The sequence below is a fragment of the Pseudomonas sp. FG13 genome, assembly GCF_057809755.1.
In genome coordinates this window covers 1-57671 of sequence record NZ_JBMDKO010000035.1, presented here as the reverse complement: position 1 = coordinate 57671, position 57671 = coordinate 1, and the positions used below count along the sequence as shown (strand labels likewise).

General features: G+C 61.5%; 47 protein-coding genes (1 of these 47 running past the window's edge). 24 read left to right on the top strand and 23 right to left on the bottom strand.

The annotated features are described in order from the left end of the window. From ACODTO_RS22415 to ACODTO_RS22400, 4 genes are all read right to left on the bottom strand, one after another. On the bottom strand, positions 1-697 hold the 5' portion of the coding sequence (locus tag ACODTO_RS22415) for a sigma-54-dependent transcriptional regulator (protein WP_489107061.1). The gene continues 638 nt to the left of window position 1, outside the view; the window shows 697 of its 1335 coding nt (coding positions 1-697); its start codon is at positions 695-697; the stop codon falls past the left edge of the window. Next, complete coding sequence (locus ACODTO_RS22410) at positions 690-2456, bottom strand: sensor histidine kinase (RefSeq protein ID WP_489107060.1); 1767 nt, start codon at positions 2454-2456, stop codon at positions 690-692. Before ACODTO_RS22410 ends, ACODTO_RS22415 begins: the two co-directional genes overlap by 8 nt. Positions 2457-2578: 122 nt before the next feature. Further along, positions 2579-7030, bottom strand: a complete 4452-nt coding sequence (locus ACODTO_RS22405; RefSeq protein ID WP_489107059.1) for a SpvB/TcaC N-terminal domain-containing protein — start codon at positions 7028-7030, stop codon at positions 2579-2581. Positions 7031-7225: 195 nt separating this feature from the next. Next, positions 7226-8749, bottom strand: coding sequence for a fumarate hydratase (locus ACODTO_RS22400; protein WP_041020308.1), 1524 nt, complete (start codon positions 8747-8749; stop codon positions 7226-7228). A gap of 543 nt (positions 8750-9292) precedes the next feature. Between ACODTO_RS22400 and ACODTO_RS22395 the strand changes: the two genes are divergently transcribed. Then, positions 9293-10399 carry a GGDEF domain-containing protein gene (locus ACODTO_RS22395; RefSeq protein ID WP_139645168.1) on the top strand — a complete coding sequence of 369 codons (1107 nt, stop codon included), beginning with the start codon at positions 9293-9295 and terminating at the stop codon, positions 10397-10399. Continuing rightward, positions 10392-11339, top strand: a complete 948-nt coding sequence (locus ACODTO_RS22390; protein WP_489107058.1) for an iron-sulfur-binding ferredoxin reductase — start codon at positions 10392-10394, stop codon at positions 11337-11339. The genes ACODTO_RS22395 and ACODTO_RS22390 overlap by 8 nt, the downstream gene beginning before the upstream one ends. 305 nt (positions 11340-11644) lie before the next feature. Here the strand turns inward: ACODTO_RS22390 and pyk are convergent, their stop codons facing one another. Continuing rightward, complete coding sequence (pyk, locus tag ACODTO_RS22385) at positions 11645-13096, bottom strand: pyruvate kinase (RefSeq protein ID WP_175363021.1); 1452 nt, start codon at positions 13094-13096, stop codon at positions 11645-11647. A 373-nt stretch (positions 13097-13469) separates the two neighbouring features. Between pyk and ACODTO_RS22380 the strand changes: the two genes are divergently transcribed. Together ACODTO_RS22380 and ACODTO_RS22375 are read left to right on the top strand one after the other, a co-directional pair. Then, on the top strand, positions 13470-13844 hold the full coding sequence (locus ACODTO_RS22380) for a tetratricopeptide repeat protein (protein ID WP_024781023.1): 375 nt from the start codon (positions 13470-13472) through the stop codon (positions 13842-13844). A gap of 269 nt (positions 13845-14113) precedes the next feature. Beyond that, positions 14114-14473, top strand: a complete 360-nt coding sequence (locus ACODTO_RS22375; RefSeq protein WP_175384667.1) for a PilZ domain-containing protein — start codon at positions 14114-14116, stop codon at positions 14471-14473. A 210-nt stretch (positions 14474-14683) separates the two neighbouring features. On the opposite strand, the gene ACODTO_RS22370 is transcribed toward ACODTO_RS22375, so the two are convergent. Next, on the bottom strand, positions 14684-15052 hold the full coding sequence (locus tag ACODTO_RS22370) for a DUF6124 family protein (RefSeq protein WP_489107057.1): 369 nt from the start codon (positions 15050-15052) through the stop codon (positions 14684-14686). A 458-nt stretch (positions 15053-15510) separates the two neighbouring features. Here ACODTO_RS22370 and ACODTO_RS22365 point away from each other — a divergent pair, with 458 nt between their 5' ends. The 3 genes from ACODTO_RS22365 (at position 15511) to ACODTO_RS22355 (ending at position 20165) form a co-directional block, all read left to right on the top strand. After that, positions 15511-18642 carry an Ig-like domain-containing protein gene (locus tag ACODTO_RS22365; RefSeq protein ID WP_489107056.1) on the top strand — a complete coding sequence of 1044 codons (3132 nt, stop codon included), beginning with the start codon at positions 15511-15513 and terminating at the stop codon, positions 18640-18642. Positions 18643-18678: 36 nt separating this feature from the next. Further along, complete coding sequence (locus ACODTO_RS22360; RefSeq protein ID WP_489107055.1) at positions 18679-18894, top strand: hypothetical protein; 216 nt, start codon at positions 18679-18681, stop codon at positions 18892-18894. 77 nt (positions 18895-18971) lie between these two features. Next, positions 18972-20165, top strand: a complete 1194-nt coding sequence (locus tag ACODTO_RS22355; RefSeq protein ID WP_489107054.1) for a transthyretin-like family protein — start codon at positions 18972-18974, stop codon at positions 20163-20165. Position 20166: 1 nt separating this feature from the next. Here the strand turns inward: ACODTO_RS22355 and ACODTO_RS22350 are convergent, their stop codons facing one another. From ACODTO_RS22350 to ACODTO_RS22325, 6 genes are all read right to left on the bottom strand, one after another. Next, entirely contained in the window at positions 20167-21498 is a 1332-nt protein-coding gene (locus ACODTO_RS22350) for a DUF58 domain-containing protein (protein ID WP_139645185.1), read from the bottom strand. Between the two features lie 163 nt (positions 21499-21661). After that, entirely contained in the window at positions 21662-22666 is a 1005-nt protein-coding gene (locus ACODTO_RS22345; RefSeq protein WP_041022935.1) for an AAA family ATPase, read from the bottom strand. Beyond that, the gene (locus ACODTO_RS22340; RefSeq protein WP_139645187.1) at positions 22663-23829 is read right to left on the bottom strand and encodes a DUF4350 domain-containing protein; all 1167 of its coding nucleotides are present in this window, start codon (positions 23827-23829) and stop codon (positions 22663-22665) included. Before ACODTO_RS22340 ends, ACODTO_RS22345 begins: the two co-directional genes overlap by 4 nt. Next, complete coding sequence (locus ACODTO_RS22335) at positions 23826-25364, bottom strand: DUF4129 domain-containing protein (protein WP_175363031.1); 1539 nt, start codon at positions 25362-25364, stop codon at positions 23826-23828. Before ACODTO_RS22335 ends, ACODTO_RS22340 begins: the two co-directional genes overlap by 4 nt. Then, positions 25351-26325: a stage II sporulation protein M gene (locus tag ACODTO_RS22330; RefSeq protein WP_175384675.1), complete on the bottom strand. Its 975-nt coding sequence runs from the start codon at positions 26323-26325 to the stop codon at positions 25351-25353. The genes ACODTO_RS22335 and ACODTO_RS22330 overlap by 14 nt, the downstream gene beginning before the upstream one ends. Next, a complete protein-coding gene (locus ACODTO_RS22325) occupies positions 26322-27047 on the bottom strand; it encodes an RDD family protein (protein ID WP_175384676.1) in 726 nt (241 codons plus the stop codon). The genes ACODTO_RS22330 and ACODTO_RS22325 overlap by 4 nt, the downstream gene beginning before the upstream one ends. 185 nt (positions 27048-27232) lie before the next feature. Here ACODTO_RS22325 and sbcB point away from each other — a divergent pair, with 185 nt between their 5' ends. Then, a complete protein-coding gene (sbcB, locus tag ACODTO_RS22320) occupies positions 27233-28660 on the top strand; it encodes an exodeoxyribonuclease I (RefSeq protein ID WP_139645195.1) in 1428 nt (475 codons plus the stop codon). A 91-nt stretch (positions 28661-28751) separates the two neighbouring features. On the opposite strand, the gene mvaT is transcribed toward sbcB, so the two are convergent. Continuing rightward, complete coding sequence (mvaT, locus tag ACODTO_RS22315) at positions 28752-29132, bottom strand: histone-like nucleoid-structuring protein MvaT (protein WP_139645197.1); 381 nt, start codon at positions 29130-29132, stop codon at positions 28752-28754. A gap of 294 nt (positions 29133-29426) precedes the next feature. Between mvaT and purU the strand changes: the two genes are divergently transcribed. Both purU and ACODTO_RS22305 read left to right on the top strand, forming a co-directional pair. Continuing rightward, positions 29427-30275: a formyltetrahydrofolate deformylase gene (gene purU, locus ACODTO_RS22310; RefSeq protein WP_041022929.1), complete on the top strand. Its 849-nt coding sequence runs from the start codon at positions 29427-29429 to the stop codon at positions 30273-30275. Between the two features lie 244 nt (positions 30276-30519). Then, the gene (locus ACODTO_RS22305; protein WP_176563004.1) at positions 30520-30684 is read left to right on the top strand and encodes a hypothetical protein; all 165 of its coding nucleotides are present in this window, start codon (positions 30520-30522) and stop codon (positions 30682-30684) included. A gap of 12 nt (positions 30685-30696) precedes the next feature. On the opposite strand, the gene gpgF is transcribed toward ACODTO_RS22305, so the two are convergent. From gpgF to ACODTO_RS22285, 4 genes are all read right to left on the bottom strand, one after another. After that, positions 30697-31692 (bottom strand): glucosaminyl phosphatidylglycerol flippase, encoded by a 996-nt coding sequence (gene gpgF, locus ACODTO_RS22300; protein ID WP_139645199.1) that lies wholly within the window; start codon positions 31690-31692, stop codon positions 30697-30699. Then, entirely contained in the window at positions 31689-32456 is a 768-nt protein-coding gene (gene gpgD, locus ACODTO_RS22295; RefSeq protein WP_139645201.1) for an N-acetylglucosaminyl phosphatidylglycerol deacetylase, read from the bottom strand. Before gpgD ends, gpgF begins: the two co-directional genes overlap by 4 nt. 16 nt (positions 32457-32472) lie before the next feature. After that, positions 32473-33594, bottom strand: coding sequence for an N-acetylglucosaminyl phosphatidylglycerol synthase (gene gpgS / locus ACODTO_RS22290; RefSeq protein WP_139645203.1), 1122 nt, complete (start codon positions 33592-33594; stop codon positions 32473-32475). Positions 33595-33787: 193 nt separating this feature from the next. Next, positions 33788-35677 carry a methyl-accepting chemotaxis protein gene (locus ACODTO_RS22285; RefSeq protein WP_139645206.1) on the bottom strand — a complete coding sequence of 630 codons (1890 nt, stop codon included), beginning with the start codon at positions 35675-35677 and terminating at the stop codon, positions 33788-33790. Between the two features lie 188 nt (positions 35678-35865). Here ACODTO_RS22285 and ACODTO_RS22280 point away from each other — a divergent pair, with 188 nt between their 5' ends. After that, positions 35866-37347 carry a helicase HerA-like domain-containing protein gene (locus tag ACODTO_RS22280; RefSeq protein WP_489107053.1) on the top strand — a complete coding sequence of 494 codons (1482 nt, stop codon included), beginning with the start codon at positions 35866-35868 and terminating at the stop codon, positions 37345-37347. Between the two features lie 113 nt (positions 37348-37460). On the opposite strand, the gene ACODTO_RS22275 is transcribed toward ACODTO_RS22280, so the two are convergent. Then, positions 37461-37916: a DUF721 domain-containing protein gene (locus ACODTO_RS22275; RefSeq protein WP_024776505.1), complete on the bottom strand. Its 456-nt coding sequence runs from the start codon at positions 37914-37916 to the stop codon at positions 37461-37463. Positions 37917-38223: 307 nt separating this feature from the next. Between ACODTO_RS22275 and secA the strand changes: the two genes are divergently transcribed. The 4 genes from secA to ACODTO_RS22255 all read left to right on the top strand — a co-directional run bounded on the left by secA (position 38224) and on the right by ACODTO_RS22255 (position 44031). Continuing rightward, the gene (secA, locus tag ACODTO_RS22270) at positions 38224-40965 is read left to right on the top strand and encodes a preprotein translocase subunit SecA (RefSeq protein WP_139645211.1); all 2742 of its coding nucleotides are present in this window, start codon (positions 38224-38226) and stop codon (positions 40963-40965) included. A 100-nt stretch (positions 40966-41065) separates the two neighbouring features. Next, entirely contained in the window at positions 41066-42283 is a 1218-nt protein-coding gene (argJ, locus tag ACODTO_RS22265; protein WP_489107052.1) for a bifunctional glutamate N-acetyltransferase/amino-acid acetyltransferase ArgJ, read from the top strand. A 174-nt stretch (positions 42284-42457) separates the two neighbouring features. After that, the gene (locus ACODTO_RS22260; RefSeq protein WP_175384679.1) at positions 42458-43090 is read left to right on the top strand and encodes a glutathione S-transferase family protein; all 633 of its coding nucleotides are present in this window, start codon (positions 42458-42460) and stop codon (positions 43088-43090) included. Then, positions 43087-44031: a Nudix family hydrolase gene (locus ACODTO_RS22255; protein WP_489107051.1), complete on the top strand. Its 945-nt coding sequence runs from the start codon at positions 43087-43089 to the stop codon at positions 44029-44031. Before ACODTO_RS22260 ends, ACODTO_RS22255 begins: the two co-directional genes overlap by 4 nt. A 105-nt stretch (positions 44032-44136) precedes the next feature. Here ACODTO_RS22255 and ACODTO_RS22250 read toward each other — a convergent pair whose 3' ends face one another. From ACODTO_RS22250 to ACODTO_RS22240, 3 genes are read right to left on the bottom strand one after another with little or no spacing between them, the layout of a single operon-like run. Then, complete coding sequence (locus ACODTO_RS22250; RefSeq protein WP_464709573.1) at positions 44137-44718, bottom strand: cob(I)yrinic acid a,c-diamide adenosyltransferase; 582 nt, start codon at positions 44716-44718, stop codon at positions 44137-44139. A gap of 2 nt (positions 44719-44720) precedes the next feature. Next, positions 44721-46757 carry a sensor histidine kinase gene (locus ACODTO_RS22245; protein WP_139645223.1) on the bottom strand — a complete coding sequence of 679 codons (2037 nt, stop codon included), beginning with the start codon at positions 46755-46757 and terminating at the stop codon, positions 44721-44723. A gap of 45 nt (positions 46758-46802) precedes the next feature. Beyond that, positions 46803-47720 (bottom strand): putative 2-dehydropantoate 2-reductase, encoded by a 918-nt coding sequence (locus tag ACODTO_RS22240; protein WP_139645224.1) that lies wholly within the window; start codon positions 47718-47720, stop codon positions 46803-46805. A gap of 126 nt (positions 47721-47846) precedes the next feature. On the opposite strand from ACODTO_RS22240, the gene ACODTO_RS22235 reads away from it, so the two are divergent. Both ACODTO_RS22235 and ACODTO_RS22230 read left to right on the top strand, forming a co-directional pair. Continuing rightward, positions 47847-48332, top strand: a complete 486-nt coding sequence (locus ACODTO_RS22235) for a YajQ family cyclic di-GMP-binding protein (RefSeq protein WP_055126711.1) — start codon at positions 47847-47849, stop codon at positions 48330-48332. A gap of 86 nt (positions 48333-48418) precedes the next feature. After that, positions 48419-49261 (top strand): mechanosensitive ion channel family protein, encoded by an 843-nt coding sequence (locus ACODTO_RS22230; RefSeq protein WP_139645226.1) that lies wholly within the window; start codon positions 48419-48421, stop codon positions 49259-49261. Positions 49262-49422: 161 nt separating this feature from the next. Here ACODTO_RS22230 and ACODTO_RS22225 read toward each other — a convergent pair whose 3' ends face one another. Beyond that, the gene (locus tag ACODTO_RS22225) at positions 49423-50748 is read right to left on the bottom strand and encodes an OprD family porin (RefSeq protein WP_139645228.1); all 1326 of its coding nucleotides are present in this window, start codon (positions 50746-50748) and stop codon (positions 49423-49425) included. A gap of 866 nt (positions 50749-51614) precedes the next feature. Here ACODTO_RS22225 and ACODTO_RS22220 point away from each other — a divergent pair. Together ACODTO_RS22220 and ACODTO_RS22215 are read left to right on the top strand one after the other, a co-directional pair. After that, the gene (locus ACODTO_RS22220) at positions 51615-52040 is read left to right on the top strand and encodes an HIT domain-containing protein (protein ID WP_464709571.1); all 426 of its coding nucleotides are present in this window, start codon (positions 51615-51617) and stop codon (positions 52038-52040) included. A 3-nt stretch (positions 52041-52043) separates the two neighbouring features. Continuing rightward, positions 52044-52250, top strand: coding sequence for a SlyX family protein (locus tag ACODTO_RS22215; protein ID WP_041021693.1), 207 nt, complete (start codon positions 52044-52046; stop codon positions 52248-52250). Positions 52251-52320: 70 nt separating this feature from the next. Here ACODTO_RS22215 and ACODTO_RS22210 read toward each other — a convergent pair whose 3' ends face one another. Further along, a complete protein-coding gene (locus ACODTO_RS22210) occupies positions 52321-52926 on the bottom strand; it encodes a cold-shock protein (protein WP_139645232.1) in 606 nt (201 codons plus the stop codon). Positions 52927-53380: 454 nt separating this feature from the next. Between ACODTO_RS22210 and ACODTO_RS22205 the strand changes: the two genes are divergently transcribed. The 5 genes from ACODTO_RS22205 to ACODTO_RS22185 all read left to right on the top strand — a co-directional run bounded on the left by ACODTO_RS22205 (position 53381) and on the right by ACODTO_RS22185 (position 57598). Then, positions 53381-53854 (top strand): Dps family protein, encoded by a 474-nt coding sequence (locus tag ACODTO_RS22205; RefSeq protein WP_047701202.1) that lies wholly within the window; start codon positions 53381-53383, stop codon positions 53852-53854. 275 nt (positions 53855-54129) lie between these two features. Then, positions 54130-54480, top strand: a complete 351-nt coding sequence (locus ACODTO_RS22200; protein WP_139645234.1) for a ribbon-helix-helix domain-containing protein — start codon at positions 54130-54132, stop codon at positions 54478-54480. A gap of 180 nt (positions 54481-54660) precedes the next feature. Further along, entirely contained in the window at positions 54661-54882 is a 222-nt protein-coding gene (locus ACODTO_RS22195) for an FmdB family zinc ribbon protein (protein ID WP_024776474.1), read from the top strand. Positions 54883-54957: 75 nt separating this feature from the next. Next, positions 54958-56733: an aspartate--tRNA ligase gene (aspS, locus tag ACODTO_RS22190; RefSeq protein ID WP_024776475.1), complete on the top strand. Its 1776-nt coding sequence runs from the start codon at positions 54958-54960 to the stop codon at positions 56731-56733. Positions 56734-56851: 118 nt separating this feature from the next. Then, positions 56852-57598 carry a YebC/PmpR family DNA-binding transcriptional regulator gene (locus ACODTO_RS22185; protein WP_039591693.1) on the top strand — a complete coding sequence of 249 codons (747 nt, stop codon included), beginning with the start codon at positions 56852-56854 and terminating at the stop codon, positions 57596-57598. Positions 57599-57671 lie beyond the last annotated feature (73 nt).

The following is a 57671-nucleotide window of genomic DNA, read 5'->3' as shown; positions in this document are numbered from 1 at the left end:
CAAGCTTGCCGATGCGCTTGCCCTGGGCGCCGGTGAAGGCCCCGCTTTCATGGCCGAACAGTTCCGCCTCGAACAGCGATTCGGGGATGGCCGCGCAATTCAATGCCACGAACGGTTTGTCCGCCCGGGGGCCGAAGTCGTGCAAGCAGCGGGCAACCAGCTCCTTGCCGCTGCCGGTCTCGCCACGGATCAACACATTGACCGGCAGGGTCGCCAGGTCCAGCACCTGGCGTCGCAGGTTTTGCAGCGCCCGGGAAACCCCCAATAAGGTTCCGTCGAGTCGGGCCCTGGCGTCAGCCTGCTCATGCAGGCGGCGGTTTTCCAGCACCAGGGAGCGCTTGTCCAGGGCACGGCGCAAGCTGCCCAGCAAGGCGTCGGGGCTGAAGGGTTTCTCCAGGAAGTCGTAGGCCCCATCGCGCATGGCCTCCACGGCCATCGGCACGTCGCCGTGGCCGGTCAGCAGGATCACCGGCAGATCCGCGTCGCGCCGGCGCACTTCGGCCAGCAGATCCAGGCCGCTGAGCCCAGGCATGCGCACGTCGCTGAGGATCACCCCCGGAAAATGCGCCGGCAGCGTTGCGAGGCATTCCTCGGCGCGGCTGAACAACTGCACCTGGAAACCCGACAGGCTCAGCCATTGTTCGACAGCGCTGCGGATACTGCCTTCGTCATCGACGACCATGACAGAGTCAAGCATGTAACCGGGCCTCCTGATCGATGGGTAACGTCACGCAGAATACGGCGCCGCCTTCATGGTTGTCCGCCGTCAGCCGCCCGCCGGACTCATGGATGATGGCAAACGATACCGCCAGCCCCAGGCCCAGGCCATCACCCACCGCCTTGGTGGTAAAGAACGGATCGAAGACCTGGCCCAGGTGTTCCTCGGCAATCCCGGTGCCGCTGTCACTGACCGTCAGGCGCCACAGTTGCTCATCGGCTTCCAGGCGCACTTCCAGGCGTTTCAAGGGTTGGTCGGCCATGGCGTCGAGGGCGTTGCGCAACAGATTGATCAGCACCTGTTCGAGGCGGATCGCATCGCCACGCACCCACGCCGGACGGGTCAGATGCAACACGGTGCTGACCTGTTCGTCCCGCAGGCGGGTATCGAGCAGTTGCAGGGCCTGATCCACCACTGCCGCCAGGTCCAGGCGTTCGCGCAGGCCGCTGGGGCTCTTGCGGGCAAACGTTTTCAGGTGACCGGTGAGGGCGGCCATGCGGGTCAGCATGTCATCCACCGGTTTGAGTGCCTTGTAGGCATCGTCGACCCGGCCGTGATCCAGCAGCAGGCGCAGGGTCGCCAATTGCATGCGCTGGGCCGTCAGCGGTTGGTTGATTTCATGGGCCAGGGCCGCTGACATCTGCCCCAGCGCTGCCAGTTTGGCCGACTGCACCAGCCCTTCCTGGGCGGTACGCAACTCCTGGGTCCGCTCTTCCACCAGGCGTTCGAGCTCGGCGCGGCTGCGTTGACGCAGCTTCGCCAGGCGCCAGCGTTGGTTGAGAAACAGCAGCAGAAAGACCAACGCCAACCACGATCCGGCGGCAGCGAGCCCGGCGTTGCGGCGGTCTTCGAAAGCGATCTGCGGGCGACGCAGCAAATGCAGCGTCCAACCCTCGGCCGTCAGCGGCAGGGATTCCCACAGGTAGTCCGCCGTGCCGTCGGGAGCATCGACCCGGGTCAGCCGACTGTTGTCGTCAAAACGCCGCAACCCTTCGTAGTTCAACGGTTGCAGGGGTTGCTTGTCGTATTGGCGGGTGGCCTTGAGCTCGGCACGGTCGCTGTCGGTCAGAGGCTGCAGATGGCGATAACGCCAGCCCGGCCGGTTGGCGATGAACACGATGCCCCGGGCGTCGCTGACCAACAGGGTGTCGCTGCCCTGGCGCCATTCACGTTCAAGCTCCGGAAATTCGAGCTTCACCACCATCGCTCCGAGGAACTCGCCGTTGTCGCCGGTTACTGCGCTGGACAGGAAGTAACCCGGAATGCCGCTGGTCACGCCCACCGCGTAGAAGCGTCCGGTGCCCTGGGTACGGGTCTGGAGGAAATAGGGGCGGAAGCCATAGTTGTGGCCGACGTAACTGCTGGGCAGGCGCCAGTTGCTGGCCGCCACGGCCAGACCGGTGCGGTCGAGCAACTCCAGGGTCGAGGACTGCGCGGTGTCGTTGATTTTCTCCAGCTTGCGATTCAACGCGTCCTGTTGTGCCGCACTGACCGGTCCCATCAGGGCCGAGCGCAACTCCGGGTCCAGCGCCAGCACGGCGGGCAGGGCGCGGTAGCGGTCGATCAGGGTATGCAAGGAGTTGGCGTACAGCGCCAGTTGCTGGTTCGCACGGCTGGCGTCTTCCTCCAGCGCCTGGCGTTCGGCGTGGCGTATGGCCAGGGCAGCGGCGCCAACGGCGCCGGCGAGGATCAGCACAATGGCAAGGGACAGGCGCAAGGGGCGGGGCATTGCGAGCATGTGAGCGCTTCAAGGGGCGACGGGACTGGCACCATAGCATGCCGCCCGCATGTCGTAATGCGCCTCGTCCCGGGCTATCGGAGCGCTGTTTGTGTCTGTCTTAGTCGGCCGATGACCCTGTTTCAGTCCCCAGGATCCGTATCGTTGTAATCGAAGTCGCACTGGTACCAGGGATGATAGACATGCCAGGCTTCGTGCCCCTTGGCGTTGATGACCTTGACCAGGCGTCCTGGCGGATCGTAGAACTGCTGGTCGTGATAACCGTGCACGCGCAGCGAAGCGTCGTTGATGTAGCGCCAGGCATCCGCGAAATAGGGCCGGTAGACCCGGGTGACCAGCCCTTTGTTGTCGTACTCGACCCGTTCGCTCACGCGCCAGCGCTGTTCGGCCAGATGCTGGAGCGGCTGCCCGTCCTGCAACACCAGCGAACCGTCTTCGGCCACCGCATAGGCTTGCCCGGGTTCCACCCGCTGTTTGCTTTGCAGGGCACGGCCGAATCCATCGACGGCATTGATAGTGATGCGGATCTGTTGCAACGGATCGTCCGGGTAACGATCGGCGTTCAGCACGACGCTGTGGACCGGCTCCCGGGGCGCGGCGTGTATCAGCACCCGCAAGAGTTCCTGGGCGGCGCTGCGTTCGCTCAGTTGTGCCAAGCGCGTGCGCGCCGAGGCGCGGATGTGGCCGTCGGGCAGCAGGTAGCGCTCGCTGATCCACGCGTCGCGCTGTGCGGGGAGTACCAGGGTGAGATCGAGCGATCCCATCCAACTGAGCGCGTCGGTGCGCACGGCACTGGCGATCCGGCCCAGGGTGGCTTCCGGGTGGTCGATCGCATGGCCGGGTGTCAGGTCTTCGGGCGGTTGGTAGGTGGCGATATCGTCGAAGCCTGCCGGAGCGCCGTTCTCGGTGCCATGAAAGGTCACGCCCAGCGGAGCGCCCCCCGGGCCATAGAGTGCCTGCTGGATATTGTCATTGGCATCGATGATCTTGCGCGGCAGCAACGCGTGGTAATCGTACTCGACCCGGGTCGTGCAGCCGTCCGGCAGGGTCACGGCGGTGGTCATCAAGCGGTAGGCATCGTGCTCGACGGTAGTCACTCCGTGGCTTTGGGTCTCCTGCAGGGTCGTCAACTGGAAAAAGCCCTCGAGGGGCGCATAGGTCGCAAACCCGACTTTCCTGGACCAGAGGTTTTCGCGGTCGTCCTCATCCGGGTCGTCTGGTAGGAACAGCTTCATGGGCTCGAAGCCGATGCTTTCCAATTGCTCACGGATGTCGAAGGGCGGCGGCAACTCGTCGTAGGCTTGCAGCGCATGCTTGTCGAATTCGGCCATCTCCAGCGGGCCATGCAGGGCCTGGAAGGCAATGTCATCGTGCTCGTCCAGCAGGTAGTTCTGTTCCTGAAGCGCGATCAAATGCCGGGCGGCATCCCATTGCGGGGAGTCCTGATGGTCGATGAAGGTTTCATAGCTGACTTGCCGAGGGTTGAGCCCCAGCGGCAGTTCACCTTTCGGACGTTGCAACCCGTTGGCCCTGGAGCGCCACGGCAGGCTCAACCGCTGGCGCAGTCCGTCGTCATCGATCAGGTGCAGGTGCTCGGCGCGTTTCTCGACGATGTGGAACACCTGTTGCTGGTCGTCATGGGCGTCACGCCACCAGCCATTCTCGACCTCGTCTTCGAAGGGCGGCGGGTCGAGGGCGGTGAGGCGCCGGGCGTAGTGGACGAGGAAGCCGTGGATAAGCTGGCCGAACTGGTTCCACTTCAGGTTGAGCCCATGCTGGATCTGCGGGTCGTCGATGAATCCGTCGTATTGATAGGTGATCGCCTCCAGGTCCAGCACCAGCAGGCTCTTGTGGTGGACATGAGGATGGCGCAACAGATAGCGCTGTTGAGTCACGGTGTAAGGCCCGGCCGTGCCGGCCGGTTCGGCGGGATGGGTTTCGGTGCGCAGCACACGACCGCCCAGGGCGTAGGCCATCTCCCGCGCGGTGTCCGGGTCGGGACTGATGATTTCGTTGGCCTCGTCGCTTTCATGAAAGCGGGTCAGCAGTGTCGGGCCCAACGGCACTGCATCGGTGTCGCCAGCGAAGCAGTCCTTGAGGGGTTGGTCGACGGCGCGGCCGGTGTGGAACCAGGTCTTGACCAGTGCCGGCGCGGTGAAACCGGTTGGCGTCTCGCCTTCGGACACTTCGCTGTCGACCTGGTACAGCCGGCCGAAGCCTCGGAACTCGCGATGGTGGCTGTCATAGTCGCCTTCGAAGTAAGTGAAGCGTTGGGTCAGGCAATTACCGGTGATCTCGTCCCGTTGTTGTTGACGCGCCACCAGCGGCAGGGCCAGGGGCAGGTAACAGGTCAGTGGTTCACGGCTGGCCGTGCGTTGCTGTTTTTCATCCAGCCAATACTGCGCACTGCTGCGATAGGTCAGGGTGCTGCTGCAACCCATGTTGTTGTTCATGGCGTTGAGCAGATAAGGGCGGGTCGCGACAAAGTCATAGCGCCAGTGTCCGGGCTTCATATCGGGCGTCGCGTGCGGTTTGCTCAGGATCAGGCTGGCACATCCCAGGCCTTGCAGGTCGGCCAGGGTGACCTGGCACAGATTGTCGTACCGCACGCCTTCGGGCCATGGCACCTGCACAGGCGTTTGTTCAAGACCATTGCCGCCGCGGTTGAGGTAGATCTCGAAGCACTCGCTCTTGAGGTAGATCAGTGCCGGTGCCCCGGACCCGTCCAGGTCGGCGATGCGGACCCGATCGGCATCGAACTGGCTGTAGCTGAAGGGCAGGGCACTCATGACAAAGCCTTCGCCGAAACGCCCACGGCCCAGGTTCGGCCAGCATTTGATCTCGTTGCAGCGGATGCGGCACAGCTCGGTACTGTCGCTGCCCAGCAAGTTGCCGAACATCACCAGTTCATTGCGCAGGTCACTGAACAAGGGCAGGGCGCTGTCCGGTTCATGGGGCACATTCACGCCGGGGGCAAACCCTTCCTCGCGGCGGTTGGCGTACAACCGCACGCTCTTGGGGCCGATCATGGCCAGGGAGCGCAAACCGTCACCGTTGAGGTCGCCCAGTTGTGCGGACGGGTGCAGTAACTCTGTCGGGAAGCGCTTGAAGTCCGTGAAGGTGGACCAACTGCGGTCCGGGTTGAGGGTGTAGAACCCGCTCATGCCGGGCTGGACGATGAGCCAGTTGAGGCGACCCCTGCCCGTCAGGTCGGTCAGCACCTGCAACACCGTCGGGTTGTCGGTGGCCACCGGCATGCTCGAAAGGCGCGACCACGGACCATAGGCGATGGTGTCGTCGTTCTCGCCGCGTTCCGGTTCACGGTAATACCAGCCATGGGTATAGCGGCACAGAAACCCCGGAACGCCCTCGCCGTACAGGTCGACGCAGTGGTAGCGCTTGCCATCTTCAAGGGCAGGCATCGTCTGCAGCTCAACGAACGGTTCGGGTGCCAGGTTGAGCTCGAAATCGTTGTAGTGCAGTTCGACGGGGGGACGGTAATCGACGCGGCCCTCGGCGTCCCAGTCCTGATAATGGGCGGCGGTCAGCAGGTTGTAGCCCAGTGCGGTGGCGCTGTATTCCAGCACCATCCGCGCGACCAGCGCAGGTTCGCTGCCCGCTTCGGCGGGGAAGTGGTGGAACATCAGTACCTGTTGGCAGAGGTGGCGCGTGCCGACTTCGAAACCGTACCGGTAGGCATGGATCGGGTCGCTGCGCAATTGCCATGGTACCCCTTTGGGGACGTACCAAGCCGGTTTGCGCGCAAGATCGAGGGCGCGCTGGCCATAGTCGAACAGCAGATGGAAATGCCAGTGCCTGCTGGCTGGGTCGGTCTCTTCGAAGCAATAGAAACTATCGCTGGCCGTGGCGTTGCCATAACACACACGTCGCAGGTAGCGCTGGGCGCGATAGTCATGGGGACCGTCGAACGGGCCGGGATCGGCTTCGTATTCATAAAAGATGTGCTCGCCCGACGGGCCGAGTTCTTCGAGCAACAACCATTCGGCGATGCGGACCGGGCTCTGGGGATCGGTGTCGGCAACGGGGGCGGCGATGCGCGACGCTTCGCTGTTGCCGTAGCAATACAAATGGCCGTTGCTGCCCTGGACTCTCCAGAACGGCGCCTGGCCATCGTCGGGACTCCAGAGTTCATAAACGTCGAATGCACTTTCGATCCTGGGGTAATAGCGCACCACCGAACAGGCCCGGCTACCGGGCCCGGCCAATGTGCGAATGACTGGCATGCCTTCGTTGAACTCGGGCCAGCGCTCAACCCCGTCGGCATCGATCATCACGTCGTCATCACCGTAGTGCGGGACGCCTTCGCTGGTGCGGCGGGCGATGCTGGCGAGGGACAACTGCATGCCGATGCCGAAGGTGCCGTTGCCACTCTGGCTGTTGTAGTGCAGTGCCAGCGCCGGTGTCAGGTGGCGAGCGCTGGAAAGAGGCAGGGGCAATTCGAAAGAGGCCGCCCCTCGCGTGCCGACTGGGCCGATCCGGCTGCCCATCGTGGCAATGGATGCGCTGTTGGCGATGGTGGGGGTCACAATTTGCAGGGGCGTTTGTTCTGCCATCGAGGGAATCTTCTTGTTAGGCCATGTCAGGGGATACCCGGCTGAACATGAGGATGCCAAGAGATGAACGATGGGTAACCTGTCAGATCCGACAGGTGCGCGAGCAGGCCGATAAGTGGTAGGCATTCCTGCACGCAACAAAAAAGGCCGGTGAGCTTGTCGCCCACCGGCCTTTCTTCGGTGCGAAGGTGCGGGTTACTGCACTTCTACCGCCAGGCTGTCACTGATTTTTTTCTGCCAGATGGCCGGGCCGGTGATGTGCACCGACTCGCCCTGGCTGTCGACCGCAACGGTCACCGGCATGTCCTTGACCTCGAACTCGTAGATCGCTTCCATGCCCAGTTCGGCGAATGCCAGGACCTTGGATTTGCGGATCGCTTGAGCCACCAGGTACGCGGCGCCGCCAACGGCCATCAGGTAGACGGCTTTGTTGTCCTTGATCGCTTCGATCGCGGTCGGGCCACGCTCGGATTTGCCGATCATGCCCAGCAGGCCAGTCTGTTCGAGGATCTGACGGGTGAACTTGTCCATCCGCGTGGCGGTGGTCGGACCGGCCGGGCCAACCACTTCGTCGCCTACCGGGTCGACCGGGCCCACGTAATAGATGAAGCGACCCTTGAGGTCCACCGGCAGGGTTTCACCCTTGTTCAGCATCTCGACCATGCGCTTGTGCGCCGCGTCGCGACCGGTGAGCATTTTGCCGTTGAGCAGCACGGTTTCGCCCGGCTTCCAGCTCTGCACTTCTTCCGGGGTCAGGGTGTCGAGGTTTACGCGACGAGCCGACGGGCCTGCTTCCCAGACGATTTCCGGGTAGGCATCCAGCGGTGGCGCTTCCAGCTCTGCCGGGCCTGTGCCGTCCAGCACGAAGTGGGCGTGACGGGTGGCGGCGCAGTTGGGGATCATGCACACCGGCAGGGAGGCGGCGTGGGTCGGGTAATCCATGATCTTCACGTCGAGCACGGTGGTCAGGCCACCCAGGCCCTGGGCACCGATGCCCAGTTGGTTGACCTTCTCGAACAGCTCCAGGCGCATCTCTTCGATACGGTTCTGCGGACCGCGGGCCTTCAGCTCGTGGATGTCGATGGATTCCATCAACACTTCCTTGGCCATGACCGCGGCCTTCTCGGCGGTGCCGCCGATGCCGATGCCGAGCATGCCCGGTGGGCACCAGCCGGCACCCATGGTCGGAACGGTCTTGAGTACCCAGTCGACGATGGAGTCGGACGGGTTGAGCATGGCCATTTTCGACTTGTTCTCGGAGCCGCCGCCCTTGGCCGCCACGTCCACTTCCACGGTGTTGCCCGGGACGATGGAGTAGTGGATGACCGCGGGGGTGTTGTCCTTGGTGTTTTTGCGCGCACCCGCCGGGTCGGCGAGGATGGAGGCGCGCAGGACGTTTTCCGGCAGGTTGTAGGCGCGACGCACGCCCTCGTTGATCATGTCGTCCAGGCTCATGGTCGCGCCGTCCCAGCGCACGTCCATGCCCACCCGTACGAACACGGTCACGATGCCGGTGTCCTGGCAGATCGGCCGATGGCCGGTGGCGCACATGCGCGAGTTGATCAGGATCTGCGCCATGGAGTCACGGGCCGCTGGCGATTCTTCGCGCAGGTAGGCTTCGTGCATCGCCTGGATGAAGTCCACGGGGTGGTAGTAGGAAATGAACTGCAGGGCGTCGGCAACGCTCTGAATCAGGTCGTCTTGCTTGATCACGGTCATGAGTCGCGCTCCTCTCTAAGACGGGAACATTCAATAAGGTACCGCTCGTTTGGGTGCATCGGTCGACGGGCGGCACCTCTTAAGACACGCCGGGCATGCTGGCGCGACGCTAAAAAGGCGCGGCAGTATATCGCAGGCGGGCATCCTGTGGGAGCAAGCCGCCCCTGTGGCAGTAGGATTTATCTGTGCTGAGGGGATTTTATCTGTGGCGAGGGGATTCATCTGTGGCGAAGGGATTTATCCCCGCTGGGGCGCGAAGCGGCCCTAAATGATAGGTACACATTAACCTGACACACCGCAGCGGCAGCTTTTAGGTCTGCTTCGCAGCCCAGCGGGGATAAATCCCCTCGCAACAGGTAAATCCGTCAGCACAGGTGGGTGTGCGTCGAGCAAGGAACACTGCGTCAAAATGGGCCATTGCTTTGACGCCATTTTTCTGCTCCAGAATTGAATGGTCATTTGTCCTACACGCCACTAAAGTGGCGGCTGGCCTGTAGCGTAGGACGCCTCCTGTCAGTTTCTTTTCCCATGGTGAGTCAACGATTGACCCATAACGCCATTCAACGTCTCCTGCTCAAACGCTTCGCCCTGGCGGCCGCGACTTACGCGCTGGCGCTGGTGTTGCTGTGGCTGGCATTTTTCAGTGGGCATTACCTCGACTCGTTACGCGGCGTCATCATCGGCAGCGCCTTGGTGGTGCTGTGCCAAGGTGCGCTGTTCGCAGTGTTCCTCAGTGGTCGCAACCTGCGGTTCGCCGACCCCAGCCTCACCGAAGTGCAAGTACTGATCGGCCTGGGTTGGCAGACTTGGATGATGGGGCACCTGGACCAGGCCCGGGGCCTGTTCCTGGTCTTCTACGTACTGATCCTGCTGTTCGGACTGTTTCACCTGTCCCGTCGGGCTTTTGTGCGTTGCGCGATGCTGGTGTTCTTCAGCTTCACCGGCCTTACCCTCTGGGACGCCTGGTTCTTCCGGCTTTCCGACCCGACGTTGGCCGGCTTGCAGGTGTGCGTGCTGTTTATCGTGCTGGTGTGGCTGGTGCTGTACGCCCGCTATGTCCAGACGTCGCGCCAGCGCATGCGTCAGCGGCGATTTGCCTTGCAGGCACACCAGGACACCCTGCGCGGCATGATGCGCCAGCTCGAAGATCTGGTGGCCACCGATGAACTGACCGGCCTGTTCAATCGCCGGCATTTCCTGCGCCTGGCATCCCGTGAACTCAATACCCTCAAGCCGGACATGGCCCATGGCTTGGCCTTGATCGATCTTGACCATTTCAAGCGCATCAACGACCTGCACGGCCATGCTGCCGGCGACCAGGTGCTCCAGGCCTTCGCCAGCGTTGCCACGGCCTGCCTGCGCGAAGGCGACGTGCTGGCGCGCTATGGCGGCGAAGAGTTCGTCATGCTCCTGCCCGCCTGCGACCCCGCGCGCCTGACCGCTTGTTGCGAACGGCTGCGCCTGGCGTTTGCCGCCGTCGAGTTGACTGGTCTGCGGGTGGGGCCTCTGAGCCTGTCGGCGGGCATGACACTGCTGGAAATGGACGACGACCTGGACAACGCATTGCAACGTGCCGACCAGGCCTTGTACCGTGCCAAGCGAGACGGCCGTAATCGGTGTGCCGCCGCCTGGGAGAATGTCGATGCCTGAACTGACGGTCGCCGGCCGGCAATGGACCGTCGCGCCCGGCAGTAACCTGCTGGACGCGCTGAATCAGTCCGGGGTGCCGGTGCCCTACAGTTGCCGCGCCGGCAGTTGCCATGCCTGCCTGGTGCAATGCATCGGTGGCGATGTGCGCGATGCTCGGCCCGATGCCTTGAGCCCGACACAGCGCGACCAGGGCTGGCGGCTGGCCTGCCAATGCCAGGTGGTCGAGGATGTGCGGGTCCACACGTTCGATCCGCAACGCGACGGTCAGGCGGCCCAGGTCGTGGCGGCGGACTGGTTGGGGCCCGACGTGCTGCGTTTGCGCGTCGCCCCTGAACGGAGGCTGCGTTACCAGGCCGGGCAACACCTGGTGCTGTGGCTCGGCGACGTCGCCCGACCCTATTCCCTGGCGAGCCTGCCGGAGGAAGACCGCTTCCTGGAGTTTCACCTCGATTGCCGCCAGCCCGGGCAATTTATCGACCGGGCTCGATCCCTGAACGTGGGGGACCCCATCCGCCTGGGTGAATTGCGCGGCGGTGCGCTGCATTATGATCCCGCCTGGCACGACAGACCGTTGTGGCTGCTGGCCGCCGGTACCGGGCTGGGGCCGTTGTTCGGCATTCTGCGCGAAGCCCTGCGCCAGCAACATCGAGGGCCGATTCATCTTGTGCATGTCGCCCATGACGCCAGCGGGCATTACCTGGGCAAACCCCTGGCGGCGCTGGCCGCCAAGTACCCACAACTCAGCGTCCAACTGCTGACCTCGGTCGAGGCGCCTTCAGCGCTGGCGCAACTGCGGCTGCCCTCCCGACACACCCAGGCCCTGGCCTGCGGCCACCCCGAGCGGGTCGAAGCCTTCGCCAAACGCCTCTACCTGGCCGGCTTGCCGCGCAATCAGTTGCTGGCGGATGTCTTCCCTACCCGTGAGGGCGGCGGGGGCTGAGCCACCGCCATCGCGAGCAGGCTCGCTCCCACAGGGTCTGGTGGTGTATGCCAATGCTGCGTACACCGCTGATCCACTGTGGGAGCGGGCTTGCTCGCGAAAGCGGTAGAGCTGTCACTGAGAGGTTGAATGTACCGCCGCCTTCGCGGGCAAGCCTGGCTCCCACAGGTTTGGGGGGTATGCCAATGCTGCGTACATCGCTGATCCACTGTGGGAGCGAGCCTGCTCGCGATGGCGTCCGTCCAGGCAAAGCAAAAAAGCCCCGCCATTCACATGGCAGGGCTTTTGTCTTTCAGCGGGGGCACTCAGACCATTGGGTCGCCGACGTGCAGGATTTTCATCCCGTTGGTGCCGCCGATGGTGTGGTAGCTGTCGCCCTTGGTCAGGATGACCCAGTCACCGGTCTGCACCACGCCGCGCTTGACCAACTCGTCCACCGCCGCCTGGCTGACTTCGCCCGGTTGCAGGGCGGCCGGGTCGAACGGCACGGTGTAGACGCCACGGAACATGGCGGCACGGGCCTGGGTTTCGCGGTGCGGGGAGAACGCGTAGATCGGCACCGAAGAACGGATGCGCGACATGATCAGCGGTGTGTAGCCACTTTCGGTCAGGGCGATGATCGCCTTCACGCCCGGGAAGTGGTTGGCGGTGTACATCGTCGCCAGGGCGATGCTCTCGTCACAGCGTTCGAAGGTCTTGCCGATGCGGTGGCTGGAGGTCTTGCCGGTCGGGTGCTTCTCGGCGCCCAGGCAGATACGGGCCATGGCCTGCACCGCTTCGAGGGGGTATTGGCCGGCGGCGCTTTCGGCCGAAAGCATCACGGCGTCCGTGTAGTCGAGCACGGCGTTGGCTACGTCGGACACTTCGGCGCGGGTTGGCATCGGGTTCTGGATCATCGACTCCATCATCTGGGTCGCCACGATCACTGCCTTGTTGTGACGGCGTGCGTGCAGGATGATCTTCTTCTGGATGCCCACCAGCTCAGCGTCGCCGATTTCCACACCGAGGTCGCCACGGGCCACCATCACGGCGTCGGAGGCCTTGATCAGGCCGTCAAGGGTTTCGTCGTCGGCCACGGCTTCGGCGCGTTCGATCTTCGCCACCAGCCAGGCGGTGCCGCCGGCTTCGTCGCGCAGTTGACGGGCGTATTCCATGTCGGCGGCGTCACGGGGGAAGGACACTGCCAGGTAGTCGACTTCCATTTCCGCGGCCAGCTTGATGTCGGCCTTGTCTTTTTCAGTCAGGGCCGGTGCCGTCAGGCCGCCGCCGCGACGGTTGATGCCTTTATGGTCCGACAGCGGACCGCCAATGGTCACGGTGCAGACCAGTTCGGTGGCGGTGGCGGTGTCGACGCGCATCACCACGCGACCATCATCGAGCAGCAGCTCGTCGCCCACGCCGCAGTCCTTGACCAGGTCCGGGTAGTCGATGCCGACCACCTGCTGGTTGCCTTCGGTCAGCGGATGGCTGGTGGAGAAGGTGAAGGTGTCACCGATCTTCAACTCGATGCGCTTGTTGGCGAATTTGGCGATCCGGATCTTGGGGCCTTGCAGGTCACCCAACAGGGCAACGAAGCGGCCGTGCTTGGCGGCGAGGTCGCGCACCAGCTTCGCACGAGCCTTGTGCTCATCGGGAGTACCGTGGGAAAAGTTCAGGCGGGCAACGTCCAGGCCAGCCAGAATCAGCTGTTCGAGAACTTCCGGCGAATTACTGGCCGGGCCAAGGGTAGCGACGATTTTGGTGCGACGGACGGACATGCAAGACTCCTCAAGTTCAAGCGCCAGCGAAGGCTACTATGGTCTTTGGGTGTAGTCATTGTTCATATGCACTACTTATTCGTTTCTTTTTCGAAGTGAACATTCCCGAAGATTTTCACGCCTCTTTGGCCTGGATCACTCTTGTGGCCATGAGAATTCATCTGTGGCGAGGGGATTTATCCCCGCTGGGCTGCGAAGCGGCCCCAAAGCCCTGTTACTCGGTGTCTCAGGCGGATTGAGTCGCCGGTGTTGGGTCTGCTTCGCAGTCCAGCGGGGATAAATCCCCTCGCCACAAGAGCGAGCCCGGCGTCATATAGAGTTGAAGATTTCTAAGGGTAGGCCGATACAGCGCTCAAGACAGGAGAACCTTCCCATGCGATTCGTGCTTTTTATTGCCCTGGCCCTGAGCATCACGGGCTGTACCCGGTGGTCGATGAACCACCACATGAACCTGGCCTACAAGGCCTATGACCGCGGCAATTGCGACCAGGTAATGCTCGAACTGTCCCAGGTCGACCGCGCCAGCCGTGCCCGCCGCTATATGCAGCCGGAAGTCTCGATGCTGCGCGGCCAGTGCCTGGAGCGGCAGAAGCTGTTCGTCGACGCAGCGCAGACCTACCAGTTCATCATCGCCCAATACCCCACCAGCGAATACGCCTTCCGCGCCCGTGCCCGGCTCGAGACCCTCGAAAGCCTGGGACACTACCCGACCCGCAGTGCCTCGGCGATCCGCCCGACTGCATTCTGATCACCACCGCGGCACAGCCGCCGAGGGATATTCCCCGGCGGATGGCCGGCATCGTTGCGGACTGGCTTCTGTCCAAGCTTGAGCTATATTTGTACAACTCGTGGCTAGAGCAAGATCTCTAATGTCGAGGCAACACCTGTGACCGGCAGGAACAGGCTCAAGACGCTTGCACGCGTCTGGCACCGGGATCGGGGAGAGCGGGCTCGCTTGGGCTCGTTCCGAAGCATTGGGTAGGTCCTCGTTGAGGGCTGGGAAAAGCGATACAAAACATGTACAAAAAACGTCGAATTGATCGGCAGGATTTGCCGTGCTTCTTGAAAGTGTTCAACGGCGTCAACGACAGGCTTATTGGTTATCTGGGAAACGTTTCTGAACATGGTCTGATGCTGATCAGCACGCTGCCGTTGATGGTCGGCGCAGACTTTGAGCTGCACCTGAAAATCCCCGCCGATGAAGGGCCGCAGAGGGATATCAAGTTGAAGGCCACCTGCCTGTGGTGCCATGAAGACGTGACGCCACAGCATTTCGACGCTGGCTTCAGCCTCCATGGGGCGCCGCCGGAATACGGACAACTGGTTAGCGCGCTGCAGGATTATTTCAGTTTCCAATCGTTGTCGGCTTCGGCTTGATGCTTACCTGACTTCTTACAAATGTACTTCAAGCCAGTGACAGGAGAGGGAGCCCAATCCCTTGTGGGAGCGAGCCTGCTCGCGCTGGCGGCTGGGGAGTCACATCGGTATTGAATGTGCCGCCCTCTTCGCGAGCAGGCTCGCTCCCACAGGTCCTGCATCAACCCTGTGCTTCACAGGGCATTCGAGCGTCGCGACCTCACGGTCTCTTCAGCGCTGGATCTTCTCTTCGCCGTCCAACAGCCTCTCCAGCAACAACACCCCCATCTCGCCCATCTGGTGAATCGCCAGGGCCAGGTTGCGCGGGGCACCTTCCAGATCTTCCGATAAATCCAGAATCAGCGTGCTCACCGAGCAGAAGGTTTCGTAAGTGTGCGCGAGCATGCCTTCGGGATCGGCGTCGGGGGCGACGATGAAGTAATCCAGGTGCTTGGCGGTTTTCGGGTCGGGTTGGCCGTTGTCGGGCTTGAGGTAGTAGTCCAGGGCTCTTTGAGCGGCCTGGTCGAGCCTGGCGGAGTCGAGGGTTTCGTGGGGGGACAGCGGGTCGGTGTGCGGGGGATTGGGTGTTGGTTTGATCATGTTTCGTTATCCATTAAATGGGCTACCACCGACTCGCGACTAAACGAGGGTGGCGGCTGAACGCAGGTTAGTCGACCGGGAGGATAACGAAAGAACCGGCGCGCCCGAGGGCGCCCTGCGCACAGCCACCATTAAGCACGGGGACAGGGAACCCGACTGGATGATGCTTATGCACTTCGTTATACCTCCCGGGCGACTAAACCCGACCGCTGGATATCAGCGACGCGAATCAAGTTACGGGGCAAGGCCAAAGCACACAAGCCGGCGGATTCTGGCGGATCTGTAGTCCATTGCGCAAGGCGTTGTAGTCATCCCGATCCATGTCTGACACCACGTCCCACCACTCGTCGTCACTGTCGAACCTGACAGGTGCCAGCCACGACGGGTTTGTCATTCACTACTTCCCCAGAGCCCGTTCTGCGATTGCTATCCATCGCCATTTTTCTTGGGAGTGAGACATGACCACTGACGACGATTCCGAACAGAACGGCCTCGAACCTGCGGTACAGAAGGAGGGCGTCATTGAAACGGGTGAGTCTCATGGGACAAAGACCATAAGGGCTGCAAAGGATGGTTATTGGGCAGACCTCGAAGTGGAGTACACATGGTTTCCTACCGGTAGGTTATTCACTGTAGAGACACAGCGATTTCGGGCAAGCGGCAACGGCCGAAACGAGGGGAATATTAAACTCAAGCTTGTTTCGGACGGTGCGGGCGATACGGGTTGGGATGAACTAACGAAAAATGCGACCCAAGATGACGAGTGGCATTCGTTTGTCCATTCGCGTTCTGTAGCGGGTAATGCTAAGGATGCGGTTATACACTTCAATTTCATATACGACAGAAAAAATGTGGGCGACGTCAGTATGACGGGGCAAGTAAGGGTGGAGCACATTGTCCCTGCGCCATTTATCGATCCAATCAGAAATGTTAGCGCCCGTAGCGTAGTCGTTACCGGCGGGGGCGCTTTATACGCCCATGGTGCAGCGGTGTTTGTCCGCACCAGTGTCAGCGCCGACCCGTCCGAGGCAAGGGTGACGTTTGGCGGAATATGGAATGCGACTGTCAATCTCACGCCCGATGGACGACACATGACGATTGACGCTTATCAGGTGGTAAGCGGCAAACCGTCCGAAAATTCACTTGGTCAGCATATCTTTCTCGCCTATATCTCTGCACCCGACGCCAATACCGTTATGGTCACCGGTGATAGCTTCCGTGGATTCGGTGCCCCCGGTAGCAAAGTAAAAGTGGTCAAGAGAGACAATCAAAGTTTTCAACTGGCAGCAGAAACGACTATAGGGGCAAACGATAGTTGGGCGTCGCCTTTAAATGTTGCACTACCCAGTGGACCTGTCGCAGTGGTGGCGATATTCGAGTTAACAGGTTTCCCCCGAGTCGTTTCAGCACCCGTTACCTATAACGTATTAGGTGCCCCGGCGATCACAGGTCCCGCCGCCAATAGCATTCAGGCACAAACCTTTAACCTCAGCGGTAACAACGCACTCAAAGGTGCAACGGTGACAGTCTATCGCGATCCGTCGGAAACCAGTGTGGGTCACACGCTGGTCACGCAGGACAATGGTAGTTGGAGTGCAGACGTGACCGTGGCGGCGGGGCCTACCTCGCTGGCTGCCTTGCAAACATTGAACGGGAAGGACTCGGGTCGTAGTTCGCCTAGAGCGTTCAAGATAAAACCGCCGAAATTGTTTGATATCCAAGTCACCTACCCCAGGCCCGGCACGGCGAAATTTTCCGGCGCCGGCCACGCCGGCGCCACGGTGGATGTTCATAAAACCGGCGTTAACGACCCGCAGGTCAGCACTGGCGTCAGTGGCGGCCAGTGGGCGGTGGAATGGTCCGATCAGCCGCCGGGAAGCTACTCGGTGGATATCCGGCAAAAACTCCCCGACGGTTCCGCCTGGATTCATTCGGATTGGAGCGACAGGCTCACGGTCACGATACCTGTGCCGATGCCGACCTTGGAGGTTCAGGTTGGCGGGGACCGCAAACCTGTGTTTTCCGGTATCGGTCACAGTTGGACGGGACAACCTGCGGCGCAGATCAAGGTGCTGCGGGTGGGCGAATCGACGCCTGCCGTGCCGACTGTCGAGGTTGCCAACAACAGGTGGTCAAGCGCTGCGACCGAAGCCTGGAATCCGGGGACTTACTCCGTCGAAGCCCGGCAGTTGTTCAATAACCTCTCTTCCGAGCCCACTTCAAAGCAATTCGTCATCCGGGCCCCGGTCCCCACCGTGGAGGTTCGCCAGGACGGCCTGACCCCACGCTTCTCCGGCACCTGCCTGAATGGTGCGCAGGTGCAGCTTCAGTTCGATGGGGACTCGAACTCCCCCTATGCCGCGCAAGTGAACGGTGCCACTTGGAGCTTCACCCGGCAGGAGCCCTTCATGCCCGGCACTTATACCGCCAGGGTCACGCAGTCCTTCGGCGGCCAGATCTCGGATGAGGTGTCCCAACCGTTCGAGGTCGTCGTGTTGCGACCGGTCATCACCTCACCGGTGAATGATGAAGAGGTGGATCACAACCCGATCATCCAGGGCACGGGTGGTATCCCTGGGGCTTTGATGCGCGTGTTTGATTTTGTATCAGAAACCCTTCTCGGCGAAGCCGAGGTCACCGGCAACGCATGGTCGGTGCCCATTACCGAGGACCTTGCGTTTGACGATCACAAGGTTTACGCGGTCCAGCAATACGGCGAGTTTCCGTCCGAGGCCAGCGAGCCAGTCAGCTTCAAGGTGATCCTGTTTCCCCCCACCATCGACCATCCCCAGCCGGGCGATGCCATTGCCCGGGTTTCGGTCATTGATGGCTATGCCCGCAAAGTGTCCGGGCTGGACACGGCCACCGTCGAGTTGTGGCTCGACGGGGCGGACGAGCCGTTGGCGACGGTCCGGGCCAGAGGCAACGATGGCTACTGGTTCTATGACGCGCACCTGCCGGTGGGCACCTATACGCTGCGTGCCAAGCAGTTCTTCAAGGACAAGGACTCCGATTTCAGCCCCGACCATGCCTTCACCGCCGTGCCGGCCATCCCGGTCATCGAGTCGCCGGCACTGCAGCAGCACCTCGGCGCAACGGTGACGATTTCCGGGCATGGCTTCACCGGCGACTGGGTCGAAGTGGCCTGGAGCGATGCACCCGACACGGTGCTGGGCAGGGTGCAGGTGCAGGCGAACCGGACCTGGTCGATGCCCCTGGCTATCGAGCGTCCAGCCGGTCCTCATTCATTGATCGTGCAGCAGGAGTGCGACGGGTACAGCTCCGGGTGGAGCGCGACCCATGAGGTGCTGTTGCTGTCCGGGGCTCCAACCTTCACGACGCCGGAAGCGGGGCAGTGGTTCGCGGGTACGGCGTTCTTCGAAGGTACCGGTGAGAGCGGCAAGCGCGTTGAGGTGTCGCACTGGTTCGATGCCCGGCAGGTGATCGCCCCGGACCTTGCGGTGGCCGACGGCACTTGGGCGGGCTCGCCCCGGGAGCCATTGACGCCTGGCCCGCACTGGGTGAAGGCGCGGCAAGCCGGGTCGGACTGGGGAGAAAGCCCGCGTTTTGACGTGGCCCCGGAGCTGTAGCCACTTCGTCTTCAATACTTGAAACGGAGCACTGCGATGAAAGATTCTCCGGCGCAAATCGCCAGTCGTTTTTGCGAACAGCTCCTGGCGGGGCGACGGTCCGAGCCTCTGTCCGACCTTGGGCAGTATTTCGCGGCGGGTGGCTCGGTGTGTGCCCTGGCACGTAAAGGGGCATCCGGGCTGGTGAACGAGTACGGGCTGGAACCCGAAGATGCCCAGGCGCTTATGCGGAAGATCCCTGGCTCGACCTGAACGTACATAGCGGTACGGGAGCCACGCAGCGTTGGGGCGAACAGACCTTCTTCCCTCGACGGGCGGAGAAGCTCGACTTGACGCTTTCGGTCGCAGAGGGCAGCCCGTTGCTCGATCAGATGCTGACGCTGGGGATCCGCGGTGCTCATGAGCTGGATACGGCCATGAATTTCGGACCGGTAGGGCTAGGGTTTCCCCGGCCATTGACCGTCGATGGCCTGCCGGTGAGTCTTGCGGCCGGTGACCGGACCGATGCGGCGTTCTATTTACAACTGTCGGCCTCGCGGCTGCTGGCACGCTCGCCGCTGAATGCTTTTTCCCTCGGCAGCCATATTCCGGTGGATGTCCTGGCGGCCACGCATCAGGACCCGACGGTGGTCGACTGGGGCGAAACATTGTCCTTTGAAATCACCCTGACCAACGCACTGACCGGTCAACCGGCCCGACATGTACAGGTGTCCTGGCGCGGCACGGACGTGGCCATGGAGGACACGATCACGTTCACCAACTTCTATGGTGTCGCACGCTTCAGTTTCGTGGCGACGGTTGACGGGCCGGGCTCCGTGACGGCCAGCGCAGTCGGTGGGACCGAGGTTGTATCGTTTGAGTATCTCGTCCATGAGGCTTGCGTGATTCAAAGCCTGACCGGTGCTGACCTCGAGGGGCTTCCGGGGGCAGAAGTCAGCGCCGAGGCCACGGTGGTCAGTGCGGCCAGCGGTGAGCCGGTTCAAGGCGTGCGGGTGCACTGGTTCTATAAGGGCGTTGTGCTGGAGCCGGTCGTTACCGATGCGAATGGCAAGGCGCGGATTACCTTTGAGTTACCGCCGAGGATAGGGCGATATTCATTGAGTGCGTCCGTGAGGGGAGAGCTGGGGTGGGAGGCGGAGTGGTTGGAGTCCAGGATATCGGCAACGGAAGATACCTGGGTGCAGGAATTTACGCTTCGGCTAGACGAACGTCCGATCAACATGGACGACCTGGCCAATTGGAGAATGGTGATCAAGGATACAAGTACCAGCATTCTGGAGTTGAGGGTCAGAAAAGATAGCAACTTGATCAACGAGACGAGTGTCACTTTGTATGGGGTTCCACCGGAGGCTCTGGGGTTACGGTTCGATCCAGCGCTGTTCGAACAACTGCCGGTGACGGGCGCTTCCTTGTCCTGGTCCATTATCCCCAAGACAGCGGCTTACGGTGAGTTTGAGTTGGAGTTCCGCAGCCTCGACTCCTATTTGCCACCACGGTGGTTGCCTTTCAAGGTGGAACATTAATTTATAGATTCCCCGCTTTTTTCCACCCCAGGTACAGCGTCACCAGCTCGGCCCCCAGCTCCCCGGGCCGGGCTTGCAGTACCGAAATACCATGGGCGCTCATTCGCTCATGCAGCTCGGCCCGCGCATTCAAATACTCCACCGTCCCGCAATAGGCCAACGCCTCCGGCAAGGTCTGCACCGGTGTCTGGCGCAGCCGATCGAGCGCTTCTTCCCGCAGGCTTGCCACCAGTACTCGATGTTGCTGGCCCAGCCGTTTGACCGCCGTCAGCAGGTCTTCGTCATCCTCATCCCGCAGATTGGTCACCAACACCACCAAGGCCCGGCGTTTCTGGCGGGTCAGCAGCTCGTTGACGGCGGCCTGGTAATCGGCGGGACGTTGGCTGCTGTCGAGGTCGTACACGGTGTTGAGCAACACGTTGAGTTGGCCCTGGCCTTTGGCCGGGGCGAGGTAGCGGGGTGGATCGCTGGCGAAGGTGCTCAGGCCCACGGCGTCACCCTGGCGCAACGCGGTGTAGCTGAGCAGCAGGCAGGCGTTGAGGGCGTGATCGAAATGCGACAGCTCATCGTCCTGGCTGCGCATGCGCCGGCCGCAATCGAGCATGAAGATGATCTGCTGGTCGCGCTCGTCCTCGTACTCCCGGGCGATGGGCGTGCGGTGGCGGGCGGTGGCCTTCCAGTCGATCTGGCGCAGGCTGTCGCCCTCGCGGAATTCGCGCAGTTGATGGAACTCCATCCCCTGGCCCCGCCGTTGGCGCTGGCGCACGCCGAGCTGGTTGAGCCAGTTGTCCACCACCAGCAACTGACCGTCGTAGAGCCTGGCGAAATCGGGATAGACGCGGATCTCATCGACCGCCTCCAGCAGGCGTTTGCCGGTCCACAGCCCCAATGGGCTGGGTAGATTGATTTCGCAGTGTTCGAAGATGAAATGGCCACGCTTGAGGGGCCGCAGGCGGTAGCCGACCTGGCTGTGCTGGCCGGGTTGAAGGTCGACCGACAACGGCAGGTATTCGAAATCCAGGCCATTGGGTATGTGATCGAAGACCTGGACGTTCAGCGGCTGATGAAAGTCGTGAGTGATTGCCAGGTGAACGTCGCTCCAGCGACCCAGCGCCAGGCTTCCGGGCATTTGCCGCTGCACCCGGGGCGACGGCAAGCGCTTGAGGCGCACGGCGTCGAGGATCGCCAGGGCCAGCAGGGCCAGCTGCAAGCCCCAATTGATCGACACGAGCGCCGATGGCACCACGATGCCCAACGCTTGCAACGTGCCCAGCACCACGCCCAGGACCAGCAGGACTGCCAGCCAGATCAGCAGCAGGCGCGAGGGCTTCATGGGTGCATGCTCTTGAGCAGGTCCATTGTGGCGAGGGGATTTATCCCCGCTGGCTGCGAAGCAGACCCTTGCGGTGTACCAGGCAGAACCAGGGGGCTGCTGTGCAGCCCAGCGGGGATAAATCCCCTCGCCACAGAATGCGGCGTCATCAGGAGATCCATCATCACAAACGCGGCGCCGGTACTTGGTCCAGCAGTTGTCCCAAGACCTGGTCCACCGAGAGCCCTTCGATGTCCAGCTCGGGCGCCAAGCGTACCCGGTGACGCAACACGGCCAGGGCGCAGCCCTTGATGTCATCCGGCACCACGAACTCGCCGCCACGCAGCAACGCCCGAGCCCGGGCGCAACGCACCAGCGCGATCGAGGCCCGTGGCCCGGCCCCCAGGCTCAGCCCCGGCCAGCTGCGGGTGGTGCGAGCCAATCTCACCGCATAGTCGAGCACCTGGTCGTCCATCGGTAGGTCGCTGGCGATGCGTTGCAGCGCTTGCACGTCCTTGGCCTGCAACACCGTCCGCAAGGGTTGGACATCGAGCATGTCGGCGCGGGTCGAGCGGCTGACCTGGCGCACCATGTTCATCTCCTGTTCGGCATCGGGGTAGTCCATGCGTACCTTGAGCATGAAACGGTCGAGCTCGGCTTCCGGCAGCGGGTAGGTGCCTTCCTGTTCAATGGGGTTCTGGGTGGCCAGCACCATGAAAGGCTGGGCGATGGGCAAGGCACGGCCTTCGAGGGTCACCTGGCGTTCCTGCATGGCTTCGAGCAATGCGGCCTGGGTCTTGGCCGGCGCGCGGTTGATCTCGTCCGCCAACAGAAGGTTGGTAAACACCGGCCCCTTGCGCAAATTGAACTGCTCGGTCTGCAAGTCGTACACCGCATGTCCGGTGACATCGCTGGGCATCAGGTCGGGAGTGAACTGGATGCGCGCGAACTCGCCGCTGAAGCAGCGGGCCAGGGCACGCACCAACAGTGTCTTGCCCAGGCCGGGAACCCCTTCGAGCAGTACGTGACCACCGGCGATCAACGCCGTGAGCACATCGTCGATCACCGCAGCCTGGCCGACCACTGCCTTGTGCAATTCGGTGCGGATGGCCTGGGCCAACTGACTGGCGCGCTGGCGCTGTTGGGCGGCATGGGCCTGGCTGCCGGCAGGTTCGTTCTGTTCAGTCATAAGGCATTCCTGAGGGTTTGCAGATGGGCGACCTGGCGGCAGAACTCGGCGCTGGACATGCGCTGTTTCGGCCGGGGGCTCAAGGCCTGGCTTATGGCCCGCGTGGATTGGCGGCTGAGCCGTGCGAGCACTTGCCACTGTTCGGCGACGGCCAGTTGTTCGAAGCCGGGATGACGATGCCGCGCCCGACGCAGCACGTCCTGTTGCAAGGTCAGCAGCAGATGCTGCCGACCGTTGTGTCGCAGATGGAACCCGGCGCTGGCCTGCACATGTTCTTCCAGCTGGCGCCGGGCCTTGGAGGCCGGTTGTTGCAGCGGGCCGTGGCGGATCGCCGAGCGCCAGAGCCAAAGGGCAATCAGGGCCGCCAGCGCCACCAGTGCCTGGGGAAAGTAACGCAGCAGCAGGGTCAGCAGGCTGTCGTGATCGATATTGAACAGCAACGTGACGGTGCTGTCGGCGCTCAGGTACCAGAGCAGCCAGGCGTTGTCGTACTGCTCGATCTGGTCGTTCTTCCATAGCTCGGCGTCGGTGATCACGGTGATCGAGCCCTGGCCATGGTTCAGCTGCATCATGTGGGTCGACTGCGCGCTGTTGGCCCAGGCCTGGGCGAGGTTCTTCGGGTCTTCGAGGTGAAAGTCGGTGTCGAAGCCCACATAGGCGGGGGCCTCTTCATCTTCCAGGTACAACTTGGTCAGCTCGGGGTAGGGATCCTTGATCAGCTCTGGGGGCGGCTCCTTGAGGTCTTTGCTCAGGAGCTGGTGCAGTTGCACCCGGTCCAGCAGCAGGTCGCCGCTGCTACCGGTGCTGTCATCCCACAAGGCTTCGGCCACGAACAGCAGGCGGCCACCGGCCCGGGTCCAGTTCATCAACTGATCGACCTGCCGCGGCGTCATGTTCGTCCGTTCACCCAGCAGTAACAGGGTGCGCTGGCGAGGTTCCAGGCTCGGCAGGACGTCCAGGTTGTTGGCATGCTCGACCTCCACACCCTGCCGGCGCAGGAAATGTTCGGCGGCCAGATAGGGATTGGCCTGGGCCTCGGGGGACGGGCCGTAATCGACGGTTTCCTGATAGGGCACCGCGTTCCGGTAGAGGTACATGGCCAGCGCCCCCACCAACGCGACGACAATCAGTATCGCGGCCAGCCATCCTGCGCGGCGGTTCATCGGGAGGCTCCCGTATCGAACAAGCCGCGCCAGCCATCGCACAATTCCTGCTGCAGATCCGGGGGCGGTGTGCGATGCCCGTAGGCAATGTTCTGCCAGTGCAAGGTCAGGTTCTTGCTGAATGCCAGCAGGTTTTCGTGCTGGAGCTGTTCGACGCGCAGCAGCACCTGGCCTTCGGTATCGGCCGGTTTCAAGGCAACGCCGAACTGATGGTGCAACCGGCTGAGCAAGGCCCGATACAGCAGGCCCAGGGCATCACGAGGGTCGGTGCTCCATAACTGCTCGACGCGGGTCGCCACGTCGTCGGGCAGGCTCTCTTCGCGTAGATCCAGGCCGAACATCCGCGGCGGTGCCGGTCGTTCCACCGTAGGCCGTTTGATCGGTTGGCGCTGCCCCAGGGCCTGGAAGCTTTCACGATAGCGCCAGACCAGCCAGGCAATCGCCCCCGCCAGTGTGGCCCAAAGCAAGATCTGGATCAGCGCGGCGGCAGCTTCGTAGTGCTGACGGCCCAACCATTGGAGCAGGGCCTTGAACCAGCCCGGCGTTTCCTTGGCTTCGGTGGGTTCGGTGGTGTCCTCGCCGAAACGATAGCGGGTGACCGTTTGCGGGTTCTTGAACGGTGGGGCTTCGAGGATCGCCTTGATGCTGTCCCTGGAGGCCTCGCTGGTGAGGGGTTGGTTGAGCAACCGCGGGCTGTCGGGGGCGATGCTGTCTTCGTCGGCCCAGGCCGGGGGCGCCGGCGGCAGCAGGAGCAGCGCCAACAGCATCAGCACAGGGGCTGCGCTGCTCAGGCGCTGGCGCAGTCTCCGGAACACCAGTTCGATGTCCCAGGCCTCGAGGATCGTGCGCCGGTTCAGGTAGAGGCTGAAACCGCAGGCGACGTACACCGGCTCCCAGACGATCAGCAGCAGGGGATACAGGACGTTGACCAGGTGCTCGAACCACAACCAGTCGTGCTCGGTCGTCGTGACCAGCTTCTGCCAATCCCAGTCCAGTTCGACCTGTTGCGGTACGAACATATAGAACAGGGCCATCAGGCCGAACCACAAGACGGTCTCCAGATGCACGCCGATCACGGTCAGCCATCGCGCCGCGCGGCCGTTGCGTTGCAGCAACACTTGCAAGCGTAGCGCTCGCGCATTACCGGCGAGGCCTTCGAGTTGCACCACCGGCATCAGGAAACTACGGCTCAGGCTCAACCGCCGCCAGGTCAGGCTGGCGAACAACTGCGGTTTGAGCACTGCAGGCCACTGTCGCAAGGCCTGCTTCAGGGTCGGTGTTTCGCCAAACAGTGCCTTGGACAGGATGTACAGCGGCAAGCGGTCGAAGGCCGGTTTCAACCACCAGAACACCAGCACCACCAGGGACGGTGAGTCCCACAGCAACAGGCACAGCAGGGCGTAGACCGGCAGCGTGACCATGGCCCAGCTGGTCATCAACAGGCGTCGGTGCTGCTGGCTCATCAGCACGCCCAGGTCCATGGCTTCCCAGGTGGTACGGGGACGGATGGCGACGGTGGCATCACTCAGCCGCATGGCGTATCCGTCCGGCAAACAGCAGGTAACTGACCACCAGCAGCCACAGCAAGGCGCCGACCGTGTATTTGACGGTCGGCGTCACGGTGCTGGAGGACCAATACGCTTCGATGAACGCGGCGAGGAACAGGAACAGCATGACCCCGCCGATCATCGACACGCTTTTACCTGCGGCGAGCCGCAGAGCTTCGCCCCGGGTTAGGCGTCCCGGCGCGATCAATGCCCAGCCCAGTTGCAGGCCTGCGGCGCCGGCCAGGGTGATGGCGGTGAGTTCGAAGGCGCCATGCCCGATCACGAACGACCAGAACGTGCCTCCGGAACCAATCTGGGTCAGGTACCCGGCGACTGCGCCGATGGTCAGACCGTTGAAGAACAGGAAGAACGCACTGCCCAGGCCAAACATCATGCCGCTGGCAAACGTCTGAAAAGCGATGCCGATGTTATGCATGATGTAGTAGCCGAACATGGCCCAGTCTTCGCTGGCCGCCCGTTCGATCGAGCGCCCCAGGTGGCCGGCGGTGGGGTCGTACATGCTGCGGATCTGGCTGACCTCTTCGGCGTCCAGCACGCTGTAGACAAGGTCTGGAACCAGGTAGACCAGCAGCCCGATGCCGACCAGGCTGCCGAGGAACATCAGGCTGGCAGCCAGTACGAACCGCCACTGTTCACGGACCAGCCGGGGGAAACCGGCCAGGATGAACGCCGAAAGGCTGGCCGACGGCCGGCTGCGGTCACGGTAGAGCTGCTGGTGACCGCGCAGCGCAAGTTGTTGCAGGGTATCGACCAGCAGGCTGCTGTAGCCCCGCGCCTGGGCCAGCGCCAGATGCTGGCAGAGCCGGCGGTAGGCTTGGGGGAAATCGCTGCTCTGGGGCACATTGCGGCTGCGCTCCAGTTGATCGAGCTGCCGGGACAGCTGTTCCCACGCTTCCTGATGACGGTTCTCGAACAGGCTTTGCTTCATGTCGGCCCCAGCAGGCCGCGGGCGATACCATTGAGCTCGGCCACGGCTCGCGGTGGCTGGACATTCAGTGGTGCCGCCAGGATGGCCGCCAGTTCGTTGACCCTGGCCTCGGAAAGTTCGGCCTGACGCTCGGCGAAACCCAGCACCGCGCGTTGCTCGTTCAGGCTCAGGACAAAGGGCGGGCGTACCGGCAGTGCCGATGGCAAGGCAGGGCGCTTGATCGGTTGCTCGCGATACACCACCAGCGTGCCGGCCGCCAGGTCGCCCAGGCGTTTGAACGCCGGATGCTGCAGGCAACTGATCGCCCCGAAGGTGTAGCCGAAGGGCAGCATGTCGACGAAACGCAGCAGGTTGCGGATCAGCGAGGCGGACCAGCCGATGGGACGACCGTCGTCCTGGACCACCCGCAACCCCATCATTTGTTTGCCGGGAGAGCAGCCCTGGCGCAGTACCTCGAACAGCACCATGTACCACCAGCTGACCACGAACAGCAGGATGGAACCGAGGCCGATACCCAGGTCACCGAAAAATGCGAGGATGCCGAACAGAAAACCCAGGATCAGCCCCCGTATCCCCAGGTCGATGGCAAAAGCCAGCGCGCGGGGCATCAACCCTGCCGGGCGCAGTGGCAGGTCGATGCCTTCGGGCGTCTCGACCTGATACCGCGTGTCCAGTGGCGGGGGCAGCGGCGCGGTCCTTTGCAGTGCTGGTGTCTCGAGCATGGGCAACCTGAGTGATGGGCCGGTTCGAACATTCAATCCCGGCAGATGCTAGCAGCCTTCGTGCGGGCAAACGATACAACTGTGTATGTCATTTTATGGATCGTGACGTGATTCAATCCGTCGACCCCTGGCCGAAGCCGGGTGGGACCCCTAGACTTCGCCAGTCTTTTGCTCAGGAACAGCCCGTGACCTCCATCTTCTGGTACGACTACGAAACCACCGGCATCGATCCCCGTTGCGACCGGCCCTTGCAAGTGGCGGGCATCCGTACCGATTTCGAGCTCAACGAAATCGACGAACCGGTGAACCTGTATTGCCGGCCGAGCGATGACATCCTGCCCCATCCGGCGGCTTGTGCGATCACCGGCATCACCCCGACATGCCTGGCTGAAAAAGGCTTGAGCGAAGCCGATTTCATGACCCGTGTCCACCAGCAACTGGCCGCGCCCGGTACCTGTGGCGCCGGCTATAACACCCTGCGTTTCGACGATGAAATGACCCGCTACAGCCTCTATCGGAATTTTTTCGACCCGTATGCGCGGGAATGGCAGGGTGGCAACAGCCGTTGGGACTTGATCGATCTGGTACGCGCGGCCTATGCGCTGCGCCCCGATGGTATTGCCTGGCCGCAAGAAGATGGCCGGGTCACCCTCAAGCTCGAGCGCCTGACCGCCGCCAATGGCATCGACCATGGCCAGGCCCACGATGCGTTGTCGGACGTGCGCGCAACGATTGCCCTGGCCCGCCTGATCCGCCAGAAGCAGCCACGGCTCTACGACTGGCTGTTCCAGTTGCGCAGCAAGCAGAAGGTGATGGACCAGATCCGCCTGTTGCAGCCTATGGTGCATGTTTCCGGGCGTTTCTCGGCCGCTCGAAATTATATCGGTGTGGTTTTGCCGCTGGCCTGGCATCCGAAGAACCGCAATGCCCTGATTGTCTGCGACCTGCACCTGGATCCCCAAGGCTTGTTGGACCACGATGCGGACTTCTTGCGGCAACGTTTATATACCCGCCGCGACGAACTGCTCGAGGGAGAGTTGCCTGTGCCCCTCAAACTCATTCATATCAACAAATGTCCGGTGGTCGCGCCGCTGTCGGTGCTGCGTGCCGAGGACCGGCAGCGACTGCAACTGGACATGGATGGACTGCAGCAACGGGCGTTGCAACTGAGTGATGCCCAGCAAGTTTGGCAGGATAAACTTCAGGCTATTTATGGTCGCGAGGATTTCACGGCCAGCGAGGACCCCGAGCAACAGTTATACACAGGCTTCCTCGGTGATCGCGATCGGCGTTTATGTGAACAAGTCCGCATGGCAGACCCGGCTCATTTGGCGCAAGAGCGCTGGCCTTTCGATGATGAACGTTTGCCGGAATTATTGTTCCGATATCGCGCACGTAACTTTCCAGATACGTTGAACGCCGAAGAGCAGGGGCGCTGGAAGCTGTTCTGTCAGCAACGCCTGTCATCACAGCAATGGGGCGCACCCAATACCCTGGAAAGTTTTGATGAGGCGATGGGAGAGTGGCTGGCGCTTTCCACGCCATTGCAGCGAGAGGTGCTTCTGGAGTGGCAAGGTTATAGCCAGCAACTGCGTAAACGTTTAAGCCTTTGAACGGCAATGCAGTGAAAAACCCACAGGCATGAAAAACGCCAGCAATGGCTGGCGTTTTGTGTGCGTAGAGAACGCTGAAACCCGACGAGGCTTAGCCCAGCAGGGTTGCCCAGCCCTCAACCACATCACCGCCCCACTTGGCTTTCCACTCTTTCAGAGTCTTGTGGTTGCCACCTTTGGTTTCGATGACTTCGCCGTTGTGCGGGTTTTTGTATTGCTTAACTTTGCGAGCGCGTTTGGTGCCGGTAGTTTTCACGGCGCCGCCACGAGGTGCTTTACCCGACTTGGCTTCTGGATCCAACAGGGCAATGATGTCGCGCAGGGACTTGGAGTACTCGCCCATCAGAGTGCGCAGTTTGCCTTCGAATTCCAATTCTTTTTGCAATTTATCGTCTTTGGACAGGTCGGCCAGACGCTGTTGCAGTTCTTCAATGGCTTGTTTTGTAGCGTTGTATTCAGTGATCAAGGACATGGGGACTACCTTATGTAGGGCACTGCGGACAAGGAGACAGTGTGGCAATAGTAATCAGACAGTTTCATCAAGTAAACATTTAAGCAGGCTTTTATTTAATTACTTAGTACCAGGCCACAAAAAAGGGCCTTGCAGTTAAATACCCTCACGGCTTTTCACATCCTTTCACAATATAAGCGCTTGCCCCGGCCCCGCCCCGCTCGGTGCCCGCAGGGGCTCGGTCTGTCATCAATACTGCAGTTTTGCGGCGTAATGGCTAGAATGGCGGCCTTTGCGAAGTTCTGGAGTTCCCTAATGCGCACTTTTCGGCTGGTGATTGCTTGCCCGGACCGCGTCGGTATCGTTGCTAAAGTCAGTAACTTTCTGGCGTCCCATAACGGTTGGATCACTGAAGCAAGCCATCACTCGGACAATCAGAGCGGCTGGTTTTTCATGCGTCACGAGATTCGTGCCGACTCGCTGCCCTTTGGCATCGAGGCTTTCCGCGAGGCGTTCGCGCCGATTGCCGAAGAATTCTCGATGGACTGGCGCATCACCGACACCGCGCAGAAAAAACGCGTGGTGCTGATGGCCAGTCGTGAATCCCACTGTCTGGCAGACCTGTTGCACCGCTGGCACAGCGACGAGCTCGACTGTGACATCGCCTGTGTGATTTCCAACCATGACGACTTGCGCAGCATGGTCGAGTGGCACGGCATCCCGTACTACCACGTACCGGTCAACCCGCAGGACAAGCAGCCGGCGTTCGCTGAAGTCTCGCGGCTGGTCAAGCAGCACGATGCCGAGGTGGTGGTACTGGCCCGTTACATGCAAATCCTGCCACCGGACCTGTGCAGCGAATACGCTCATAAGGTCATCAACATCCACCACAGTTTCCTGCCGTCGTTCGTCGGTGCCAAGCCATACCACCAGGCCTCGATGCGAGGCGTGAAGCTGATTGGCGCCACTTGCCACTACGTGACTGAAGAGCTGGACGCCGGCCCGATCATCGAGCAGGACGTGGTACGTGTCAGCCATAGCGACAGCATTGAAGACATGGTGCGCTTCGGGCGCGATGTGGAGAAGATGGTGCTGGCGCGGGGCTTGCGTTACCACCTTGAAGACCGGGTGCTGGTGCACGGCAACAAGACTGTGGTGTTCTGACCGAACGGCTGGCGATCAACAATGGGGATAAACCCGCGCACCTGTGGCGAGGGGATTTAGCGAAACGTCGCACCGCCCCGCTGGGGCGCGAAGCGGCCCTAAAATCGACACCTCGGTGTGTCAGGCGGGCCGATTGATTATCTTGGGGCTGCTGCGCAGCCCAGCGGGGATAAATCCCCTCGCCACAAAGTTCTGTGTTGTCTGTTATTTGACGGACAGGGCTCTTTTCATGATGAGGCACACCATGACCGATCCACTGGACAAAGCCACCTCCAAGGCCCCGGCCACCCTCGGTGAGGGCTGCCTGAGCCGCTACGATCCTGAAGAGCTGAGCCCGGAGGACGGTACGGAGTTTCCGGACGCCGCCGAACTGTGGAAACAGACCCATCCCCAGGACGATGCCGAGTAGGCATCGACCGTTTCAAACCTCTCGGAGCTTCATCAGCTTCTTGATCAACGGGCGTCCCACCATCAGGAAGAACACCGGTCCGCCCGCCACCAGGTAAAAGTAGTAGGTCACCGCCCGCCAGATCAGGATCGCCGCCGCAGCGGTGGACTTGCCCACCATCGGCGCCAACAGAGCGGCCGATGTCACCTCCGCCGCTCCGGCACCGCCGGGCAACAGGCTGAATTGTCCCGCGCTCAGGGAGAGCATCTGGACCAGGAAGCTCCAGGCCCATTGCAGATCCGCCCCCAGCCCTTTCAACGCCAGGTACAGCACGCTGTAGCGCAGGGCCCAGTGCAGGCACGTCAGGCCGAAGACCTGGAGGAGCGTCTGCCGTGGCAGTTTCAGCGTTGCGGTAAACGCAGCCAGGAAACGCAGGATCTTGCGCCCCCAGCGGTGGCGGGTACTGGCCTGCACGCGCAGATGTCGCAGCAACCTGGCGCCCAGCAGGATCAGCCGGCGATGGTAGCGAGCCATCAATGCACAGCCGATCAGTCCGCCAAACAGCGAAAGCGCGCTCAGCACCAGCATCGATTCCATGCGCTGGCTGAGATTCTGGAATAACGCATACAGCAGGATGCCCACCAGGGCGCAGAGAAAGAACAGCAGGTCGCTCAACTGGTCCATGGCGAACACCGCGCTGGCGTGGGCCGGGCGCACGCCGTTGCGGGCCAGCAGGGCCATCAGCGTCAACGGCCCGCCACTGCCGCCGGGCGTTGCGCACATGGCGAACTCGGTGGACATCACCACGCCGATGCTTTTCAGCCCGCCGATGCGCTCACGTTGCTCACCCAGCAGCAGGCGCAGGCGAAGGGAGTTCAGGACCCAGCACAGCCCGATCATGCCCAACATGCTCAACAGCAACGACAAGGGAAAACGCTGTACCCGCGACCACATTTCCCCGCCACCCACCAGCAGCGGCACCAACAACGCCGTGAGCAGCGCCGCCGCCAGCCAGATCAGCCGTTTCATGCGGCGCGGCTGACCCGCAGGCCTTGGGTGGCCAGCCAGTCGATCTTGGTCATCGGCACGCGACCGTCATTGAGCAGGCGCTTGAGGGTCCGTAGCCAATAGTTTCGGGAAAACCCGTGGCGCATGTCTACCGGGTGCAGGCCCAGGCGAATCACCGGCGCTTGGCGCCAACGCTGTTCACGTTGGTCGCTGAGCACTTTCGATAACCCACGGCGCCAGGCGCTACGGGCGCTCCAGACCAGCCCCGGGGCGTCGATGGGGGTGAAGTCCGGCAGGCGATACAGGTGCTGGGTATCGCTGGTGTAACTCAACGGCAACTGGCGCAAGGCCCGGCGTGTGCCTTCGCTCATCAGCCAGGCCGGGGCGACGAAACCCTCCAGCGGCCACTGGTAACGCTCAAAGGTTTCGATGCCGGCGTGCAGGCGGGTGAGGGCGGCTTCCTCGGACAGGTCGTAGAACTCACCTTCATGGGTGTAGACCCGACGCATGAACCAATCCCGGGGGTGGAGGGCCGGTGGACCGTCGTCGCAATGGTAGTAGCCATGCAACACCAATTCATCGCCACGCTCGACCCGGCTATCGAGCAGGCGTCGAAACTCCGGGTGATCATCCAGCGCGTTGGTGTGATGGAAGTCCGGCACCACCAGCCAGGTCATCGGCACGTGACCAAGCGCGTCAACGGCTTCGACGAAGGGTTGGTAGTCGGGCCAGGTTTGCGGGGCCACGTCGTGCAGTACCAGTAATACGCTGGGCGAGTGATTCATCGGCACGGACCTCGTCTCAACCATTGGCCTGTAGCGGCATCTGTTCACCGAGCACGGCGTAATAATGCCCCAGCAGGCTGTTGACCACCGAATCCCAGGCGTAGTGACGCTCGACATGACGGCGCGCGAGCAAACCGCGGCGCTGGCAACCTTCGGAGAAGAGCTGCCGCACGGCATTGGCCATGGCCTGTGGATTGTTCGGCGTGCACAACAGGCCGCAATCTTCCTGGACGATCTCGGTGAACGCCCCAGCCGCGACCGCCACCACCGGAATGCCGCTGGCCATGGCCTCGAGGATCACCAGACCGAAGGTTTCCTGATCGCCGGCATGCAGTAGAGCGTCGGCGCTGGCCATCAGCCGGGCGACTTGCGGCGCCGGGCGGAACGCATCGATCACGGTGACGTTGTCCGGCACCACGGCGGGCATGGACGAGCCCACGAGCAGCAGATGGTAGCGCTCGCCCAGGCGCTTCATGCATTTGAGCAGCACCGGCAGGTTCTTTTCCTTGGACCCACGCCCGGCGAAGATCAGCAGGCGAGTGTCTTCGGCGATGCCCAGCTCGGCCCGCAGTTCTGGATCGCGGGCGCCGGGGTGGAAGGTCTGCAGGTCAACGCCCAAAGGCTGCACATGGACATTGCGCACCCCCAGACCGGTCAGCTTGTCGGCCATGACCTGGCTCGGCGCCAGGACCCGGTCGAAATTGCCGTACAACTTGCTGACGTAGGCTTCGATATTGGGGGTGAACCAATTGCCCATGCGATTGCTCACCAGCAGGGGCAGGTCGGAGTGATAGAACCCGATGACGGGCACGTCCAGCTGGCGTCGAGCGTCCAGTGCGGCCCAGGCGGTGAGGTAGGGATCGCCGACTTCGATCAGGTCCGGTTGCAGATCGCGCAGGGCGTTACGCCAGGGCGCGAGGCGCAGCGGGAAGCGGTAGCCCTTGCCGAAGGGCAGCGCAGGGGCGGGCACCTTGTAGATCCCATCCTGCTCGCTCAAATGCGCGCCGGGAATCAGCAGACTGTGGCGGATACCGGGCCGATCCCCCAGGCGACGGTGCTTGGCATCCAGGTAAGTGCGCACGCCTCCGCTGGCGGGGGCGTAGAACATGGTTATGTCCGCTATATGCACGATGAACATCCCTCCGGTCTGTGTTCTCCTGTGTTGACCTTTATGAAGAATAGATGTTCGGTTGGGTTGTGGTGGGGCCGAGGTGTCAGTGGAGTATTACTTTGTTTGATAGGCCCTCATCGCGAGCAGGCTCGCTCCCACAGGGGATTGCATTCCAACTGTGGGAGCGAGCCTGCTCGCGATGGGGCCAGTCCAGGCGCTGTCAGATACGGAAACTGCCTACCAACTGTTTGAGCCGCGCCGCCTGCCGTTCAAGATCGGAACACGCGCGCAAAGTGGATTGCAGGTTTTCCACGCCTTCCTGATTCAGGGTGTTGATTTCGGTGATGTCCACGTTGATCGACTCCACCACGGCTGTCTGTTCCTCGGTTGCCGTAGCCACCGACTGGTTCATGCCGTCGATTTCGCCGATGCGCTGGGTCACGCTGTTCAGACGCTCGCCGGCCTGGTTGGCGATCTCCACGCTCTCCTGGCTGTGACGCTGGCTGTCATTCATGGTCGTGACCGACGCTCGCGCGCCAACCTGCAATTCCTCGATCATGGTCTGCACCTGTTGCGCCGATTCCTGGGTGCGATGGGCCAGGTTGCGCACCTCATCGGCCACCACGGCAAATCCGCGCCCGGCCTCGCCGGCCCGGGCGGCTTCGATGGCCGCGTTGAGGGCCAACAGGTTGGTTTGCTGGGAAATGCTGGTGATCACTTCCAGGATCTGGCCGATGTTCACGGTTTTGCTGTTCAGCGATTCGATGTCGCTGCTCGACGTGCTCAGCAGGTCGGACAGCCGGTTCATCGCGGCAATGCTGCGGTCCACCACCTGCTGGCCGTCTTCCGCCAGGCCACGGGCATCGCTGGCCTGATGGGAAGCCTGGGCGGCATTGCGGGCGATTTCCTGGGCGGCGGCGCCTAGTTGGTTGATGGCCGCGGCGACGCTGTTGGTCCGGCTGGACTGTTCGTCGGAATTGACCATCGACGAGTTCGAGGCGCTCACCACGCGCAAGGCGACTTCGTTGACGTGCTCGGTGGCGGAGGACACTTCGCGGATCGAACCATGGATCCGCTCCACGAAGCGGTTGAACGCGGTGCCCAGGATGCCGAATTCGTCCTGGTTCTGGATCGTCAGGCGCTTGGTCAGGTCGCCCTCGCCGTCGGCGATGTCCTCCATGGCCCGGGTCATGACATGCAATGGCTGGATCAGGAGACGAATCAGCATGCTCAACAGCGCAATGATGAAGACCACGGCAATGACCGTGGCAATCACCGCCGAGGTTCGGAAATTGCTGAGCATCGAGTAGGCCTGATCCTTGTCGACCGACACACCGACGTACCAGTTCACCGAGGGCAGGCCCTTGATCGGTGTGAAGGTGACGATGCGGGTATGGCCGTTGACCTCGACTTCGTTGATCTGATTGCTGATTTTCGGCGTGTTTTGCGGATAGGCATCGTTCAGGGTCTTCATGACCAGGGCTTTATCGGGGTGCACCAGGATCTTGCCATCGGCACTGACCAGGTAGGCGTAGCCCATGCCGTCGAAATCCACGGTCTTGAGGTTGTCGATGATGGTTTGCAGGCTCAGGTCGCCACCCACCACGCCGACACTTTGCCCGTTGTTTCTGGATGCGCTGGCGATGGAAATGATCAGTCCGCCGCTGGCGGCGTCGATGTAGGGTTCGGTCAGGGTGGCGGTACTGCTGTTTTCGGCGCCTTTATACCAGGGGCGTACCCGGGGATCGAAGCCGTCGGGCATCTTTGCGTCGGGGCGTATGATAAAGCTGCCCTTGGCATCGCCCAGGTAGGACGCCATGAAGGTGGAGGTCAGCGCCTTCTGTTCCAGCAGGCGGGTGACGCTGGCCTGATCCGGAGTGACGGCGATGTTCTGGGCCAGGTTTTCGATCAGCAGAATGCGGCCGTTCAGCCAGGTCTGGATGTTGCTCGCCGTGACGTCGCTCATTTCATGCAGGTAGCCGTCGAGGTCGTCACGAATGGCGTTACGTTGCAGGTAATCGTTGTAGGCGGTGAAGGATGCAAAGGCCGCGATGACGATCAGGGCGGCGGCAATCAGGATTTTGTGGCTGAAACGCAGGTTTTTGTTCATGGCTCGGGGTTCCGCGGAGTCTTATAGCTCTGGGCGTGCTTTTATATGAAAAGTTCGAAAAAAGGCGCCGTGTTGAAAGTTCTGATATTTCCTTCTCTCCCTGGGGAATTATCCGACCGTGTTTTCACTGAGGTCTGTCGCTTCTTATATCGGCCATACTTGTTCAAAAATTAATCACAGGTGACCCCATGCCTGACTCACTGCAACTCGTTATCGGGGCCGACCTCGCCGGCCAGCCCATTGGCCAGGCCATGCGCCTGGCGAACCGTCATGGCCTGGTGGCAGGCGCCACCGGCACCGGCAAGACCGTCACCCTGCAACGCCTTGCCGAAGCCTTCAGCGATGCCGGCGTGGCCGTATTCGCGGCAGATATCAAGGGCGATCTGTGCGGACTCGGCGCCGCCGGCAACCCCCAGGGCAAAATTGCCGAGCGTATCGCCGGCATGCCCTGGCTCGAACATAAGCCTCGGGCTTATCCGGTGACCCTGTGGGATGTTCACGGCCAGTCCGGTCACCCGCTGCGCACCACCCTGAGCGAGATGGGGCCGTTGCTGCTCGGAAGCCTGCTGGAGCTGACCGACAGCCAGCAGGCTGCGCTGTACGCCGCGTTCAAGGTGGCGGATCGTGAAGGCCTGTTGTTGCTGGACCTCAAGGATCTGAAGGCCCTGCTCAATCACCTCAAGGACAACCCGGCACTGTTGGGGGACGATGCGGCCCTGATGACCACCGGCTCCAGCCAGGCGCTGTTGCGGCGCTTGTCCACCCTGGAACAGCAGGGGGCCGACGCGTTGTTCGGCGAACCGGCCTTGCAGCTCGAAGACATCCTGCAACCGGACAGTGACGGTCGTGGCCGCATTCATCTGCTGGACGCCAGTCGTCTGGTCCACGAAGCGCCCAAGGTCTACGCGACGTTCTTGCTGTGGTTGCTGGCCGAGCTGTTCGAGCAATTGCCCGAGCGCGGCGATGCGGACAAACCGCTGCTGGCGCTGTTCTTCGACGAGGCGCATTTGTTGTTCGCCGATACGCCGAAGGCGTTGCAGGAGCGCTTGGAGCAAGTGGTACGCCTGATCCGTTCCAAAGGCGTCGGGGTGTACTTTGTCACTCAATCCCCGGGCGACTTGCCGGACGACGTCCTGGCGCAGCTGGGATTGCGCATCCAGCATGGCCTGCGGGCCTTTACCGCCAAGGAACAGAAGTCCCTGCGGGCGGTGGCCGACGGGTTTCGGCCGAACCCTCAGTTTGACACCCTGGCCGTGCTTACCGAGCTGGGCATTGGCGAGGCCCTGGTGGGCACCCTGCAGGAAAAAGGCACGCCGGAGATGGTCCGACGGGTGTTGGTGGCGCCCCCGCAGTCGCGCATCGGGCCACTGACCGAGGCCGAGCGCGCCGGCTTGATCGCCCGCTCGCCGTTGCAGGGACGCTACGATAAACCCATTGATCGCGAATCGGCCTACGAAGTGCTGATGGGTCGCAAGGGCCTGGAGCCCGAGGTTGCGCCCGGCAAACCGGCGGTCGAGGAGCCGAGCTTTACCGAGAAGGCCGGAGAGTTTCTTGGCACGGCGGCGGGCCAGGCATTGAAGTCGGCGATGCGCCAGGCGGCCAATCAATTGGGGCGGCAGTTGGTGCGGGGGTTGATGGGGTCGTTGCTGGGAGGCAGCAAACGGCGGTAGCTGAGAACCGAGGTGTCTTCATCGCGAGCAGGCTCGCTCCCACAAGGGATCACATGCGGTTCACTGTGGGAGCGAGCCTGCTCGCAATGGCTGCCTGCCGGGCAATGGAGGTCTCAGGGCTTGGCCCTGGCATGGGCCGCCAACCGCTCCAGCGCTGCCCTGAGGCTCGGGTCGCTGATGCCGTCCGCGGTGGCCTGGATGGTTTCGGCGGCGTCGGTGGACAGGTCCAGGGTATGCCCCTTGGCCCCGACCTGTACGGTGGGTGGCTGTACCTTGAAGAGAATCCGCGTGAGGCTGGCAAACTCCTCGAATGCCTGTAATTGACGCAGCAGGCGTTTCTGCTGGTAGCGCAGGCGCGTGGCCCAGTGACCATCCGTGACGATCAGCAGCAAACTGCCTTCACGCCAGGACGCCACGTGGCAGTGTTCGCGCGCGGCGGGTTGCAACTGGCTGTCCAGCAGGCGTTGCAGGTGGCCCAGGCGCTTGGCGTGGCCGAAGATGGCTTTCAGCGGTTTGGCTTCGCGCAACAGAACGGCAGGAGCCTTGGCTGGGAGAGGGCGGAAGGCCATGAACGAATACCGCGAGTGACAGAGGCGCCATGGTAGCAGAAAGCGCCGGGTACGCCTCGACCCCAACGGCCAATGGCTACTTGCTGACACAAACAGTAGGAACTTATGCGCTTTGTGGGTTGAACTTCGCGTAAAAGCCCTTATTTTAGGAGGGCCCCGTCACAGCGCTGTGCCAGCATCGTGGAATAACGCCACTTTCCTCACCATCGTTTCCGGGTAGAATGCTCGTTCGCATGCGGCCATGAGGGCTGCACGGGCGACCCACGGGGCCGCCCTCCATCCCTTTAGTGTGGAAGATCCTGCCGATATGTTTGCGCCTTTGTTAAAGAAACTCTTTGGAAGCAAGAACGAGCGTGAAGTCAAGCGCATGCTCAAGACGGTACAGATCGTCAATGCCTTCGAAGAGCAAATGGTGGCCCTTTCGGACGATCAGTTACGCGCCAAGACCGCCGAATTCAAGGACCGCATCGCCAAGGGGGAAACCCTCGACCAGCTGCTGCCCGAAGCCTTTGCGGTAGCCCGCGAAGCCGGCAAGCGGGTCATGGGCATGCGCCATTTCGACGTCCAGTTGATCGGCGGCATGACCTTGCACGAAGGCAAGATTGCCGAAATGCGCACCGGTGAAGGTAAAACCCTGGTGGCGACCCTGGGCGTCTACCTCAACGCACTGTCCGGCAAGGGCGTGCACGTGGTCACGGTCAACGACTACCTGGCCCGCCGCGACGCCAACTGGATGCGCCCGCTCTACGAGTTCCTTGGCCTGACCGTTGGCGTGGTCACGCCGTTCCAGCCACCGGAGGAGAAACGTGCCGCCTACGCTGCCGACATCACCTACGGTACCAACAACGAATTCGGTTTCGATTACCTGCGCGACAACATGGCGTTCAGCCTGGAAGAGAAATTCCAGCGTGAACTCAATTTCGCGGTCATCGACGAAGTCGACTCCATCCTCATCGACGAGGCCCGTACGCCGCTGATCATTTCCGGTCAGGCCGAGGACAGCTCCAAGCTGTACATGGAGATCAACAAGCTGATCCCGCAGCTCAAGCTGCACGTCGAGGAAGTGGAAGGCGAAGTGACCCAGGCCGGGCACTTTACCGTTGACGAGAAGACCCGCCAGGTCGAACTCAACGAAGCCGGCCACCAATACATCGAGGAAGTGCTGACCCGCGTCGGCCTGCTGGCCGAAGGCGAAAGCCTGTATTCGGCCCATAACCTGGGCCTGCTGACCCACGTCTATGCCGGCCTGCGCGCCCACAAGCTGTTCCATCGCAACGTCGAATACATCGTGCAGGACGGCCAGGTGGTGCTGGTTGACGAACACACCGGTCGTACCATGCCGGGTCGTCGCCTGTCCGAAGGTCTGCACCAGGCCATCGAAGCCAAGGAAGGCCTGAACATCCAGGCCGAGAGCCAGACACTGGCCTCGACCACCTTCCAGAACTACTTCCGCCTGTACAACAAGCTGTCCGGCATGACCGGTACCGCCGACACCGAAGCGTTCGAGTTCCACCAGATCTACGGCCTGCAAGTGGTGGTGATCCCGACGAACAAGCCGCTGGCGCGTAAAGACTACAACGACCTGGTGTTCCTGACCGCCGAAGAGAAGTACGCGGCGATCATCAACGACATCAAGGACGGCATGGCCCAGGGTCGTCCGATCCTGGTGGGTACCGCCACGATCGAAACCTCCGAGCACATGTCCGCATTGCTCAACAAGGAAGGCATCGAGCACAAGGTTCTCAACGCCAAGTTCCACGAGAAGGAAGCCGAAATCATCGCCCAGGCCGGTCGCCCGGGTGCGCTGACCATCGCCACCAACATGGCCGGTCGCGGTACCGACATCCTGCTGGGCGGCAACTGGGAAGTGGAAGTCGCCTCCCTGGAAAATCCGACACCCGAGCAGATCGCGCAGATCAAGGCCGACTGGCAGAAACGTCACCAGCAGGTGCTCGAGTCCGGTGGCTTGCAGGTGATCGCTTCCGAGCGTCATGAGTCGCGCCGTATCGACAACCAGTTGCGTGGCCGTGCCGGTCGCCAGGGTGACGCCGGTTCCAGCCGCTTCTACCTGTCCCTGGAAGACAGCCTGATGCGTATCTTCGCCTCTGACCGGGTGAAGAACTTCATGAAGGCCCTGGGCATGCAGCCAGGCGAAGCGATCGAACACCGCATGGTGACGAACGCCATCGAGAAGGCCCAGCGCAAGGTCGAAGGGCGTAACTTCGATATCCGCAAGCAGCTGCTCGAGTTCGACGACGTCAACAACGAACAGCGTAAAGTGATCTATCACATGCGTAACAGTTTGTTGGCTGCCGATAACATCGGTGACACCATCGCCGACTTCCGCCAGGAAGTGCTCGATGCAACCGTCAGCGCCCACATTCCACCGCAGTCGCTGCCGGAGCAGTGGGACATCGTCGGCCTGGAAGCTGCCTTGCGCAGCGACTTTGGCGTGTCGTTGCCGATCCAGCAATGGCTCGACGAAGACGACCACCTGTACGAAGAAACCCTGCGCGAGAAGCTGCTGGCCGAACTGATCGCCGCGTACAACGAGAAGGAAGACCAGGCCGGCGCCGAAGCGCTGCGCTCCTTCGAGAAGCAGATCGTGTTGCGGGTACTGGACGACCTGTGGAAAGACCACCTGTCGACCATGGATCACCTGCGCCACGGTATCCATCTGCGCGGTTATGCCCAGAAGAACCCGAAGCAGGAATACAAGCGTGAATCCTTCACCTTGTTCTCCGAGCTGCTGGACTCGATCAAGCGCGACTCGATCCGCGTGCTGTCCCACGTTCAGGTTCGCCGCGAAGACCCGGCCGAAGAGGAAGCCCGACTGCGTCAGGAAGCCGAGGCCCTGGCCGCGCGCATGCAGTTCGAGCATGCCGAAGCCCCAGGCCTGGAAGTGTCCCAGGCCCAGGAAGAGGGGGTCGATGTGGATGTCGCCCTGGCGACCGCGCCGGTGCGCAACGAGCAGAAGCTAGGCCGTAACGAACTGTGCTATTGCGGTTCGGGCAAGAAATACAAGCATTGCCACGGGCAGATCCAGTAACGCCCGTCTCAAACGCTGAACGACCCGCGCCGCGACAGGCCACCTCTGTCGCGGCGTTTTGCCATTTGATTCAGACATACATTTATTGAGGAGCGCATTCATGGCTGTTGGTCTTGGTCCGTTGCCAACGTTGCACCCGGTTGCCGGTTTTGAACTCGGTATTGCCTCGGCGGGCATCAAGCGCCCGGGGCGCAAGGACGTGGTGGTCATGCGTTGCGCCGAAGGCTCGACGGTTGCCGGTGTGTTCACCCTCAACGCCTTTTGTGCCGCACCGGTCATCCTCGCCAAGCAACGTGTCCAGGGGCCGGTGCGCTACCTGCTGACCAACACCGGTAACGCCAACGCCGGCACCGGTGCGCCGGGCCTGGCCGCCGCCGAACGCACCTGCGCCAAGCTGGCCGAGCTGACCGGCGTCGATGCCGCCCAGGTGCTGCCGTACTCCACGGGTGTGATTGGTGAGCCGCTGCCGGTCGAGAAGATCGAAGGCGCGCTGCAGGCCGCTCTCGATGATCTGTCGGAAAACAACTGGGCCGCCGCCGCCACCGGCATCATGACCACCGACACCTTGCCCAAGGGCGCGAGCCGTCAGTTCCAGCACGATGGTGTGACGGTTACTGTCACCGGCATCAGCAAGGGCGCCGGCATGATCCGCCCGAACATGGCGACCATGCTCGGCTACATCGCGACCGATGCCAAAGTCTCCCGCCAGGTGCTCCAGGACCTGATGCTCGACGGCGCCAACAAGTCGTTCAACCGCATCACCATCGACGGTGATACGTCGACCAACGACTGCTGCATGCTGATCGCCACCGGCAAGGCCAACCTGCCGGAAATCACCGAAGCCGGCGGCCCGCTGTTCGCGGCCCTGAAACAGGCGGTGTTCGAGGTGTGCATGGAAGTGGCCCAGGCCATCGTCCGTGACGGCGAAGGCGCGACCAAGTTCGTGACCGTGCAGGTCAATGGCGGTGGTAATCACCAGGAGTGCCTGGATGTCGGCTACACCGTGGCGCACTCCCCGCTGATCAAGACCGCGCTGTTCGCCTCGGACCCGAACTGGGGTCGGATCCTCGCAGCCGTCGGCCGTGCCGGCGTGCCGGACCTGGACGTGAGCAAGATCGACGTGTTCCTCGGCGAGGTCTGCATCGCAAGCCAAGGCGCCCGCGCCACGACCTACACCGAGGCCCAGGGAGCAGCTGTGATGCAGCAGGAAGAAATCACCATCCGCATCGAACTGGGGCGCGGTGAGTGCAGCGAGACGATCTGGACCACCGACCTGTCCCATGAGTATGTGAAGATCAACGCCGAGTACCGGACTTAACAAGGCTTGGGGCCGAGTTGCGCCTATCGCGAGCAGGCTCGCTCCCACAGGGGATTTGTGCAGGAAACAGGCTTATGCCAGCCTGCAGATATCCTTGTGGGAGCGAGCCTGCTCGCGATGGCGTCGGAACAGACCTGTACTATTTCTGAATAGCCACAAGAAAGGACTCCATACATGCGCCTGCATCTGATCATCGGTGACAAAAGAATATCTTCCTGGTCCCTGCGCGCCGCGTTGGCCCTGGACTTGACCGGTGCGAAGTACACCGAGGAGCTGATCAGGCTCTTCCAGCCGGACACCCGGGAAAAACTGCTCAAGTATTCAGCCACCGCCAAGGTCCCGTTGCTCCAGACCGAAACGGGTGTCGTCGCCGACTCCCTGGCGATTGCCGAATACCTGGCCGAACAGTTTCCCGACGCCGGCCTCTGGCCCAAGGCTGTGGCGGCCCGGGCCCAGGCGCGTTCGGCCTGTGCGCAAATGCACAGTGGTTTCTTCGCGCTCCGCAGCAACCTGCCATTTGACTTGGCCCACGACGCGCCGTTGTCGCCCATGCCGCCCGATGTCCAGGCGGAAATCGAGCGGATGTTGGCGCTGTGGGCCGAATGTCGGGCGGTGGCGACCGAAGCCGGTCCGTACCTGTTTGGCACCTTGAGCCTGGCGGACGCGTTTTTCGCGCCGGTCGCCGTGCGCCTGCGTACCTATCAGGTGGAACTGCCGGAGGTCGATGCGGCCTATGTTGAAACCCTATACCAATGGCCGGCGTTCAAGGCGTGGCAACAAGCCGGCCTGGAGGAGACAGCGCGGTGAAACGAGTACATGTAGCGGCAGCGGTCATTCGCGACGCTGCCGGCAAGATCCTGATCGCCCGGCGCGCCGACACCCAGCATCAGGGTGGTCTTTGGGAGTTTCCCGGCGGCAAGGTCGAGGCGCACGAGTCTGTCGAGACAGCCCTGGCCCGGGAGCTTCATGAGGAGCTGGGGATTGTGGTCGACGCAGCCCGGCCGTTGATCAAGGTGTGCCACGATTATGCGGACAAACAGGTCTTGCTGGATGTCTGGGAGGTTTCGGCGTTCTCCGGCGAACCCCATGGCGCCGAAGGGCAACCGCTGGCTTGGGTCACGGTCCGCGATCTGACCCACTATGAGTTTCCGGCCGCCAACCAGCCGATCGTCGCGGCGGCACGTTTGCCCGGCGAATACCTGATTACCCCGGAACGCCTTGAAACACCGGCCCTGTTGCGGGGCATGCAGAAGGCCATCGCGGGTGGAATCAAGCTGGTCCAGTTGCGGGCGCCCAATGGCTACGATCCGCAATACCGTGATCTGGCGGTGGATGCGGCGGGCCTGTGTGCCGGTAAGGCCCAGCTGATGCTCAAGGGACCTTTCGAATGGTTGGGAGACTTCCCTTCCGCCGGTTGGCACGTCACCGCCGCGCAACTGCGCAAGCATGCGGCGGCCGGTCGCCCCTTTGGCAAGGACCGTTGGCTGGCCGCTTCCTGTCATAACGCCGAGGAGCTCTCCCTGGCACAGCAAATGGATGTGGACTTCGTGACGCTCTCGCCCGTGCAACCGACCCAGACTCATCCCGAGGCCCAGCCATTGGGTTGGGCAGAGGCTGCGCGGCTGATCGAGGGTTTCAACCGTCCGGTGTATCTGTTGGGCGGAGTGGGGCCTGCCGAACGGCAGAAGGCCTGGGAGGCGGGAGCGCAAGGTGTGGCGGGGATTCGGGCGTTCTGGCCAGAGGCTTGATTCTGTGGTGTAAACGCTGACGCCATCGCGAGCAGGGATCGCATTCAACCTGCAATCAACTGTGGGAGCGAGCCTGCTCGCGATGGCGTCCTCACGGACAACGGATCACTCCCCAGGCTTGGCCGCCGCCACCCAAAGCACCTCCGCCACGCCCTGGCGCCGGGCAATCACCCGCGCCGCCACGAACAACAGATCCGACATTCGATTGATATAGGCCAGCCCCGGCCCGGCCAGCGGCTCGACGGCGTTCAACTGCTGGCAACGGCGCTCGGCGCCACGGGCCAGGCTGCGGCAGACGTGGGCCTGGGCCACCAGGGTCGAGCCGCCAGGCAGGATGAAGTTCTCCAACGGCCCCAGTTCCTCATTCCACAAATCGATCGCTGCTTCCAGTCGCTCGACCTCCGCCGTGGTCAGTGCCTGGTAGGCCGGCATCGCCAGTTCGCCGCCGAGGTCGAACAGACGATGCTGACAAGGCGCCAACACTTCGATGACCTCTCTCAGTGCCGGGTATCGGCTCGCTTCGTCGCCGAGCCCTGCCAGCAGCAAGCCCAGCTGGCTGTTCAAGCTGTCCACTTCACCGATGGCCTCGACCCGTGGGTGGTCCTTCGCCACGCGACGACCATCGCCCAACCCGGTTTCACCCTTGTCGCCGGTGCGGGTGTAAATCTTCGACAGGCGAAAGCCCATGCTCAACGCTCCAGTTGCTTGTGTTCTTGGGGCATCATCGAAGTGCCTGCCAGGGGCAGGCGCAAGGTGAAGCAGGTGCCTTGGCCCGGCGCCGACTGCACTTCCATCTGGCCCTTGTGATTGTTGGTGATGATGAAATACGACACCGACAGCCCCAGGCCCGTGCCCTGGCCGATTTCCTTGGTGGTGAAGAAGGGCTCGAAGGTGCGTTTGCGCACGTTCTCGCTCATGCCGATGCCGTTGTCCTCGACCTGGATTTCCGCCCAGGGCGGGTTCAGCCGCGTACGCAGGATGATGCGCCCGGGTTCGCTGTCGTCCTGGCGTTGGTGGATGGCCTGGGCGGCGTTCTTCAACAGGTTGAGCAGCACCTGCTCCAATTCGTTGGCGGTGCCGGGCACAGGGCCCAGGTTCGGGTCGAACTGACGGATGATCGCCTGGCCCTTGAAGTCGAAGCCGATCGCCAGGTCGAAATCGTTGCCGGCGATTTCCACCGCCTGGTCGATCAGGGCTGGCAGGTCGCAGGGGGCCATCTGTCGTGTACTGCGACGGCTGAAACTGAGCATGTGAGTGACGATTTTCGCTGCCCGGGCGCCGGCCTGCTGGATGCCATCGAGCAACTGCGGGATGTCCCGGCCCTGGAGGTATTGATTGACCACCTGCAGTTCGATACCCAGTTGCTCGGCCTGTTCGAGGTTCTTGGGCAGTTCCGGTGACAGGCGTCGGCGGATGTTCTGCACGTTGTGCAGGATGGCCCCCAGCGGGTTGTTGATCTCGTGGGCCATGCCTGCCGCGAGGCCGCCGACCGAGAGCATTTTTTCCGACTGCACCATCATTTCTTCCAGCGACAGGCGCTGGGTGATGTCATCGATCCGGATCACCACCCCGCGCCCGGCCCCCCCCATCAACGGGTAGAAGGTCAGGGCATAGTGCCGGGCTTCATCGTCCTTGGTCCAGGTGACACGCTCGATCTTGGCCACCGTGTGCTGCTCGACCGTTTGCTTGAGCTGCGGCAGGTAGGGTTTGAGGGGTTCGAACGCGAGGAAGATCGGCTGATTCAGTGCTTCGTCCAGCCGGGTGCCGGACAGGGCGCTGGCCTCCTGGTTCCATTGGGTGACGTAGAGCTGTTCATCGAGGGCGATCAGGGCCGACGGCATGGAGTCGATGATGCTGTTGAGGTAGTTCTGGAAGCCGGTGAGCTTTTTCTCGATCTTGCTGCGCACCTGGACTTCGAGCTCCAGCTTGCGGTTGGTGTGTCGGGTTTCTTCCGCCAGGCCCTGGGCCTGATCGTAGGCCGCCTGGGAGTCGTCCCGGGCGCGCTTGAGCTGCTGCTCCCGGGCCTCGATCCGTGACAGCATGGTATTGAAGGCTTCGGCCAGGCTGCCGATTTCGTCATGGTTGCCACGTGCGGCGCGCAGGGAATAGTTTTCCTCTCGGGTGACCTGGCGCGACAGCTCTTCCAACTGATGAATCGGCTGGGTGATCAGGCGTTTGATCTGCTGGGCGATGACCAACCACAGCAGCACGCTGAAAATCAGGATGCCGAGGCTGGCGGTCAGGGTGCCGGTGTAGAACGCCGTAGGCAGTTCACTGCTGGCGACCAGCAACAGGTGGCCCGGCGCCGTGCCGGGGCGGGGCAGGGTGATGACCTGGTTGCTGCGGAATTCACCGGCCTGCCAGGCCTGCACACTGCGGAAATGATCTGGCAGCTTGAGCTTCTCACCCTGTTGCAGTTGTGCCAGGCGCTCGCCCTCACCGTCATACAGCGCCGCCGCCCGCAGCGGGGTGTAGCTGTTGAGTTCGTCGAGCAGACGCTTGGCGCCTTGCGGCGACTGCAGGGCATCGGAGATCAGGCTCGGGTTGGCGATCAGCCGGCCGATGGTCTGCAGGGCCTGGGGGGCCATGCTTTCCTGGGAAATGTAATAGGCGGCGCTGATAAAGGTCAGGTTGGCGACCAGCAGGACAGTGGTCAACAACACCAGCAGGGCGGCCAACAGTTTCTGGCCGACCGGGAGGTTTTCAAGGCGCTGGCGCAATGGCATCAGATTCGTCGCTGAAAAGGAACACGAGGCCAGCGTAGCCGCTGCTCAGTCGCTGGGCAATCCGAGGTTGTTCAAGTGACCGATCAGCCGCTGGCGCAGCTGTTCCAGATGCGGTAGCGCCAGCTCGTGCCGTCGGGCGACCTTGCAGGCGTGGCCGAGCAGATAGCTGATTTCGGTGCGGCGCCTGTTAGTGACATCCTGGTGCATCGAGGAGTAATTGGCGGCGGTGGCCTGGATCACCCGTTCGACTTCCGGCTGCAAGTCTTCGGCCGCCGCGGGCTGGCCGCAGCGTTCGAGCAGGTCGGTGAGTTCCGCGCACAGGGTCGCCACTTCGCAACGATGTTCCTGCAGGCCGCCATTCTTGCAGTGATACAACACGGTCAGTGGGTTGATCGCGCAGTTGAGCGCCAGTTTTCGCCAGAGCCGGGTGAGGATGTCCGCGCTCCATTCGTGGGGAATGCCGGCGGCGCTCAGGTCGTCCAGCCAGAACGGTGCAACGGGGTGAGCGGGGTCACCGAGCCAGGTGTAGCCGTGACCGGCGAACACCACGCGCCAGTCACCGTCGCGGAACGCGCCTTCAGTGCTGGAGGCGCTGATGCAACGGGCCTGGGGGACGCGGTTCGCCACCGCGTCCTGGCTGCCGAGGCCATTCTGCAGCAGGATCAGTTCCGACTCGGCGTCCAGGCGATGGGCCACCGAGGCCACCGCTGCTTCTGCGTCATAGGCCTTGCAGGCCAGCAGCAGGCGCCTGATCGGCCCGGGGCCGTCAGCTGTTTCACCCGGCACCGGATAGCACTGCGGCTCGCCCTGTTCCACCAACGTCAGGCCACCAGCGCTCCGATAGGCCTGCAACCGGTCCTCGTCGCGCAGCACCAGCCGTACCGGCAGACCGGCCCGGGCCAGGCGCGTGGCCCATAATGTGCCGAGACTGCCGGCCCCCAGGACGTGCCAGGTGGTGGACATCAGCTTTTTACTCGGTTTGGTGCGGGCATCTTGGGTGCTCACAGTATCGGCTGGGAAAGACTCGTTATAATGAGCGCGATTTTAACCACAGGCCACCTGTGCGCCTTTTTTATTGGAGAACTCTACATGCCGTCATTCGACGTGGTATCCGAACTGGACAAGCACGAAGCCACCAACGCGGTTGAAAACGCCATCAAGGAGCTCGACCGTCGCTATGACCTCAAGGGCAAGGGCAGCTTCGAGTTCAAGGAAAAGGACCTGACCGTCAACCTGACCGCCGAAGCCGAGTTCCAGCTCGAAGCGATGATCGAGATCCTCAAGATGGCGCTGGTCAAGCGCAAGATCGACGTGCAATGCCTCGAGATCAAGGATGCCTATGCTTCGGGCAAGGTAATGAAACAGGAAGCCGTGCTCAAGGAAGGCATCGACAAGGAGCTGGCAAAGAAGATTGTTGCTCACATCAAGGATGCCAAGCTCAAGGTCCAGGCCGCCATCCAGGGCGAGCAGGTGCGGGTTACCGGCAAGAAGCGCGATGACTTGCAGGAAGCCATCGCCGCACTGCGCGCCAAAGAATTCGGTATGCCGCTACAGTTCAATAACTTCCGCGACTGACAGGACGCCAGGCTGTTCAGGAATAGGGTGGTGGGGGAGCGGGCTTCCTCGCCACATGCGTGCTTATGGTTATAAAGGAGAGTCGAATGGACTTGAATGCAGAAGTGGATCACCTGATCAAAACCTCCCAGGCCGCGATACCGATGGTCATGGAATATGGTAGCCGCGTGTTGCTGGCACTCATCACCCTGGCCATCGGCTGGTGGTTGATCAACAAGGTCACGCAAAAACTGGGTGCATTGCTGGCCCTGCGTAACGCTGACCTGGCACTGCAAGGGTTTATCAGTACCCTGGCCAATATCATCCTGAAGATATTGTTGGCGATTAGCGTTGCCTCGATGATCGGCGTGGAAACCACCTCGTTCGTCGCCGCCATTGGTGCGGCGAGCTTGGCAATCGGCCTGGCATTGCAGGGCAGCCTGGCAAACTTCGCCGGCGGCGTGCTGATCCTGTTGTTTCGCCCGTTCCGTATTGGCGACTGGATCGAGGCCCAAGGCATTGCCGGCACGGTCGACAGCATCCAGATCTTCCATACCGTGCTGCGCACCGGTGACAACAAGACGGTGATCGTGCCCAATGGCAACCTGTCGAACGGCATCATCACCAACACCAATCGCCAGCCGACCCGCAAAGTGGTGTTCGATGTGGGGGTGGATTACCAAGCGGATCTGCAAAAAGCGCGCGAAGTTTTGTTGAATCTGGCCAAGGATGAGCGCGTGCTGGCCGATCCGGCGCCTGAAGCGGTGATTTCCACCCTGGGTGACAGTTCGATCACGGTGTCGTTGCGAGTGTGGGTCAAGACTGCGGATTACTGGAGTGTCATGTTCATGTTCAATGAACAGGCGCGAGATCGCTTGAAAGATGCCGGGATTGATATTCCGTTTCCGCAGCGGGTGATTCGGGTTGTTCAGGAAGAAACGGTGAGATAGCAAAGATAGATATAACCTGTCGATCGAGTCAGGTTGTATTTAGTTAGCTAGCTATTTATGAAGTTGCGTCAGGTTGTTCTATCGGCGCATAAAAAAAACCGCTCACCTTGATCAGTGAGCGGTTTTTTATGTTGCGGTACAGCTATTGAATGACCGCTGAGTTACAGGATGCTCAGTGGGTATTCGACAATCAAACGGGTGTCATAGACGTCAGAGGAATAGCCGCTGTACGCGCCGTTCGAGCGGTAGTTAGCGAAGCGCAGACGGAACGACAGGTCTTTAGCCGGACCTTCTTGCATGACGTACTTGGACTCAACGTTCCACTCGTTTTCCTTACCTTCGCCCAGACCGTTAGTGGTGATGTGGTCACCCATTACGTAGCGGGTCATGAAGCTCAGGCCTGGAACACCGTAGGTTTTCATGTTCAGGTCGTAGCGAGCTTGCCACGAACGCTCATCGCGGCCCACGAAGTCGGAGATCTGAATGGAGTTGGCGACGAAGATCGTACCGTTGCCGTCAACGCCATAGTAGTAGCCATTGTCACCGCTGGAACGCTGGTGAGCGATGGTGAACTTGTGAGCACCAATGCTATAGGCTGCGGCCAGGGACCACAGGTTGTTATCCACACCCAGGGTGCCATCGCCAATTGCATCAACCAGGTCGCCGCGGCTCTCGCCTTTGGTTTTATAGCCGTTGAAGTCGATGTTCAGCGACTGATCTTCGCTGATTGGCATCGTGTAGTTCAGGTTGACGTAGTACTTCTTGAAGTAGTCGTCAGCATCGGATGCAGCCAGGGCACCGGTGAAGTTATCGGTGAAGGCGTAGCTGGCACCGAAAATGTTGATGTTGGTCAGGCCTTTGCCGCCATTGCCGTTTTCATCGGCCAAGCCACCGATGCTGTCACGGCCCATGCCGGTTTGTTTGCTCAGCGAGGTGAAGCGACCTGCGCTCAGTTCCAGGTTCTTGATCTCTTTGGAGGTGATCAAGGTACCGGTAGCAACTTCTGGAATCAGACGGCTGTCGTCAGTAGCGAAAACCGGGCTGGCAACGAATTGCTGGCCATATTTCAGGACGGTATCGGAAAGGCGCAGTTTAACGGCACCGCCGATTTTGCCTTGGGATTTTTCAGGATTGCCGTCGCTGTCGTTCGCGAACAGGCCGTTACCACGGCGGCCCGAGCCACCGTCCAGTTTGACCGAACCCATTGCCATGGCATCCAGACCGAAACCGACAGTGCCTTGAGTGAAGCCCGACTCGTAGGTCAGCAATTCGCTCAGACCGGAGTCCTGGCGGTAGCCGCTGGTGCCCGAAGAAGGGTTGCTGGCACCATTCTTATAGTCACGGTTCATGTACTCGAAACGAGTTTTGGATTTCAGGCTCTGATCTTCAAAAAAGCCTTTGGACTCGTCTTGGGAGGACGCCACTGCGAACTGCGAAACACCGGCCGAAACAGCCAGTGCGATCATGCTCCACTTCATCACGCGCATCGTGATTTGCTCCTTTGGTTTTAGAAGAGTACTGCCGTCCCACCTGTTTTATTATCTGGGCGGCTCTTTCTTTTTGTGTCGGCGCAAACTTATATCACGCCGACCCTATTGGCGATACTTGCCCATCCAACCTTTCAGCTTCTTTACGACCATGTCGCCAATGGCTCGATCCATGTCGTAATGGGGCTGCTCCGACGCAATCGGGTTTCGCAACTTGAATGTTGCTTTTTCTTTCTTCGGCGTCGGCGTAAAGAGTCCTTCGTTACTGCGCTTGAAGCTCCGTGAGGGCAACCTTGCCACTTTATTTATAGGCCAGCAGGTTCTCGTTCCTACGATTCCCTGAAGGCGATGTCCGGGATGAATGCAACAAGCATGCACAAACCCGAATTTTGTTCACATTTTTTTCACACTCTTCCGTTTGACGCGGTGAAACCTCATGAAACCGGGGCTCAAAGGCCTTGTTTTAAATAGGGTTGACTGCTGTGCCACTATCGTGTTGGAAATCCGTAAACGGCCCGCGACAACCAAAAACGTTACCGGTTCACCCTGTCAGTGAGTAAATCCCGGATACTTCGAGCACTGAGCGTAGACGCTTTGTGCGGTTTTGGTGCAAAAAAAATCGTGAATTGCACAAGGCTCGGTGTTTCGCTGGATCCCGGGGCCGTCGCATCCGTGCTTCGGGAAGCTGGTTGCGCCAATTTGGTGCGTGTGCCTGTCGGGCGTCAAGGCGTTCGGCCCGCAAACAAGCATTGTCGTCATGCCTGGGGAGGGTACGCAGTGAACGTTCGGCTATTCGGGGGTATGCTGCGAATAGGCGATACAGGCCCAAACGGGGCTGCCCTGATAACGAGCAAGGAGTACGCGCGGTGTTTGTTTTAGATTCACGACTGCAACAGGACACATTGCCCATTGGCGATTTCCCGCTATGCCGGTTGCTGTTGTCCAATGATTCGAATTACCCGTGGTTCATTCTTGTACCAAGACGGGAAGATATCAGTGAGTTGTTTCAGCTCGATGACCTTGATCAACGCCAGCTGTGGAAAGAGACCACTGCGCTGGCCGAAATTCTCAAGGACTCCTTTGACGCCGATAAGTTGAACGTTGCGGCGTTGGGTAACGTCGTCAGCCAGTTGCACATGCACGTCATCGTGCGCAGGCATGAAGACGCCGCCTGGCCGTCGCCTGTCTGGGGCAAGCATCCGGCCCGGCCTTATAATGCGGAACAGGTGACAGCCATTCGCGAGCGGTTGCGGATGGCGCTGACCGACGATTTCAAATTTATGGAGGGTTGAACCGTGGATCTTGAGGCGCGTGTTACCGATCTGGAAACTCGCCTGGCATTTCAGGATGACACCATCCAGGCGTTGAATGATGTGTTGGTGGAGCAGCAGCGAGTCGTCGAGCGTTTGCAGTTGCAGATGGCGGCGTTGCTCAAGCGGCAGGAGGAAATGGCTGGGCAGTTCGAGTCCGTCGAGGAAGAGGCGCCGCCCCCGCATTACTGATCGCCCGGGCGACAGGTCATAAAAAAACCGCGATGCAGCCTGGCTGCTCGCGGTTTTTTCGTGCCTGGGATCAGCGTCGCGGCAGCGCGGCGATGACGTCTTCGGCTTGCAGGCCTTTGTCGCGGTGCATCACGGAAAACTCCACGCGCTGACCTTCGACCAGTACGCGATGGCCTTCGCCGCGGATGGCCCGGAAATGCACGAAAATGTCATCGCCGGAATCGCGGGAGATAAAGCCAAAGCCCTTGGAGGTGTTGAACCACTTCACGGTGCCGGTATCGCGGTTGGACATGTCGTAGTTCTGGGTCGCTGCAGATGGCGACGACTTCTTGTAGAAGCTGACGGCCAGGTGCAGTGCTACGGCAAGCAGCGCCGCAGCGAGGCTGAACAGGATGGCCGGTTGCCCACTGATTTCCGGCATGGGCGCCAGCAGGCTCAGGGTTTGCAGGGCGACGGCCAGCACCAGTAGTGCGCTGACCAGGTTTTGCAGTTGATGACGAGGACCTTTGTGCCAGTAAGGGATGACAGGTGCGAGGGTCAGGTTGAGCAGGCCGAAGAAGGCCAGGTAAAGCGCATCGGGATGTTGCAGGTAAGGTGTGGCTTCGGAACCCAGGCTAGGGATGAAGGACAGCAGCAGGGCAGCTGCGCCCATTAGCAAGTGGACGATTTTCAACATTTTGATTGACTCACGGTTAAGACGGATCACAAGGAAGAGCTGGTCGGGGACGGTTCGCTTCAGAACAATGAGAGGCGCTGGACACGGACCCGAATCAGCCTATGCGCTACACCCGGGAAAATAGGTGTAGCGACACACTGCCTATTTAACAGCAAAGCCCAGGCCTTCTCAAACTCGTAACAGGTGCGTGCCGCGCTGTTCGTCGGCCGGAGAGCTGCACGCCCGTGGGAGCGAGCCTGCTCGCGATGGCGGCGGGTCAGCAATACCTTCAGCAACTGACAGACCGCCATCGCCAGCAGGCTCGCTCCCACAGGAAGGGGCGCTTATCCTTCTGGCTGCGGAACCGTCCGGCGTCCTGGCTTGTCGGTTCAGCAGGGCTGGCGATTTGTCGCAGGCTACTGGCGACAACACCCGCTACGCTGTGGAATTCATCACCGTCAGGAGATCAACCAACATGGCAATTGATATCGGTATCAGTGAAGAAGATCGCAAGTCCATCGTCGACGGGCTCTCACGTTTGTTGTCGGACACCTACGTGTTGTATCTCAAGACCCACAATTTCCACTGGAACGTCACGGGGCCGATGTTTCGGACCCTGCATCTGATGTTCGAGGAGCAATACAACGAACTGGCGCTGGCAGTGGATCTGATTGCCGAGCGTATTCGTGCGCTCGGTTTTCCCGCGCCGGGGGCCTATTCGGTGTATGCACGCTTGTCTTCCATCAAGGAAGAGGAGGGCGTGCCCGGTGCCGAAGACATGATCCGTCAACTGGTCGATGGCCAGGAGGCGGTGACGCGCACGGCCCGCGGTATCTTCCCCTTGCTGGACAAGGTCAGCGATGAGCCGACCGCCGACCTGCTGACCCAGCGCATGCAGGTTCACGAAAAAACCGCGTGGATGCTGCGCTCCCTGCTGGACGAACGGTAAGCCCCTGGCGGGCGATGGTGGGGTCGGTGCATCATCGCCCGTGTGTCGCAACCGTTAGTCTTTCCTTGTATCGGGCTTTCCGATCAGTCTTGCGCCTGCTGTTGGGGTAACCCATCGTGTGTAGGACGATGTAATTCATCGTCTGCCAGCTGTTGGCTTGTCCTACGTTGCCGGTCAAAAAGTCATCTGGATCTGGCGACTCCGTTGAGCTTCCATAGGGCACCAGATTGGTTGTCCTGACTGAGAGGTTCGTATGGCAAAGGAGTGTCAACGGTATGATTCAAGGAAAAGAATCGAGGGAGGGCGCGCAGCCCATCGCTATCGACCCGTTCGTCAGTGGGTTCGATATGCAGCTGGCCCGGCCCTTGTCCCGATCCATCCGTTTGAACGGGTTCGCCACCTGTCTTCGGCTGGAGCGGGTCTATTGGGAGATCCTCGGCGACATGGCCCAGCTCAACAACTGCTCCATCAACACGCTGTTGTCCCATGTCGATAGGGAGGTGCATCTGCGCCATGGCGGAGTCCGTAACTTCAGCGGCCTGGTTCGTGTGGTCTGCGTGGTGCACAGTTTGAAGGAGGCCGGCATGGAGGCCGTGGAGCGTCATTGGCGTGGAGCTCCACAGTGAGTCAGTCGGGCCGGTAGGTGCCCTGTGCAGCCTTGGGGGCTTCCAGATTCGTTTCCCCATCCCGTGGAAACGAATGGAGAACGCCCCTACGGCTGCACAGGCTGCATTTAATGGATATAATCCCGCTCTTTGCCGCAAAGCCCAGCTTTTGCGCGATTAACCTGATCGCCGAGACAACCCATGCCGATGTACGACTATCAATGTGCTTCCTGTGGTCATCAGATGGAAGCCATCCAAAAGATCAGCGAAGCACCGCTGGTCGACTGCCCTGCCTGCCAGGCGCCGGAACTGAAAAAAATGCTGTCCATGCCGGGTTTCCGCCTCGGCGGTACGGGCTGGTATGAAACCGACTTCAAGACCGGCGCCAAGAAAAACCTCGCCGGTGGCGACAAAGCTGACTGAGATGAATACGCGCGGGTTCTTGCATGGGCAGGGCCTCCAACCGAATGTCGAATTACGAGAAGTGAAACCACTACCATGATGCGCAGCCATTATTGCGGCCAACTGAACGAAAGCCTGGAAGGTCAGGAAGTTACTCTTTGCGGATGGGTCCATCGTCGCCGTGACCATGGCGGGGTGATTTTCCTCGATATCCGTGATCGTGAAGGCCTGGCCCAGGTGGTGTTCGATCCGGACCGTGCTGAAACCTTCGCCACCGCCGACCGCGTGCGCAGCGAATACGTGGTCAAGATCACCGGCAAGGTGCGTCTGCGTCCGGCCGGTGCCGGCAATGCCAACATGGCGTCCGGCATGATCGAAGTGCTGGGTCATGAGCTGGAAGTGCTCAACGAAGCGGAAACCCCGCCGTTCCCGCTCAACGAGTTTTCCGACGTGGGCGAAGAAACCCGCCTGCGCTATCGCTTCATCGACCTGCGTCGTCCGGAAATGGCCGAGAAGCTGCGCCTGCGTTCGCGCATGACCACCAGCATCCGTCGCTACCTGGACGAGAACGGCTTCCTCGACGTCGAGACGCCGATCCTGACCCGTGCCACGCCGGAAGGCGCTCGCGACTACCTGGTGCCGAGTCGTACCCACCCCGGCAGCTTCTTCGCCTTGCCGCAATCGCCGCAGCTGTTCAAGCAACTGCTGATGGTGGCCGGCTTCGACCGTTACTACCAGATCGCCAAGTGCTTCCGCGACGAAGACCTGCGTGCCGACCGTCAGCCTGAGTTCACTCAGATCGACATCGAGACCAGCTTCCTCGACGAAAAAGACATCATGGGCCTGACCGAAGGCATGATCCGCAACCTGTTCAAGGAAGTGCTGGGTCTGGAATTCGGTGATTTCCCGCACATGACCTGGGACGAGGCCATGCGCCGCTACGGTTCCGACAAGCCGGACCTGCGTATCCCGCTGGAACTGGTGGATGTGGCCGACCAGCTCAAGGATGTCGAATTCAAGGTTTTCAGCGGTCCGGCCAACGATCCGAAATGCCGCGTAGCCGCCTTGCGTGTGCCGGGTGCGGCGAGCATGCCGCGCAGCAAGATCGACGACTACACCAAGTTCGTCGGCATCTACGGTGCCAAGGGCCTGGCGTACATCAAGGTCAACGAGCGCGCCAAAGGCGTCGAAGGCCTGCAATCGCCAATCGTCAAGAACATCCCTGAAGCCAATCTGAATGTGATCCTCGATCGCGTTGGCGCGGTCGACGGCGATATCGTGTTCTTCGGCGCCGACAAGGCCAAGATCGTCAGCGAAGCCCTGGGTGCGTTGCGGATCAAGGTTGGTCACGATCTCGAGCTGCTGACTTGCGAATGGGCGCCGTTGTGGGTCGTTGACTTCCCGATGTTCGAAGAGAACGACGATGGCAGCTTCACCGCCCTGCATCACCCGTTCACCGCGCCGAAATGCACGCCGCAAGAGCTGGAAGCCAACCCGGCTACCGCTTTGTCGCGCGCCTACGACATGGTCCTGAACGGCACCGAGCTGGGTGGCGGTTCGATCCGTATCCACCGCAAGGACATGCAGCAGGCGGTGTTCCGCCTGCTGGGCATCGACGAAGCGGAACAGGAAGAGAAATTCGGCTTCCTGCTCGACGCCCTGAAGTTCGGCGCGCCACCCCACGGTGGTCTGGCCTTCGGCCTGGATCGCCTGGTGATGCTGATGACCGGCGCCCAGTCGATCCGTGAAGTGATCGCATTCCCGAAAACCCAGAGCGCGGCCGATGTCATGACCCAGGCCCCGGGTGCGGTGGATGCCAAGGCGCTGCGCGAGCTGCACATCCGCCTGCGTGAACAGCCAAAGGCTGAGTAAGGCTGACACCTGAAGGCGCATCTTCGGATGCGCCTTTTCGTTGGTGTCGATATTTCTGCTTGTCCGCCACTGCGCGAGCGCAGGGCGGGCAACGTTTCAAGAAGAACCGGAGCGAGTTATGGCAGGTCATTCCAAGTGGGCGAACATCAAGCACCGCAAAGAACGTCAGGATGCCAAGAGGGGCAAGATCTTCACCAAGTGGATCCGTGAGCTGACGGTCGCGGCCCGCCAGGGTGGCGGCGATCCAGGGTCCAACCCGCGTCTGCGCCTGGCTCTGGACAAGGCGCTCGGTGCCAACATGAGCCGCGACATCATCGATCGGGCCATTGCCCGCGGCGCCGGTGCGACCGAGGCTGACAACGTTGAAGAGCTGACCTACGAAGGTTACGGCCCAGGCGGCGTGGCAGTGATGGTCGAATGCATGACCGACAACCGCAACCGTACCGCGGCAGCCGTGCGTCACGCCTTCAGCAAATGTGGTGGCAACCTCGGTACCGACGGTTCGGTGGCTTATCTGTTCGAGCGCAAGGGGCAGATCAGCTTCGCGCCGGGCCTGGATGAGGACGCCCTGACGGAAGCCGCCCTGGAAGCCGACGCCGATGACGTGGTTGGCCATGAAGACGGCTCATTCGACGTGTTTACGTCGTTCGCCAGTTTCTATGCCGTGCGCAACGCCCTGGAAGCGGCCGGGTTCAAGCCGGCCGACGCGGAAATCGTCATGCAGCCGACCACCAGCGCCGAACTGGATCTTGAAGGCGCCGAGAAAGTGCTCAAGCTGATCGACATGCTCGAGGACCTGGATGACGTGCAAAACGTCTATTCCAATGCCGATATTCCGGAGTCAGTGGCCGAGCAGCTGGGCTGACTCGTCGTCGCCGTTCTGAATGTGGGAGCGAGCCTGCTCGCGATAGCGATCCGACAGCCAACCTCCCCGTTGG

Bases quoted from the DNA above. Each gene is read 5' to 3' on its own strand.
- pyk (WP_175363021.1), bottom strand. From the start codon at position 13,096: ATGTCCGTCCGTCGCACCAAAATCGTCGCTACCCTTGGCCCGGCCAGT.
- ACODTO_RS22375 (WP_175384667.1), top strand. From the start codon at position 14,114: ATGTACAAAAAACGTCGAATTGATCGGCAGGATTTGCCGTGCTTCTTG.
- ACODTO_RS22305 (WP_176563004.1), top strand. From the start codon at position 30,520: ATGACCGATCCACTGGACAAAGCCACCTCCAAGGCCCCGGCCACCCTC.
- ACODTO_RS22340 (WP_139645187.1), bottom strand. From the start codon at position 23,829: ATGAACCGCCGCGCAGGATGGCTGGCCGCGATACTGATTGTCGTCGCG.
- mvaT (WP_139645197.1), bottom strand. From the start codon at position 29,132: ATGTCCTTGATCACTGAATACAACGCTACAAAACAAGCCATTGAAGAA.
- ACODTO_RS22365 (WP_489107056.1), top strand. From the start codon at position 15,511: ATGACCACTGACGACGATTCCGAACAGAACGGCCTCGAACCTGCGGTA.
- ACODTO_RS22200 (WP_139645234.1), top strand. From the start codon at position 54,130: ATGATTCAAGGAAAAGAATCGAGGGAGGGCGCGCAGCCCATCGCTATC.
- ACODTO_RS22285 (WP_139645206.1), bottom strand. From the start codon at position 35,677: ATGAACAAAAACCTGCGTTTCAGCCACAAAATCCTGATTGCCGCCGCC.
- ACODTO_RS22185 (WP_039591693.1), top strand. From the start codon at position 56,852: ATGGCAGGTCATTCCAAGTGGGCGAACATCAAGCACCGCAAAGAACGT.
- ACODTO_RS22275 (WP_024776505.1), bottom strand. From the start codon at position 37,916: ATGGCCTTCCGCCCTCTCCCAGCCAAGGCTCCTGCCGTTCTGTTGCGC.
- ACODTO_RS22360 (WP_489107055.1), top strand. From the start codon at position 18,679: ATGAAAGATTCTCCGGCGCAAATCGCCAGTCGTTTTTGCGAACAGCTC.
- aspS (WP_024776475.1), top strand. From the start codon at position 54,958: ATGATGCGCAGCCATTATTGCGGCCAACTGAACGAAAGCCTGGAAGGT.
- ACODTO_RS22195 (WP_024776474.1), top strand. From the start codon at position 54,661: ATGCCGATGTACGACTATCAATGTGCTTCCTGTGGTCATCAGATGGAA.
- ACODTO_RS22260 (WP_175384679.1), top strand. From the start codon at position 42,458: ATGCGCCTGCATCTGATCATCGGTGACAAAAGAATATCTTCCTGGTCC.
- ACODTO_RS22405 (WP_489107059.1), bottom strand. From the start codon at position 7,030: ATGGCAGAACAAACGCCCCTGCAAATTGTGACCCCCACCATCGCCAAC.
- ACODTO_RS22240 (WP_139645224.1), bottom strand. From the start codon at position 47,720: ATGTCCACCACCTGGCACGTCCTGGGGGCCGGCAGTCTCGGCACATTA.
- secA (WP_139645211.1), top strand. From the start codon at position 38,224: ATGTTTGCGCCTTTGTTAAAGAAACTCTTTGGAAGCAAGAACGAGCGT.
- ACODTO_RS22380 (WP_024781023.1), top strand. From the start codon at position 13,470: ATGCGATTCGTGCTTTTTATTGCCCTGGCCCTGAGCATCACGGGCTGT.
- gpgD (WP_139645201.1), bottom strand. From the start codon at position 32,456: ATGAATCACTCGCCCAGCGTATTACTGGTACTGCACGACGTGGCCCCG.
- ACODTO_RS22230 (WP_139645226.1), top strand. From the start codon at position 48,419: ATGGACTTGAATGCAGAAGTGGATCACCTGATCAAAACCTCCCAGGCC.
- gpgS (WP_139645203.1), bottom strand. From the start codon at position 33,594: ATGTTCATCGTGCATATAGCGGACATAACCATGTTCTACGCCCCCGCC.
- ACODTO_RS22225 (WP_139645228.1), bottom strand. From the start codon at position 50,748: ATGCGCGTGATGAAGTGGAGCATGATCGCACTGGCTGTTTCGGCCGGT.
- ACODTO_RS22350 (WP_139645185.1), bottom strand. From the start codon at position 21,498: ATGAAGCCCTCGCGCCTGCTGCTGATCTGGCTGGCAGTCCTGCTGGTC.
- ACODTO_RS22325 (WP_175384676.1), bottom strand. From the start codon at position 27,047: ATGCTCGAGACACCAGCACTGCAAAGGACCGCGCCGCTGCCCCCGCCA.
- ACODTO_RS22335 (WP_175363031.1), bottom strand. From the start codon at position 25,364: ATGCGGCTGAGTGATGCCACCGTCGCCATCCGTCCCCGTACCACCTGG.
- ACODTO_RS22250 (WP_464709573.1), bottom strand. From the start codon at position 44,718: ATGGGCTTTCGCCTGTCGAAGATTTACACCCGCACCGGCGACAAGGGT.
- ACODTO_RS22210 (WP_139645232.1), bottom strand. From the start codon at position 52,926: ATGTTGAAAATCGTCCACTTGCTAATGGGCGCAGCTGCCCTGCTGCTG.
- ACODTO_RS22390 (WP_489107058.1), top strand. From the start codon at position 10,392: ATGCCTGAACTGACGGTCGCCGGCCGGCAATGGACCGTCGCGCCCGGC.
- ACODTO_RS22235 (WP_055126711.1), top strand. From the start codon at position 47,847: ATGCCGTCATTCGACGTGGTATCCGAACTGGACAAGCACGAAGCCACC.
- ACODTO_RS22245 (WP_139645223.1), bottom strand. From the start codon at position 46,757: ATGCCATTGCGCCAGCGCCTTGAAAACCTCCCGGTCGGCCAGAAACTG.
- gpgF (WP_139645199.1), bottom strand. From the start codon at position 31,692: ATGAAACGGCTGATCTGGCTGGCGGCGGCGCTGCTCACGGCGTTGTTG.
- ACODTO_RS22400 (WP_041020308.1), bottom strand. From the start codon at position 8,749: ATGACCGTGATCAAGCAAGACGACCTGATTCAGAGCGTTGCCGACGCC.
- purU (WP_041022929.1), top strand. From the start codon at position 29,427: ATGCGCACTTTTCGGCTGGTGATTGCTTGCCCGGACCGCGTCGGTATC.
- ACODTO_RS22410 (WP_489107060.1), bottom strand. From the start codon at position 2,456: ATGCTCGCAATGCCCCGCCCCTTGCGCCTGTCCCTTGCCATTGTGCTG.
- ACODTO_RS22345 (WP_041022935.1), bottom strand. From the start codon at position 22,666: ATGACTGAACAGAACGAACCTGCCGGCAGCCAGGCCCATGCCGCCCAA.
- ACODTO_RS22280 (WP_489107053.1), top strand. From the start codon at position 35,866: ATGCCTGACTCACTGCAACTCGTTATCGGGGCCGACCTCGCCGGCCAG.
- ACODTO_RS22205 (WP_047701202.1), top strand. From the start codon at position 53,381: ATGGCAATTGATATCGGTATCAGTGAAGAAGATCGCAAGTCCATCGTC.
- argJ (WP_489107052.1), top strand. From the start codon at position 41,066: ATGGCTGTTGGTCTTGGTCCGTTGCCAACGTTGCACCCGGTTGCCGGT.
- ACODTO_RS22330 (WP_175384675.1), bottom strand. From the start codon at position 26,325: ATGAAGCAAAGCCTGTTCGAGAACCGTCATCAGGAAGCGTGGGAACAG.
- ACODTO_RS22370 (WP_489107057.1), bottom strand. From the start codon at position 15,052: ATGATCAAACCAACACCCAATCCCCCGCACACCGACCCGCTGTCCCCC.